Annotated in this window: 37 protein-coding genes (2 of these 37 running past the window's edge); 22 read left to right on the forward strand and 15 right to left on the reverse strand. The window is 57.1% G+C overall.

Translation table 11 applies throughout. From position 1 onward, the window contains the following. Together ACA054_RS17180 and ACA054_RS17185 are read left to right on the forward strand one after the other, a co-directional pair. Positions 1-2,999, forward strand: the 3' portion of a protein-coding gene (locus tag ACA054_RS17180; protein WP_497685314.1) for a multidrug efflux RND transporter permease subunit. Its footprint begins 100 nt before the window's first position; 2,999 of the gene's 3,099 nt are visible here — the last part of the coding sequence; the start codon falls outside the window, past its left edge; its stop codon occupies positions 2,997-2,999. A gap of 190 nt (positions 3,000-3,189) precedes the next feature. Continuing rightward, positions 3,190-3,831, forward strand: coding sequence for a DUF1345 domain-containing protein (locus tag ACA054_RS17185; protein ID WP_497685315.1), 642 nt, complete (start codon positions 3,190-3,192; stop codon positions 3,829-3,831). A gap of 20 nt (positions 3,832-3,851) precedes the next feature. Here ACA054_RS17185 and ACA054_RS17190 read toward each other — a convergent pair whose 3' ends face one another. After that, positions 3,852-5,501, reverse strand: a complete 1,650-nt coding sequence (locus ACA054_RS17190) for a fibronectin type III domain-containing protein (RefSeq protein WP_497685316.1) — start codon at positions 5,499-5,501, stop codon at positions 3,852-3,854. Positions 5,502-5,803: 302 nt separating this feature from the next. Between ACA054_RS17190 and ACA054_RS17195 the strand changes: the two genes are divergently transcribed. From ACA054_RS17195 to ACA054_RS17225, 7 genes are all read left to right on the forward strand, one after another. Next, on the forward strand, positions 5,804-6,829 hold the full coding sequence (locus ACA054_RS17195) for a LacI family DNA-binding transcriptional regulator (protein ID WP_497685317.1): 1,026 nt from the start codon (positions 5,804-5,806) through the stop codon (positions 6,827-6,829). Between the two features lie 149 nt (positions 6,830-6,978). Continuing rightward, entirely contained in the window at positions 6,979-7,761 is a 783-nt protein-coding gene (locus ACA054_RS17200; protein WP_497685318.1) for a sugar phosphate isomerase/epimerase family protein, read from the forward strand. After that, on the forward strand, positions 7,754-8,779 hold the full coding sequence (locus ACA054_RS17205; RefSeq protein ID WP_497685319.1) for a sugar kinase: 1,026 nt from the start codon (positions 7,754-7,756) through the stop codon (positions 8,777-8,779). The genes ACA054_RS17200 and ACA054_RS17205 overlap by 8 nt, the downstream gene beginning before the upstream one ends. Positions 8,780-8,846: 67 nt before the next feature. Then, a complete protein-coding gene (locus ACA054_RS17210) occupies positions 8,847-10,145 on the forward strand; it encodes an MFS transporter (protein WP_497685320.1) in 1,299 nt (432 codons plus the stop codon). Positions 10,146-10,165: 20 nt separating this feature from the next. Next, positions 10,166-11,152 carry a 2-hydroxyacid dehydrogenase gene (locus ACA054_RS17215; protein WP_497685321.1) on the forward strand — a complete coding sequence of 329 codons (987 nt, stop codon included), beginning with the start codon at positions 10,166-10,168 and terminating at the stop codon, positions 11,150-11,152. 293 nt (positions 11,153-11,445) lie between these two features. After that, complete coding sequence (locus tag ACA054_RS17220) at positions 11,446-11,730, forward strand: helix-turn-helix transcriptional regulator (protein ID WP_497685322.1); 285 nt, start codon at positions 11,446-11,448, stop codon at positions 11,728-11,730. 116 nt (positions 11,731-11,846) lie between these two features. Next, positions 11,847-12,542, forward strand: coding sequence for a response regulator (locus tag ACA054_RS17225; protein ID WP_497685323.1), 696 nt, complete (start codon positions 11,847-11,849; stop codon positions 12,540-12,542). Between the two features lie 13 nt (positions 12,543-12,555). On the opposite strand, the gene ACA054_RS17230 is transcribed toward ACA054_RS17225, so the two are convergent. The 4 genes from ACA054_RS17230 to ACA054_RS17245 form a co-directional block, all read right to left on the reverse strand. Beyond that, entirely contained in the window at positions 12,556-17,283 is a 4,728-nt protein-coding gene (locus ACA054_RS17230; RefSeq protein WP_497685324.1) for an RHS repeat domain-containing protein, read from the reverse strand. 83 nt (positions 17,284-17,366) lie between these two features. Continuing rightward, positions 17,367-20,318 carry a hypothetical protein gene (locus tag ACA054_RS17235; protein ID WP_497685325.1) on the reverse strand — a complete coding sequence of 984 codons (2,952 nt, stop codon included), beginning with the start codon at positions 20,316-20,318 and terminating at the stop codon, positions 17,367-17,369. A 30-nt stretch (positions 20,319-20,348) separates the two neighbouring features. Beyond that, positions 20,349-22,748, reverse strand: a complete 2,400-nt coding sequence (locus ACA054_RS17240; RefSeq protein WP_497685326.1) for a hypothetical protein — start codon at positions 22,746-22,748, stop codon at positions 20,349-20,351. Between the two features lie 30 nt (positions 22,749-22,778). Next, the gene (locus tag ACA054_RS17245) at positions 22,779-24,593 is read right to left on the reverse strand and encodes a hypothetical protein (protein WP_497685327.1); all 1,815 of its coding nucleotides are present in this window, start codon (positions 24,591-24,593) and stop codon (positions 22,779-22,781) included. A gap of 404 nt (positions 24,594-24,997) precedes the next feature. On the opposite strand from ACA054_RS17245, the gene ACA054_RS17250 reads away from it, so the two are divergent. The 6 genes from ACA054_RS17250 to ACA054_RS17275 all read left to right on the forward strand — a co-directional run bounded on the left by ACA054_RS17250 (position 24,998) and on the right by ACA054_RS17275 (position 35,976). Further along, positions 24,998-25,531 (forward strand): hypothetical protein, encoded by a 534-nt coding sequence (locus ACA054_RS17250; protein ID WP_497685328.1) that lies wholly within the window; start codon positions 24,998-25,000, stop codon positions 25,529-25,531. A gap of 38 nt (positions 25,532-25,569) precedes the next feature. Beyond that, complete coding sequence (locus tag ACA054_RS17255; protein ID WP_497685329.1) at positions 25,570-30,591, forward strand: RHS repeat-associated core domain-containing protein; 5,022 nt, start codon at positions 25,570-25,572, stop codon at positions 30,589-30,591. A 277-nt stretch (positions 30,592-30,868) separates the two neighbouring features. Then, a complete protein-coding gene (locus tag ACA054_RS17260; protein ID WP_497685330.1) occupies positions 30,869-31,423 on the forward strand; it encodes a fimbrial protein in 555 nt (184 codons plus the stop codon). A gap of 94 nt (positions 31,424-31,517) precedes the next feature. Continuing rightward, positions 31,518-32,267 carry a fimbrial biogenesis chaperone gene (locus ACA054_RS17265; protein WP_497685331.1) on the forward strand — a complete coding sequence of 250 codons (750 nt, stop codon included), beginning with the start codon at positions 31,518-31,520 and terminating at the stop codon, positions 32,265-32,267. 37 nt (positions 32,268-32,304) lie between these two features. Further along, entirely contained in the window at positions 32,305-34,806 is a 2,502-nt protein-coding gene (locus tag ACA054_RS17270; protein ID WP_497685332.1) for a fimbria/pilus outer membrane usher protein, read from the forward strand. A 75-nt stretch (positions 34,807-34,881) separates the two neighbouring features. Further along, complete coding sequence (locus tag ACA054_RS17275) at positions 34,882-35,976, forward strand: fimbrial protein (protein WP_497685333.1); 1,095 nt, start codon at positions 34,882-34,884, stop codon at positions 35,974-35,976. 50 nt (positions 35,977-36,026) lie between these two features. Here the strand turns inward: ACA054_RS17275 and ACA054_RS17280 are convergent, their stop codons facing one another. The 6 genes from ACA054_RS17280 to ACA054_RS17305 form a co-directional block, all read right to left on the reverse strand. After that, entirely contained in the window at positions 36,027-37,523 is a 1,497-nt protein-coding gene (locus ACA054_RS17280) for a hypothetical protein (RefSeq protein ID WP_497685334.1), read from the reverse strand. Positions 37,524-37,652: 129 nt separating this feature from the next. Continuing rightward, the gene (locus tag ACA054_RS17285; protein WP_497685335.1) at positions 37,653-39,860 is read right to left on the reverse strand and encodes an autotransporter outer membrane beta-barrel domain-containing protein; all 2,208 of its coding nucleotides are present in this window, start codon (positions 39,858-39,860) and stop codon (positions 37,653-37,655) included. A 240-nt stretch (positions 39,861-40,100) separates the two neighbouring features. Further along, positions 40,101-42,170, reverse strand: coding sequence for a hypothetical protein (locus ACA054_RS17290; protein WP_497685336.1), 2,070 nt, complete (start codon positions 42,168-42,170; stop codon positions 40,101-40,103). Positions 42,171-42,463: 293 nt separating this feature from the next. Continuing rightward, on the reverse strand, positions 42,464-43,651 hold the full coding sequence (locus ACA054_RS17295; RefSeq protein ID WP_497685337.1) for a pyridoxal phosphate-dependent aminotransferase: 1,188 nt from the start codon (positions 43,649-43,651) through the stop codon (positions 42,464-42,466). A gap of 235 nt (positions 43,652-43,886) precedes the next feature. Further along, complete coding sequence (locus tag ACA054_RS17300; RefSeq protein WP_497685338.1) at positions 43,887-45,029, reverse strand: glycerate kinase; 1,143 nt, start codon at positions 45,027-45,029, stop codon at positions 43,887-43,889. Between the two features lie 195 nt (positions 45,030-45,224). After that, on the reverse strand, positions 45,225-46,367 hold the full coding sequence (locus tag ACA054_RS17305) for a sugar diacid recognition domain-containing protein (RefSeq protein ID WP_497685339.1): 1,143 nt from the start codon (positions 46,365-46,367) through the stop codon (positions 45,225-45,227). A gap of 169 nt (positions 46,368-46,536) precedes the next feature. On the opposite strand from ACA054_RS17305, the gene ACA054_RS17310 reads away from it, so the two are divergent. From ACA054_RS17310 to rarD, 3 genes are all read left to right on the forward strand, one after another. Then, a complete protein-coding gene (locus ACA054_RS17310; protein WP_497685340.1) occupies positions 46,537-47,847 on the forward strand; it encodes an MFS transporter in 1,311 nt (436 codons plus the stop codon). A gap of 112 nt (positions 47,848-47,959) precedes the next feature. After that, on the forward strand, positions 47,960-48,973 hold the full coding sequence (locus ACA054_RS17315) for an aldo/keto reductase (protein WP_497685341.1): 1,014 nt from the start codon (positions 47,960-47,962) through the stop codon (positions 48,971-48,973). A gap of 211 nt (positions 48,974-49,184) precedes the next feature. After that, positions 49,185-50,066 carry an EamA family transporter RarD gene (gene rarD, locus ACA054_RS17320; RefSeq protein WP_497685342.1) on the forward strand — a complete coding sequence of 294 codons (882 nt, stop codon included), beginning with the start codon at positions 49,185-49,187 and terminating at the stop codon, positions 50,064-50,066. 126 nt (positions 50,067-50,192) lie between these two features. On the opposite strand, the gene hppD is transcribed toward rarD, so the two are convergent. After that, positions 50,193-51,269, reverse strand: a complete 1,077-nt coding sequence (hppD, locus tag ACA054_RS17325) for a 4-hydroxyphenylpyruvate dioxygenase (protein ID WP_497685343.1) — start codon at positions 51,267-51,269, stop codon at positions 50,193-50,195. 262 nt (positions 51,270-51,531) lie between these two features. Then, a complete protein-coding gene (locus ACA054_RS17330; RefSeq protein WP_497685344.1) occupies positions 51,532-52,476 on the reverse strand; it encodes a DMT family transporter in 945 nt (314 codons plus the stop codon). Positions 52,477-52,549: 73 nt separating this feature from the next. Here ACA054_RS17330 and ACA054_RS17335 point away from each other — a divergent pair, with 73 nt between their 5' ends. The 3 genes from ACA054_RS17335 to ACA054_RS17345 all read left to right on the forward strand — a co-directional run bounded on the left by ACA054_RS17335 (position 52,550) and on the right by ACA054_RS17345 (position 55,668). After that, positions 52,550-53,422 carry a LysR family transcriptional regulator gene (locus ACA054_RS17335; protein WP_497685345.1) on the forward strand — a complete coding sequence of 291 codons (873 nt, stop codon included), beginning with the start codon at positions 52,550-52,552 and terminating at the stop codon, positions 53,420-53,422. A 112-nt stretch (positions 53,423-53,534) separates the two neighbouring features. Then, positions 53,535-55,067, forward strand: a complete 1,533-nt coding sequence (locus ACA054_RS17340; protein ID WP_497685346.1) for an EAL domain-containing protein — start codon at positions 53,535-53,537, stop codon at positions 55,065-55,067. Between the two features lie 238 nt (positions 55,068-55,305). Beyond that, positions 55,306-55,668, forward strand: a complete 363-nt coding sequence (locus tag ACA054_RS17345) for a histone-like nucleoid-structuring protein, MvaT/MvaU family (RefSeq protein WP_497685347.1) — start codon at positions 55,306-55,308, stop codon at positions 55,666-55,668. 166 nt (positions 55,669-55,834) lie between these two features. Here ACA054_RS17345 and ACA054_RS17350 read toward each other — a convergent pair whose 3' ends face one another. Next, positions 55,835-56,359: a DUF4946 domain-containing protein gene (locus tag ACA054_RS17350; RefSeq protein WP_497685348.1), complete on the reverse strand. Its 525-nt coding sequence runs from the start codon at positions 56,357-56,359 to the stop codon at positions 55,835-55,837. Between the two features lie 144 nt (positions 56,360-56,503). Between ACA054_RS17350 and gloA the strand changes: the two genes are divergently transcribed. Next, positions 56,504-57,025, forward strand: coding sequence for a lactoylglutathione lyase (gloA, locus tag ACA054_RS17355; RefSeq protein ID WP_497685349.1), 522 nt, complete (start codon positions 56,504-56,506; stop codon positions 57,023-57,025). 191 nt (positions 57,026-57,216) lie between these two features. Here gloA and ahpF read toward each other — a convergent pair whose 3' ends face one another. Further along, positions 57,217-57,671, reverse strand: partial view of an alkyl hydroperoxide reductase subunit F gene (ahpF, locus tag ACA054_RS17360; protein WP_497685350.1) — the 3' portion only. The gene runs 1,108 nt beyond the window's last position; only the last 455 of its 1,563 coding nucleotides appear in the window; its start codon lies off the right edge, out of view; its stop codon occupies positions 57,217-57,219.

Genomic DNA, 57,671 nt, shown 5'->3' on the forward strand with positions numbered 1-57,671 from the left:
AATACCCCAACGTCGCGCCGCCACAGGTGGAAATTTATGCTGTGTACCCCGGTGCCTCGGCGCAGACCATCGACGAAAGCGTGGTCAGCCTGATCGAGGAGGAGCTCAACGGCGCTGACAACCTGTTGTATTTCGAGTCCCAGAGCAGCCTGGGCAGCGCGACGATCAAGGCCACTTTCCAGCCGGGCACCCACCCGGAACTGGCCCAGGTCGATGTGCAGAACCGCCTGAAAGTGGTGGAGTCGCGCCTGCCCCAGGCAGTGAACCAGCAAGGCTTGCAGGTGGAAAAAGTCTCCTCAGGCTTCCTCCTGCTGATCACCCTGACGTCCAGCGACGGCAAGCTCGACGAGACCGCGCTCAGCGATTACCTGGCGCGCAACGTGATGAACGAGATCAAGCGCCTGGACGGCGTCGGCAAAGCCCAACTGTACGGCGCCGAACGGGCTATGCGCATCTGGATCGACCCGCAGAAACTCATCGGTTTCAACCTGACGCCGGCCGACGTCAACGCCGCCATCGTCGCGCAGAACGCCCAGGTCTCGGCCGGCAGCATCGGCGACCTGCCGACCCGCAGCACCCAGGAAATCACCGCAACCATCCTGGTCAAAGGCCAACTGTCGACCCCGGAAGAATTCGCCGACATCGTGCTCAAGGCCAATCCCGACGGCTCCACCGTGCGCATCGCCGATGTGGCGCGGGTGGAAATCGGCAGCCAGGAATACCAGTTCGGCACTCGCCTGAACGGTAAACCGTCGACCGCCGTCAGCGTGCAACTGGCGCCGAGCGCCAACGCCCTGAACACCGCGACCCTGGTGCGGGCGAAGATGGATGAGCTGGCGCGTTACTTCCCGGCCGGCGTCGAATACAAGATTCCGTACGACACCTCGCCCTTCGTCAAGGTTTCGATCACCAAGGTGGTGTACACCCTGGTCGAAGCCATGGCGCTGGTGTTCGCCGTAATGTTCCTGTTCCTGCAGAACATCCGCTACACGCTGATTCCGACCCTGGTGGTGCCGGTCGCGCTGATGGGCACCTTTGCCACCATGTTGGCGCTGGGTTTCTCGATCAACGTATTGACGATGTTCGGCATGGTCCTGGCAATCGGCATCCTGGTGGATGACGCGATCGTTGTGGTGGAAAACGTCGAGCGGATCATGGTCACCGAAGGCTTGTCGCCCAAAGAGGCGACGCGCAAGGCGATGCAGCAGATCACCGGGGCAATCATCGGTATTACCCTGGTGCTGGTGGCAGTGTTTATTCCCATGGCGTTCATGCAGGGCTCGGTCGGGGTGATCTACCGGCAGTTTTCCCTGTCGATGGCCACCTCGATCCTGTTCTCGGCTTTCCTCGCCCTGACCTTGACCCCGGCCCTGTGTGCGACCTTGCTCAAGCCGATCACCAAGGGTGAACATCATGAAAAACGCGGCTTCTTCGGCTGGTTCAATCGCAGCTTTGAACGACTATCCGAGCGTTATCAATCCTGGGTCGCCTATGCGCTCAAGCGCACAGGTCGCTACCTGTTGATCTATGGCGTGTTGCTGATCGGCCTGGGGATTTGTTTCGCTCGCCTGCCCTCCTCGTTCCTGCCGGTTGAGGACCAGGGCTACACCATCACCGACGTGCAACTGCCGCCGGGTGCAAGCAAGAACCGCACGGTGGCGGTGGTCGAGCAGATCGAGGCGCATAACGCCAAGGAGCCTGGGGTTGGCGACAGCACGGTGATTCTCGGATTCAGTTTCTCCGGCAGCGGACAGAACGCGGCGTTGGCGTTTACCACGTTGAAAGACTGGTCCGAGCGTGGCAGCGACGACTCGGCGAGCTCAATTGCCGACCGTGCCAACATCGCCCTGAGCCAGATCAAGGATGCCGTGGCGTTCTCGGTGCTGCCTCCTCCGGTGGACGGCCTGGGCACCTCCAGCGGCTTCGAGTTTCGCCTGCAGGATCGCGGCGGCCTCGGCCATGCCACGCTCATGCAGGCGCGCACCGAATTGCTTGAGGCGGCAGAGAAAAGCCCGATCCTGATGAATGTTCGCGAAAGCGCCCTGGCCGAAGCACCGCAGGTGCAATTGATCGTCGACCGCAAGCAGGCCAACGCCCTGGGCGTGTCGTTCGCCGAGATCAGCAACGTGCTGTCTACCGCCGTCGGCTCGACCTACGTCAACGACTTCCCCAATCAGGGGCGGATGCAACGGGTGGTGGTCCAGGCTGAAGGCGATCAACGCAGCCAGGTGACCGACTTGCTGAAAATGCACGTACGCAACAACAACGGGAAAATGGTGCCGCTGTCAGCGTTCGTCCAGGCAAAATGGACACAGGGCCCGGCCCAGTTGACCCGTTACAACGGCTATCCGGCGATCAGCATTTCCGGTGAGCCTAAGCCCGGCCACAGCACCGGCGAGGCCATGGCGGAAATCGAGCGGTTGGTGGCATTGGGTCCGGTGGGATTGGGTCAGGAATGGACAGGATTGTCGTTGCAGGAACGCTTGTCCGGCAGCCAGGCGCCGATCCTGCTCGGCTTGTCGCTGTTGATCGTGTTCCTGTGCCTGGCGGCCTTGTACGAGAGCTGGTCGATCCCAACCTCGGTATTGCTGGTGGTGCCACTGGGTGTCCTCGGCGCGGTGCTCGCAGTGACCCTGCGCGGCATGCCCAACGATGTGTTCTTCAAGGTCGGGCTGATCACCATCATTGGCCTGTCGGCGAAGAATGCGATCCTGATCATCGAATTCGCCAAGAGCCTATATGACGAAGGCCACGACCTGATCGACGCCACGCTGCAAGCCGCGCGTTTGCGCCTGCGGCCAATCGTGATGACGTCCCTGGCGTTCATTCTCGGCGTGGTGCCGCTGGCGATTGCCACCGGCGCCAGCTCGGCGAGCCAGCAAGCCATCGGCACCGGGGTGATCGGCGGGATGATCAGCGCAACCCTGGCGGTGATATTCGTACCGGTGTTTTTTGTGGTGGTGATGAAACTGGTGCGCAAGCGCCACAAGGTTAACTGAGCAAACACAAACCCACTGTGGGAGCGAGCTTGCTCGCGATTGCGGTCCGACATTCAACATCAACGTTGAATGTGCAGGCCTCATCGCGAGCAGGCTCGCTCCCACAGGGTTCGCATGGGTTCCGGGATTATCGTCACAGCAGACCACGCTGGGCTAAGGTGTTCACATACCTTGGTCTCATCGAGTTCACATGCCCTACCTCACCCACACCCACCCTCGCCTGTCCGCCGCCGCCACCTTCGGCGTCGCGGCAGGCATCCTGGTTCCAGCCGATTCGATCATCAACAAAATCCTCATTGGCTGGAACGTCGGGGTCTGGACCTATCTGCTCCTGATGTTCTGGCTCACCGTGCGCTCCAAGGCAACCGATGTGAAACGCATCGCCGAGATCGAAGACGAAAACGCCGGGCTGGTGCTGTTCGTGGTGTGCATCGCGGCGATCGCCAGCCTGGCGACCATCGCCTTCGAACTGGCCGGCAGCAAAGACCTGGAAACCACTCGCAAGCTGCTGCACTACGGCTTCACGGCGTTCACTGTCATCGGTTCCTGGTTGCTGATCGGAGTGATTTTCAGCGTTCACTACGCCCGGCTGTTTTACACCTGGGATGGCAAGGACCCGGCACTGCGTTTTGCCGAAGGCCTGACGACGCCCAACTACTGGGACTTCCTGTACTTCTCTTTCACCATCGGCGTGGCGGTGCAGACTTCGGATGTCGGGGTTGCTACCCGCGATATGCGCAAGATCGTACTTGCGCAATCGTTGATCGGCTTTTTGTTCAACACCGCAATTCTCGGATTTTCGATCAACATCGCAGCCGGCTTGTTTGGCTGAAGAAAAGAACAACCTCATGCCTATAACGGCGTTAGTTGGCCATGGATGACAACGGTGATGGTCGCCGGCGCAGAAACATTGCCGGACAGGTCCATGGCACAGACTTCAAACGAGTGGATATCGGGTGGCAAATCCACCGCCGTGTAGCTCGTCAGCGGGGTGCGGTCAAAGTACACATGGTTGTTATAAATCACATACTCATGAATACCGATGTCGTCTATGGATGGTTCCCAAGACAGGGTGACTGAATGGATGTCGGCAGCTGCCTGACGCAAATTTCCAGGCATGCTGGGCGGGGTAATGTCCTTGGGCTCATAGAGCAGGATGACTGGCTCGGACAACTGGCCGTAAATGTCAATAGAGGAGACGCTGATGGTACATTCCACATCAGGGGTCAGGTTGTACACAACTGCAGACCCTATGAGAAACACGTCCTTGTAATGCTCATCATTGACCAGGATTCTTGCGCCTGTGGCTTCAGGTGGATAATCAATGGACAAAAGAACGGAAGTGGAGTCTCGGACAGTGATGCCAACCTCCGATGGCAAGGGCGGAGGGGATGGCGCCTGCCCCGTGGTTTTGAACCAGGTAACCGCACTGCGTGGAGATAGATTTCCAGCCCCGTCACGCGCGCGTACCCATACACAGTGATAGGCGCCGCTGGTTAAATTAGTAAACAAGCCATTTGTATGGCGGGTTTCGTAAATCACGAAGCCCTGGCGGACTACTCTATAGCCGGTCACGCCAGTGTCGTCACTTGGAGGGTTCCAGCTCACTCTCGCAGAAGTATCGGTGATGTTGCTGACAATGGGAGCCTCAGGTCGATCTGGCGGGACATCGTCAAGCACTGTTGCCTCAAGGTACATCACGTCGGAAACATCCCCATCCAGCTGGGCCATGACCGAAAATCTAAGGTGGTGCGGAACCGGACCGGGTGACACATCAGACAATTTGAAGTTGAACCCCCAGCGGCCCGGTGCTGTAGGGAAAACCTGACCATTGACAGTGACTTCGTGAACCGGGAACTTGAGGAACACCGGGTCCCAAGCCAGCCGGCACTCTCCGTTACTCTGACTGAAGCGCAGGTTTCCTGGCGCCCGCAGCCTGGTCTTGAAGTTCTCAGAGCTCGGCTCTGACACCCCGACAGCATTGACCGCCCGCACCTCGATGCGGTACTCGGTATGAGTTTTCAAGAACATGAGAGTGACCTGAGGTTGCTTGACCAGTTTGACCAAATATCCGTTCAGAAACACCCTGTAATGCAACTCCCCCCAGGTGGCATGCGAAGGCGCCCAGGTCACACTCAGCGATGTAGGGGTCGATTCAAGCAGCTGCAGTGTCCCCGGTTTACTTGGCGCGGTCACCCTGCGCAACTTGTAGGGGCTGGGCGTGGAAAAATTGGTGGCCGTTGCTATGGCAATCACATGAATCAGGTACTCGCGATCGAGACTCAACCCCCTAATCTCACAAGGCGGTTTCACCACGTATTTGGTGTAGATTCCCTCACCGTAAATTTTGTAGCCGCTGGCGTTCGGGCACAACTTGCATGTTGCATAGGGCTCATCCCAGCTCAATTGAGCGGTGCTCGCCGATGTGCGCCAGACGACCAGATTGCCTGGTGAGCAAATTCTCGATGCGACCAATAATCCGGAGTCGGTAGGCGTTTGCATTGACGATTCAGTAGCGTCCGAGGTGCTCATATAAAGTCCCGACCCTGTAGATGAATACTCAGTAAAATTCCTTCGCTCCAGTTGCACTACTATCAGTTCTGCTAGTGGCGCGGCGGATTTATTGTGCTATGGGCCAGGTCGTTCAGCACGATGATTAGCCTCTCCAGGATGCTCGTCCTGAACACCACTTGTCGGCAATAATTACCGCCAGGGCTTGACGCACGACCCGGTTATGGTGTCTCCTGAAACCGGTTTCAGAACCACATAAAAGCCTTATAAATCCAATAAAAAGGTTTCAGACCGTGAACGACTTCTCCGCCGCCCAACGCAGCCGTGTGACCATGCTCGATGTGGCCGAACACGCCAAGGTCTCCAAGGCCAGCGTTTCGCGGTTCATTGGCGACGACCGCGCCCTGCTCTCCGATGCCATCGCCCAGCGCATCGAACAGGCGATTGCCGAACTGGGTTATCGCCCGAACCAGATGGCCCGCGGCCTGAAACGCGGCCGAACCCGCCTGATCGGCATGCTGGTGGCCGACATCCGCAACCCTTATTCGATTGCCGTGATGCACGGGGTGGAAACCGCCTGCCGTCAGCACGGCTACAGCCTGGTGGTGTGCAACACCGACCGCGATGACGAGCAGGAACGCCAGCACCTGGCGCTACTGCGCTCGTACAACATCGAAGGCCTGATCGTGAACACCCTCGGCCATCACCGCGACGAATTGCATGAACTGCATCGAGAAATGCCCCTGGTGCTGGTGGATCGAAAGGTCGAGAACCTTGAAAGCGACATGGTCGGGCTGGACAATCCGGCAGCCGTCGACATGGCGCTCGCCCATCTTGAGGAACGTGGTTACCGCGACGTGATGCTGGTGACCGAGCCTTTTGACGGCACCAGTTCGCGGATCGAACGCGTCAGCAGCTTCAAGGCGAAGATTGAGCAGCGGCCCGCGCTTTGCGGGGAAATCACAGAAACCGGCAGCGAGCTGACGGCGAATCTGAAAACCTTCCTCGACACACCTGGCCCCGGCCCCAAAGCGCTGTTTTGCGCGAACGGGATTGCCGCGTTGGCCAGCACCCATTCTTTGCGTGAGCTCGGGTGCAACCTGTTTGAGGACGTGGGCCTGATTGCCCTGGATGACTTGGATTGGTACCCGCTGGTGGGCAGCGGTATCACCGCCCTCGCCCAACCGACCAGCGAGATGGGCGCCAGCGCGTTTGAGTGTTTGCTCAGGCGTTTGCGGGGGGATGACGGGGCGGTGCGGACGCTGGATTTTGAGGCGCGGTTGATTGTGCGGGGATCGACCCTTGGGAATTTGTGTTGAATGTTAGGCCCCTTCGCGAGCAGGCTCGCTCCCACATTGAATTTGCGAATACAGGCACATTGTGGGAGCGAGCCTGCTCGCGAAGAGACCTCAAGCAGCACTGAATTTTTTTGAACAAAAATGAAACCGGTTTCAGAGGTAGAAAAACAATGAATAAACCCGCCGTTTCCATCAGCCTGTCCAGCTATGGCGCCGACCTTGTCCGCCAACGTGGTCAAGGCAGCTTCATCGAAATACTGGCCCTCGCCGGGGCCACGCGCATTGAATGGCGCGAAGAATTGCTGACCTGTGAAAATCCTGCGCAACTGGCCGAAGCGACGCACGCAGAAGGCCTGGAAAGTGTGTATTCCTCACCCATGGAGCTATGGCTGGCCGGTCAATCGAAACCCAATCCCGAACTGATCTGCGCCCTGCAGCGCGCCCAGGCTTTCGGTGCTAATTGGCTGAAAGTTTCGCTGGGCTATTTCACCGACAACAGCGATCTACAAACCCTCGCCCGGGTGCTGAGCGAAAGTGCCTTGCAGTTGCTGGTGGAAAACGACCAGACCTTGCACGGCGGTCGCATCGAACCCTTCCAGCGCTTTTTTGCAACCGTCGAGCAGCACAAGCTGCCGATCAAGATGACCTTCGACATCGGCAACTGGCACTGGCAGGACCAGTCGCCCGCCAGCGCTGCGCGATTGCTCGGTCGACATGTGGGTTATGTGCACTGCAAAGCGGTGACCCGTCGCGCCGACGGCAAACTGGTCGCCATCCCGCCGACCGCCAGCGACTTGCAACAGTGGGAACACCTGCTGCGGCACATGGCCCAAGGCGTTATGCGCGCAGCGGAATACCCGTTGCAAGGCGATGACCTGGTGCAGTTGACCCGCGAACACGTCGCCGCCCTCGCCCACCTCGGCCAATCGCAGCGGGAGAACGCTCATGTCTGAGATCGATATTCTGTCGTTCGGCGAAACCATGGCGATGTTCGTTGCCGAGCAAGCCGGCGATCTTTCCAGTGTCAGCGCTTTCCACAAGCGCATTGCCGGGGCCGACAGCAATGTCGCCATTGGCTTGTCGCGGCTCGGGTTCAAGGTGGCATGGTTGAGTCGGGTGGGTGCCGATTCGCTGGGCCGGTTTGTCATCGACACGCTGGAAAAGGAAGGTCTGGATTGCCGCCACGTCGATATTGACGCCGCCCATCCCACCGGTTTCCAGCTCAAGTCTCGCACCGACGATGGCAGCGACCCCGCCGTCGAGTACTTCCGCCGCGGTTCGGCGGCCAGCCACCTGTCGCCGCAGTCGATCGTGCCGCAATTGCTCAAGGCCCGACACCTGCACGCCACCGGCATCCCGCCGGCGCTGTCGCAAACCGCACGGCAGATGTCGTTCGAATTGATGACCCGCATGCGCGAGGCCGGGCGCAGCGTGTCCTTCGACCCGAACCTGCGCCCGAGCCTGTGGGCCAGCGAGCAACAGATGATCAGCGAGATCAATCACCTCGCCGCCCTCGCCCATTGGGTGTTGCCGGGGCTGAGTGAGGGGCGCTTGCTCACCGGTTTCGAAGATCCGGCCGATATCGCCGCGTTCTACCTCGACCAAGGTGCAGAGGCGGTCGCGATAAAACTCGGCCCGCATGGCGCTTTCTACCGTACTCATCAGGATCAGGGTTTTGTGGCCGGCGTGCCGGTGCAGACAGTCGTCGACACAGTGGGTGCCGGTGATGGATTTGCCGTGGGCATGATCAGTGCCCTGCTGGAGAACCACAGCTTTGCCGATGCCGTAAAGCGCGCCAACTGGATTGGCAGCCGGGCGGTGCAGAGTCGGGGGGATATGGAGGGGTTACCGACCCGAGCCGAAATGATCGCTGAGTTTGAGGCCGCCATCGCGAGCAAGCTCGCTCCCACACTGGATCGGGTTCCAACACAAATCCCCTGTGGGAGCGAGCTTGCTCGCGATGGGGCCTGACCATTCACTGAAGATTTTTGATCCGTTACCTGCTGCGACAAAAACAACAAGCTCAGGAGCACCACCCATGAAAACCGCAACCCTCGCCACCCGCCGCTGGTGGTACATCATGCCCATCGTGTTCATCACCTACAGCCTGGCGTATCTGGATCGCGCCAACTACGGGTTCGCCGCTGCCTCCGGCATGGCGGCGGATTTGATGATCACTCCGGGCCTGTCGTCGATGCTCGGCGCGCTGTTCTTCCTCGGCTACTTTTTCTTCCAGGTACCCGGGGCGATCTACGCGCAGAAACACAGCGTGAAGAAGCTGATTTTCGTCAGCCTTATCCTCTGGGGCAGCCTGGCGACCCTGACCGGAATCGTCTCCAATGCCTATTGGCTGATCGTCATCCGCTTCATGCTCGGCGTGGTCGAGGCGGCGGTGATGCCGGCGATGCTGATCTACCTGTGCCACTGGTTCACCCGCGCCGAACGCTCGCGGGCCAACACCTTCCTGATCCTCGGCAACCCGGTGACCATGCTGTGGATGTCGGTGGTTTCGGGGTATCTGGTGCAGCATTACAGCTGGCGCTGGATGTTCATCGTCGAAGGTCTGCCTGCGGTGCTCTGGGCGTTTATCTGGTGGCGTCTTGCCGATGATCGTCCGTCCCAGGCCAAGTGGCTCAGCGACCAGGAGAAACAGGATCTGCAAAGCGCCCTGGCCGCCGAACAGGTGGGTATCAAGGCGGTGAAAAACTACGCAGAAGCCTTTCGCTCGCCAAAAGTCATCATTCTGGCCCTGCAGTTTTTCTGCTGGAGCATCGGCGTCTACGGCTTCGTGTTGTGGCTGCCATCGATCCTCAAGGCCGGTGCGCAGATGGACATGGTGCAGGCCGGCTGGCTGTCGGCGCTGCCTTATCTGGCGGCGGTGATCGGCATGCTGCTGGTGTCCTGGGGCTCGGACAAACTGCAAAAACGCAAACGTTTTGTGTGGCCACCGCTGCTGATCGCTTCGATTGCCTTTTATGGCTCGTACGCCCTGGGCGCCGAGCACTTCTGGTGGTCGTACACCTTGCTGGTCATCGCGGGTGCCTGCATGTACGCACCTTACGGACCGTTCTTCGCCATCATCCCGGAAATCCTCCCGGCCAACGTCGCCGGCGGTGCCATGGCGCTCATCAACAGCATGGGGGCGCTGGGGTCGTTTGGCGGTTCTTATCTGGTGGGTTACCTCAACAGCTCCACCGGCTCACCGGGTGCGTCCTATCTGTTGATGAGTGGCGCGTTGCTGCTGTCGGTGGTGCTGACAATTATCCTGAAGCCAGGAGCCAGTGATCGAGGACTGCCCAAGGTCGCGCCTGGACGTCCCGTGGCAGCCCATTCCTGAACTGAAAAAAGGTGAACACGATGAAAAAACACGTCGTCCTCTACAAAAAACTCTCGCCTGGGTTAATGGCTCGATTACAGGCGCAAGCCGAGGTGACGCTGATCGACAAACTCGACAGCGACGGCCTGATGCGCCTGCGCGATGCCTTGCCCAGCGCCCAGGGTCTGTTGGGTGCAAGCCTGCGGCTGGATGCCGAGCTCCTCGAGCTGGCACCCAACCTTGAAGCCGTCGCCAGCGTTTCGGTGGGCATCGACAACTATGATGTCGACTACCTGAGCCAGCGCAACATCCTGCTAAGCAACACCCCTGACGTATTGACCGAAACCACTGCGGACACCGGTTTTGCGTTGATTCTGGCCACGGCCCGGCGGGTGGTGGAACTGGCCAACCTGGTGCGCAGCGGGCAATGGAAGCAGAACATCGGGCCGATGCATTTCGGCAGCGACGTACATGGCAAAACCCTCGGCATCATCGGCATGGGACGGATCGGCGAAGCGCTGGCACAACGTGGGCATTTCGGCTTCGGCATGCCAGTCATCTATCACAGTCACTCGGTGAAACCTGCAGTGGACAAGCGCTTCAGTGCGCAACACCGCAGCCTGCCGCAGCTGCTGGAGCAAGCCGATTTCATCTGCCTGACCTTGCCGTTGACCGCCGAGACCGAAAGCCTGATCGGCGCCCGGGAGTTTGCGCTGATGCGCCCGCAAAGCATCTTCATCAACATTTCCCGGGGCAAGGTGGTCGATGAAGCGGCGCTGATCGAGGCCCTGCAAAAAGGACAAATTCGCGCGGCGGGGCTGGATGTGTTCGAGCGCGAACCGCTGGAGCGTGATTCGCCGCTGCTGCAGTTGAACAATGTGGTGGCAACGCCGCATATAGGTTCCGCCACTCATGAGACCCGGGAGGCCATGGCTCGGTGCGCGGTGGAAAATCTGCTGGCGGCACTGGCCGGTGAGCGGCCGGCGAATCTGGTGAATGGGGAGGTGTGGGACCGGCGCGCTCTTTAAAAAGTTAGATCAAAAGATCGCAGCCTGCGGCAGCTCCTACGGGGATAGCTTCGCGTAGAAAATTCCTACATCTGGAGTTGCGGTGGCTGACAGCCTTATCGACCATTCCTCGCTAAAGTTACCTACCTGTAATTTGTGACAGGTTCCAAGGCCGTTGATTCGCGATATAACTGGACCGAGCCTACAGCCCTGACTCAGGTGTCTGAAGGCAGGCCGCATGAACCTCGCCTTTATGAAGTAGGAAGATTCTGCCGTGCCCACGCCATCATTGATGATAAATGGGAGCGCCCGTTATGTACCGTACAAACTCAACCTCAGTCCGGTCAGTGCCGGCCCAGGTCAGTTTCCAGCCACAGGAACCCGAACAACCCCGCGCGATCACGCTTACCGCCAGGGAAACAGAAGTCCTGCAGTGGAGCGCGCGCGGCAAGTCGTCCTGGGAGATCGGCCAGATCGTGCGCTGTACCGAAGCCGGTGTGAACTACCACTTCTGCAACATCCGCCGAAAATTTGGCGTGAGTTCGCGCTGGACCGCAGTGGTCAAGGCGCTGGATCAAGGCTTGATTCATTTGCCTTGAATCGGGGCTGGCCGTGGCGTACGGCGCCCCATCAGCCTGAATAGAGACACTGCATGAACCCGGGACATACGCCCCCCGCAACCGCTCCTTCGACACCCACGCCAATGCCTGCTGCGATGCACTCGCATCGCACCGGTGTTGTCGACACAGGCGCGGCTCGATGCCAACGCATCATCCTTGCCGATGACCATCCGGTGGTGCTGATGGGGGCCAGAATGGCCCTGACCACGCCGACTCCTTCGCCCTTCCGCGTGGTCGCCGAAGCCCTGAACGCGGATGAGCTGATCCAGCGATTGCAGCACAGTCCCTGTGACATTCTGGTCTGCGACTACTCGATGCCCTATGGGCGTTTTCCCGATGGCCTGGCCTTGATGAGCTACCTGAGACGACACTTCAGCCCTGTGCGCTTGATTGTCATGACCATGATGCGTAATCCCACCTTGCTCCAGGCCTTGCTCAACAATGGCGTCTGTGGTCTGTTTGACAAGCAGGGTGCACTGAGTGAACTGAAACAGGCGGTGCACACGGTGACTCGTGGCCAGCCATACCTGAGCCCTTCCTTCGCCCGAATACTCGATGAACAAAACCTGCCGCGCCAGACTGAAGATACGCCCAGGGCAGTGCTGTCTGAGCGTGAACTGGAAGTGGTACGACTGTTTGTCCAGGGGTTGTCTGGCAGGCAAATCGCCGCGCATTTGAACCGCAGCGAAAAGACCATCAGCCGTCAAAAACGCACTGCCATGGACAAGTTGGGACTTGGCCATGACAGTGGGTTGGTGGAGTTTGCGCGGGTGAGTGGGTTGAGTGGGTGATCGACTCTGTTGGTTAAAGTCTTTTACCCTCCGTGCGCCTAGCGAGCTCTATCTTGTCCTTTCTTGCTTGTTCTATGTTTCGTATCTCTAGTTGTGACAACGACGGAGCCCTCTCCCGGCGAGTTCTTTTTTCACGTGGTAGTGGTTCGCGTGCTCGGGGCTTCCTATCGAGAGTCTGCATCTTGCCACCACCTGGAGCTCTAAACTCTTCGTAAAGTTGGTCCACGACAGAGCTACGAGCACTTGAACTTGAACTTGAACTTGAGCTTGAACTTTCAGAAAACATTGAGCTGGCTGCTGTTGTACCGCGGGAACTGGATGCGCTACTGGTTGTCGACTTATATATCGGGTTGTCGCGAGATATGCCAATTTGAGTTTCATCTAAAACTCTGTGAAATTGAATATCCCTATTGGGAGGGGCCGGATATGCCGCCAGTCGATTGGATTGCTGTTGTGAAGGCGAAACAGGTTCCACGGACGAGCCGGATGCCCGATTTGAATAATTCATAGGCGCGGCAGCTGATGGGGAGCGCCTGAAGAGCGCAGAAAATCTGTTGAACAGGTTGCGAATGAATACAGGCACCATCGCGTGCCCATCCAAATCCACCTTGTTAATTGAATCCCCCTCGCAAAATACATACGAATTCAATCCCCCCCTACCAAACGGACTCCAACTGTCCGGACTATGAAACCTCATCAGGCACGGGTTATAAGCCCGATACCCATTACCCAACAGATAGAACCCGGTCTGCGCTTCGCGCAACACGCCGTTGTAACCCAGGTGAGTACTCACCGGCGTTTCAGCACTGCGGTGACCATAAACCGAGTAAGCGATGTCATTATTCACCTCGCTACTGATCTCTTTGAGCACCGTGTTCTTCTGGTCGCTGGCCAGCAGTTGCAACTTTGGGCCAGCACCTTCCTGCTGCTCGGCGAGCAGGTTCCCGACAGCACGAACGAAGATTTGGTGTTGCTTGCCGTCAATCCGGGTGGCCAGTTCGCCGTTTTGGTAGAACCGTTGCTCTGTGCCGCCGTTAAGGCCAGACAGCTTGTCCAGCGCGTCGTAATCAAAGTCGCTTGAGCCCCCGCCCGAGTGCTCGGAAACACTGAGCAATCGATTCAACGCATCGTATTCGAGGATACGCTTCTCTTCATCGCGGATCAGGTTACCGTTCCTGTCATAGTCCAGCAGGATTTCGCTGGGGTAAGGTTCACCTGCAGAGTTGGTGACTTTATGTAACTGAGTGGGATCTACTGTATCGAAGGTATACCTGGCATCGTTGATCGTGCCGTCGGTGGCTTCGGTGATCACCTGGATGATATTGTCCACCGCATCGAATCTGAACAGCTGTTTGGCAATGGCTTTACCATACGGGTCAACCGGCGGCTGACTGCCCTTGCACTTATAGATCTCCAGGCGTCCTCGAGGGTCATACTCATAGCTTTCCATGCGCAGAATATCCTTGCCCTCGCGCAAGTTTCGCTGAACCAGCAAATCGTTTTCGTTATAGACCTGGGTCATTTGCTGAATGATCCCATTGAGGTCGAAAGTGCGCACCGTTTCCCGACCGAACACATCGTACTCCAGGGTAGTCGTCAGGTTCTGACCACTGACGCAGTCCTGAGTCTCAATGCTTTGCGTCTGCCCCAGACCATCGTAGGTGAAGTTTGAGACGAGTGTGGTCACCTCAGTCCCTGCCTCGTTACTGACCATTTCGGTAAATTGCAGTCGTCCCGCCTCGTCGTAGTGGTAACGCTGGGTGTTGTTGAGCACATCGATGTAACTCAGCAGCAGACCTTGTCGACTGTGGTTGTAGTGCATCACGTTGGGGACTTCATCGCCTAGCTGGCGTGACTCGCTTTTCAACTCGCCAGTGGAGAAATACTGACGCTTCAGTTCCTGCCCCTGCTCCTTGCAACTCTTCAGACGGGCGTTCTGTTCATCGTAAATGTATTGGGCATCAACATCGTTGGGCAAGCGCCGTACGACAGGCTCCTCCCCCAGCAACGGCTGATATTCATAGTTGATAATCTGCAGGTCCGCAGTGGTAACGCTCTGGGGCTGCATCTCTCCGGCCTTGTAGGTGAAAGTTTGCTCGCGCCCTCCGGTAATCGACTTGGTCATGCGGCCCAGTGCATCGAACGCCTGTTTGCCGAGCACGATAGCATTGACGCTGATTTCGATGGGTCGATCCTCGGTGCTGTAAGGATCATAACTGCGCCGGACTATTGCGCCCCCCGGCAGCGTCGTGGCAATCATCCGATCGAACACATCGTAGCCGTACTGCGTCCTGGCCTTGAGGGGGTCGGTCTCTTCTTTCGTGCGACCAAGGCCGTCATAGACGAAATCACGCACACTGGTGACCTTTGCGTCTGGCTCCAGGCTCTCCAGGCGTAGCGTGCGAGTTGGCTTTTCGTACAGATTCAGCCAGGTGACCTCCACTCCACTGCGCAGAGGATTGGTTCCGGTACCTTCTCGCCAGCTGCGCTGGATCGGCCCTTGCGACTCAGGTGTGCCGATCGGATCAGTTTCTTCATACACCTTGACGCGATCCGGACCGGTCGTGCAGCGTAGATTCCCCCAGGCGTCGTACTCGAAATCGCTGGACTGCGGCACTTGTTCTTCATCGCGCCAATCATAGACAGTTTCCACAACCCGATTACCCAACGCGTCATGAAGGGCCGCATAAGTCTGGCGGAACGCTTCGGGACTAACAGCGCTATCGGCATTCTGCCGTTCTTCGTAGATCGCCCGGTTCAGGCCATCGAATCGAGTGCGGGTTTTTACTCCCTTGACATCAACGAGCACCTGCTCGGCCTGACCGCCAGTAACTGATGTCAGGAAATACTCGTAATTTCTCGTTGCTTCGTATTCCGGGTGGCCTGGTGCCACTGTTTCGCTGGTCACCCTGACCAGGGCGTCGTAGGTGTAGCGAATTGTTACGTTGTTATCGTCATAGGTCAGCAGTGGCTGGGCATGAAACAGTGAGTCCTCCCGCGTAATCTCCTTGCGGCTATTGTCCCACCCTGTAATGGTTTCGACGGTCTGCAGCACCATCTCACCCGCCAGCAGGCTGTCGAGGAGCTGGTATTTGTAGTCGGTGGTGATGGCCTTGCCGTTCAGGACGGTATCTTGCCGATTGGGGCGTCCGTGCAGGAAAAAATCCTGAGGATCATTATTGTAATAGTGCAGTGTCTGTTGCTGCTCGAGTTCAGTTTCACCGGCATCGTCGGAGATGAGCAGCAGTGTTTCACTGCCAACCGCCAACCAGTTCTTCAGGCCGCTGCCTGCCACGGCAGGCAATTCGGTGTAGGTCAGGCGCGTGCGCAGAATCGGCGCGTCACCCTGGCTGAGCGGCGATGGATAGACCGTAGTGTCTTTGAGCTCGCGCACGAAACCACCGACGTGTTGCATCGGATAGTAGGAGTAGACGGATCTGATTCCGTTGGCCTGGATTTCCTCGACCACATTGCCATGGACGTCGTATTGGCTGCTGACCTCCTCGGCACGATAGTCGTTGCTGTTGTCCTTCTTCCAACTGGTCTGCGTGTGCTTGACCAACTGAAAGCGAGGGTCCTGAAACTCGAACGACCGGTCATCGGCGTAATAGGTGGTCAGCACCTCCTGGATGCAATGGTCCTGGGTCGTAGTTTCCTTGAGCAGCAGATGGAAGCGGTTGAAGGTGCGATCGACCTGGCGCACCGCGGCACCACCGTCCATCAGCCTGGCACGGGTGCCATAGACGTACTCGGCGGGAGCCTCGTAGAGTGTATCGAGCCCTTCTTCGACCGGGGTCGCCGTGCCGTATCCGAGAAAGTTCGAACTATTATTCAGATGATCGTAGCTGTAGATCATCTCCATCTCCGGCTGCCCGAAACCCGGATCGGTAAGATGACGAGTGACCCGGGGCAGGTTGGGCCGCTGCATATGGACTGGAAAAGGATGGCCTTCGTCCCGGTATTCAATGGTTTCATGACCACCGACCGGAGTTTTGATGTCCTGCAGGCAGAGGAAGCCATTGATCAGTCCGTCGCCATAGCCCAGGCGCCAGGAGGCGTTCTCATCGGTGGGCAGCACAATCTCGGTAACCCAGCCGCTGCTATTGAGCTTGAGTTGATAACGCGCCAGGGGGCCGCCTTGCGGTCCGGCGTAGGGGTGAAGGAGTAATTCGACGAGGAAATCGTTGGGGCGGTTAATCTGCAGCAAAACCTCGCCCTGGCCGTCGCGGATGCTTTCCAGGCGTTGGCCACGCTTGAAATCCGTATATTCAAGGGTGACGCTATGGCCGCTGGGCGACTGAATCATGCACGGCAGGGCCACACGCTCTTCCTCGCTGCCCCCCACCTTCAGGGTTTCGATCAGCCCGGACTTGTGCAGCACGCGGTAAGTGCCGTCCTGATTGTTCTCGAATTTAAAGCTGTCGAGTTTTTTTTCCTTGATATCGGGTGTTTGGCCACTGCCGGTGACTTTAAACGTTTCCCCGGTGCTAAGCGCCAGGATGTCAATACCAGGCGTGAACTGGGAAAGTCTGAAATTCCAGCCCAGGCCGTAACCGGAGTCTCGTGTGTTCAACGAATTGAAGGCAAGGTCCACAGGCAGGTCAGGACCGCTGAGTTGGTTGCACTGAAGTTCGGGCAGGTTGATGGAAAAGTTGTATAGCCCGGTTCGCGGATCGACTCCGCCCGTCAAGTAACTTAAAAAACTGAATGCTTGGGAATGGACAGCACTGGAGATCGTCATGATCGTCTCACTCAAAAAATATTAAGTTAAACCGAAAGGGTTAGTCCACGCTATCAGACCAGATAGCGTGCCCCATCGAATAATTACAAAGGCGTAAATATTAAGGTATTTCGACTGCGCTCCTTAAATTTATCCTCGAACGAAATTTCCAGTCTGTGCCTGTTTCCTTCTTCATCCATCAGGGTAACGCGAAGCGGATCATCCATCATTTTCCGATAGCGTTTGTAAGTATTGCCATCCGCCATATCGTCGTACCAATAGTTCATGTCATCCGTACGATGCAAGCTGATGACTAACTGACCTGGAGATACGGGCCGGAGGAGCGAGGAGGGAGCCCAAGACTTCGTCTCCTGCCTGAAGAGCATGAAAACGCCATCGAATTCGAGTCGTGTCGGCGCAGGAATATCAGCATGCTCGTACTTCGCAGGATTGAAGACATGACCGGTAAAACTGCCAAACTCTTCTTTGAGCAATTCACTCTCCCATTGAAAGGTCGTCGCGTTTTTCTCGAAACTCAGGGTTGCGAAACCAATGGGGTATTGACCTGCGCGTTTATAGCTCAAATGCCAATAATCTATGGTCTGCCGATAGTAGCTGAACTCATCCGGTTGTGGATAATAGGGATCGCCCGGTGCAGTCTCCTGAGGATAACCGTCTTCGTCTCCCCACACCCGATCCCGTTCGAACTCATAAAAGGCTTTGGTAAGCGCAGGAATTCTCACACCCTGGACCATGACGTCACCGTCGGGTTGATTACTTTCAGTGGAATTATGCCACCCCAAACGACTTTTAAAGCGAGCAAAGAAAGTCCTCGTACCCTCCTCAGCGAGTTGAATATATAATCTAACTGTACGCTCACCCTCTTCAGCCAAAGCCGGATTGGAATTCGAAGCCTCAGACGGAGTATCTGTTGCAAGAGGCATGGCCAAGAACTCTTTGAAACGATTTTTTCTTTTATTCACTGCCCACTTAATATCAGAGCCATATTCAATTCCCTCCTGACCGGGCTTGATAAACTCCAACGGAATATTTCCCTCCTTGTTGACCAGTTGCAATGTCGACAGTTCCAGATCGCTGACCGGGATATAAATTTGCTCGCCGTTGAACGTGACAGGCTTGGTCCTGATCGTGACGAGTACCGGGATTTGCTGGAAGCCATTATGGTAGCAGCGGTCCGTTTTCGGGTCACCCAGCGTAGTAATGGTGAATTTTCCAATTTCTTCCCAGCGTGGTTCTTCAGCAGGCTCTGGCCCTGCTGGCGAACTTGCCTCCTGACGCTTTTGGAGATGAATAACGCTAAAACCCGAACGTATGACTTCTCCATTAATAACGATCTCGCATTTCACCACGCTGACCAGTGATGTCGCGTCCTCCGGTGGCTTAAAAACGCCATCTTTCGTCACGCAGCCTTCACCCATGACGCTCCAGTGACATTGCGGGGCTGAAAATCCCTCGGCGGTTAGCGCGACGGGCACTGATTGGCCAATAGACACGAATGGCGGGGTGACTGCCAAGGTCTGTACACGAGCCAGTGTAACTACTGTCGCCTCTGTCGCTTGCCCATCACCCTGGATCTTGATCCTGCGCACCGCCAGCGATTCTTCCTGTGTAGCGGGAGGCGTGTAACGCGCAAGGTTGTTATTGATGACCTCTAGAAAACCCTCGGCAGGATTCAGCGAGGGCCATTGCAACACCTCCTTGCCCACTGTCGCCACGGCAAGAGAAATCGGCTCAACCTTACCCACCCCGGTGACGTATACATGCGGCGAACAGTCCATGCCGTCGTAGACCGACAACACCGACGCGCTGTTGACGTATTCTCGTTCTCCCTTGGTATACCGCGCAGTGACCACAAGAGGCACTTGAGCCTTGTACATCTTGGATTTTTCGAGCGGTGTATACCGCCCTGAAGCCACGATTTTTCCCACCACTAGAGGGTGTACTGGATTGCTCACGCTCCAACTGACGTCGATAGTATTGCCATCACCATCGCGAGCGAAAAAATCTAGCGGCTTGCTGCCGTCGAGACTGACGAATCCCGGCTCAATCCTCAGATAATCGCCGGTCGGGACCACGTTACCTAACACCAGCAAATCATTGGGCCGGTACGTGTCGCCGCTTTGTTTAAACTTATTATCGGCAGCGAATCGCAGGTTGTCGGGCATATCCAGCCGATCGTCCAGACCGACCAGATCCGCCCACTGCCCGTTCATTACCAGCGACGCCGTATACAGGAATTTTCCTTGCTCCCGATCATCCGGGATCAAATATGGGAAACCACTGCCCTCACCCGGGAACAAATCACTTTCATCGCGAATCTTCAGCTGGAGGAACAGCAAAAGGCAACCGTCTCCATAGTTAGATGCCGAAGGATCGCCTGCTCCCGGTGCTCTCTGTGTGCGAAAGAACACACGCGCCGGGGTGAAACCGTGGGTGCCACTCAAGTTCACCAGGCTTAGTTCAAACAGCCGCCTATCTTTACTTTGCCCGGCCAGATGGGTCTTGATAAGCGGCGCGATTGCTCCCTGGACGCCGGGCATGTCGCCCAGGTTGGTCGTCAGGTTTTCACCCGAAAGCAGATCAAGGGTGACTCGACTGAGTCGATCGACATCTCCCAGAAGCTGATCCATTTTTATCTGCATTTCAACTTTGTAGCCATGTTCCTCGCGGATGCTGAAATGGGACAATAACGTCGGCGCGGCGGTAATGGGCAAGCTCAGGCTGGTGTAAGTGCCGCCGATGATCTTCATGCTCACTGTGATCAGGGACGAGTTGAGCGATGCCTTTTCAAATGACAGCTCAGGCCTGCCCAGAACAAGGGAATCGAGTTGCACCGACAAATGGCCGCTTTCGCCGACCAGTACTTCGCCACTGAGCGGTTCAAGCGTACGGTACTCACCCAGTCTGGCGAGATACTGCTCTTCCAGTACACGATTGAGCTGGCTGCGACCGATAGCGGCGATCGCTCCCCAGCCACGGCATATCGACCCAGCCTTCATCTGCTCAAGTAAACTTTCAAGCGAGTTGGTAGACATAGTAACTCTCCATAAATATAAGACTGTGACTCAATCGTTGCCTGGGCTGAGCAACTGGATCGCTTGCGGAGGACTGAATGCAGGAATTGGCAAAATAATGAAGCCATTTAATGAGGGGTAACCTTCCATGGGAGGCGGGAGGTAAGCAGTGGCCACAGCAAACTTGTGCTGCCCCGCCGAATTTACGGTACAAATACCTGTTTCCTTATCAACTGTCGCTGCCCCTAGCAGCACATCCCACTCGAGTAACGGGCTAGGCACCGGATTACCGGTGCTCTTAAAATATGCCACCAACTGCAGCTGGTTCTCCGGCAATGATGCGGTTTCATCAATTCTGACTGCTAAATCGGGAATCCCGTGAAGGAGCATTACGTGAGCCGACTGTTTATTCCCTGTAGTGGTGTTTTCAACAACAACTTCATCAAAGGTGAACGCCTTATCGGTCACTTTGGGGCCTGATGTAAAAACGTACTTGCCTTTTTCGGTTGGATGTTCGTCGATAGATGCACCCGACGTTTTGTCAGGGATATCCCAGACCAACTGCCCGCTCAGGGTACCTGCCGACAGGTCTCGCTTTGCGCCATTGGGGCCGCAGGTAACAATCAACGGGTTGATGCTGATATCCGCTACCATCACGTGGACCAGCGCCGAGCTTTGATACTCGCCTTTGCTGGCGGTAACCCTGACGCGAGTGAAGCCCGCGGGGAGCTGGGCAGCGGTCGGAGGGCGATACAGTCCGCTGGTGGCATCGATTTCTCCGATTTCACCGGTATCTTCCAGGACGTGGTGCACGCTCCAGGTCAGTCCTTCCTTTGCTTCCGGCGGTTGGACCGTAAATAGATGTGGCGCCGAGTGGCCAATGACTGGCTCCAGTGGATCAATGATGAACTGGCTGAACTTCTCACCGAGTTTGCCGAGCAACAGTAGGTCACCAGGAAAGTGGACGTCGTTGAGCTTTACCGCATCAGGACTGCGAAACAGCAGGCTGTTGAGCGCGTAGGCGTTGATGCTAATGCTCGAGTTCTGAAGGACTGAGAAGATCGCTTGTAGTTTTGGTCGTACGAAGTCAACTACAAGCCCCGTTACCATTGGTTTATATTCAGGATGTATCTCTAACAGCTCTTGCTCCCATGTATCGAACACTACTTCGGGACTTGTAGTATCCGTAGGCAATAGAACGACAGTTCCTGAAGAGGAATCCAGATGAAATTTAAATCTCCAGAGTCCGTCAAAAAGGACACGAACACGAGCCGTTGAACTGCCCGGACCTCCATGTTTATACACGCTACGGTGCGGAGCGATACCTTGCCACTTGGTTATCAACTCTTCGTTCCTGAGACGAAGCTCAAGAGATTTACGTCCGCCGCCATCACTACTATCAAAAGGAATATATACATCCATTAGCTGAAAAATCGCAGCCCCCCAATCCCCCGTACCAAGAGTCCACAACGGCCCATGCCCCCCGTACACTACCCCCCCCTCGACACTCAACATTTTAAACGCGCCGTCGGATTGAAGATTTGCCTTAAAGTCATAAGGAGGTGTGTTCAGCGTTTCGAAAATTTCGGTTAACACCTTTTCCATTATCAACTGGTGGCTGATCAATTGCGTTGCAGAGTATTCATTGCCGTCAGGAATCAAATACATCAGGTTATCTTCTTCAGTCGGGAAGCTGCCGTTGTCTCTGCCCTTCATGGCGATCAATAGCACGACCGCGCCGTCCCCTTCGTTTTCAGCCCCTAGAATGTCTGCACCGGGTGCCTGCTGAGTTCGAATATAGAAGCGGTCGGGCTCCAGAATATCGCCATCTTTGACAATTATATCGTTGAGCGCATAATATCTTTGATGGGGTGGCGACATTTCTAACCTTTGTCTAATTCGCTCACCAGCGAGTTTTCGAAAGTGCTCACTCTCCGAAAACGTCAAGGTTGAGTCTGTGCCCGCCCCAAGATCCAGCCGCACCTGGCCAATGGACGACTTTCCGGGCTCAACAATCTCGCCCTTGACCACCTCAAGCCTGATGTCTTGCTTGAAAATCGGTCCGTCCAACGCATCTTCCAGGGCCAATCTCACAAGCGACCAGTCCTTGTGGTCCGCTCCTACTGGTCTTTCGTAGGTCAGGTGCGCACCTCCTATCACCTTCATCGAAAGCTTCGCCTTTGAGTCCATTAATGGCGAATGCAGGAACGACAATCGGGGACTGTCAAAAACATAGTCATAAATCCATTCCAGATGGGTGTCGGTTTCTTGACTCGCAATCTTTTCGTTGAGCGGGTCCAGATAATTACCAATCTCGAAACGATTGATATAATCCTGTAGCAATACCGAATTGGTTTTTTTTCTGTCGTAGGCACAAATAGCGTCCCATCCCAGAGTCCGAGGTTTAGCGCGCAGCCATTCCAGCAGCGTACTGATCGATTTATTTTCCACGAGATAAACTCCTGATTTACATTAAAAGTGCTAGTCAGTTAATCTGATATTGCCAGACTGGAATTCTCTATAACTGTCACCCCCATCAAAACTGACCTTCGCGGAGATCGTAAAATCGTGATCACGCTTCAAGCTCTTCAAATAGTCGAGACGCAGCCGGGCGGTTATTTTTTTAGCGTTAACCTCCACCGTTGTAACGGGCGCAGCAGTGCGCACGGGCTCCTTCAATGGTCCGCCTCCCATGGCAACACCATTGGCCTCGATCGTCAGCAATTGCCCTACATCCATAAACGGCCACGCTTCAAATAAACCCTCGCCTATAACCAGAGTTGCTCCCGCGCTCTCCAGCTTAGACAGCGAAACTACCCCAGTACCTTTAGCTTCTTCGCATTCAACAATGGGGTATCGGGTCGAAGCGATAGGATCAATTCGCAGTCTGAAGGGAGCATCCGAGGGCTGCCCGCCGTCGTCCCCTTCCGGAATCAATTTATAAAACACGTCAAATCGTTTTTCTGGTTGCAGTTCCGTTGCCATATTTGCCGCAATTGCAGTCCTGGGAATGTGGAAGCGCTTTTGCGAACCGTTGACGGGTGTAGTTACGATGACTTGACCACCGTTAGGATGCCCCATCCAGTGCACCTCAGCCCTGACGCCAGGACCGATCAAGACTTCTTCGGGAATCCTGACATAGGCGCCATCGACGCTTGCTGGAATGGTGCCCTCATCTGGGCGTTCGTTGCTGGCCCCTTCCACTACGGGTGCCGGCAATCTTTGCGAGGCCCGCACCTGGAGAGTCAAAGGGGTTGCGGACTCTCCGACTCCGATTCCGGCATACTGGTAACTCGCCTCTACGTCGCGTCCGACATTGCTGAGCAACCACTCGCGCTCCAGGTGGAATTCCAGCACACCACTATCGAGGTTCGAACGGTCGACTTGCATTGAACGGATGACGTTCGTAACCCCCATGCAATACATCACCACCACTTCACCCAGCTGGATACCAGCGGGCACGGGCTGGACCTGCAGCGTCATCCCGTTGGGGAATCGTCCTGGGTCAATCGGGCCGTCGGTGTAGTCCTTGATTTTGATCTCAGGTAACAAAGCTGAAGTCGGCGTTTCAATTCTAACGATCTGCGATTCGGAATCGCTTGGGCCCTGCCCATTGGCATACTCGATTGTGTAGCTGATCTGTGCATGCCCCCCGCGAATGAAATTCATGTAGGCTTTCGGCACGGTGAAATGCAGTGGTTTCCCAAGATGTTCGGCTTTGATCTCCAACCCTTCAGAGTACGGATCATCCTCAAATCCATCCTTGTCGTACCCCAGCCACTTGAAGACCACGTTGTCGCCGACATTCATGGCGCTATAGGGCGGCGCAATGGCCGTCGCGCCCTGAGAGCCTACAGATTCCGGATCCAGTGCGAGGTCATGAGATTCCTTGATCTGTGGCACAGGAAGTGGTGTCGGGGGGCGTTTACCCAAATAGACGAATATCCGTAGGGATTCGTCGCCTCGTATCACCGGGTTAGAGGGATCACCCAAGGCGTAGGAGTAAAACGCATAGCCTTTATCCATGCCGGTAAACACGTCGTTGCGTATCAATACTGGCATTCCGAGTTCCGGGTCATATCCGTTTTCTTCTGAAACATCCGTCCTGGAGTCGGCCAGATCGAGGACCTTTCCTTCTGCGCTGCACCCCCGCCAGTTGGGCCACAGCACATCGTTGATTGCGATGCCGTCGTATTTTATGTACGTCAGCAGGTCGTCGCTTCCCAGTGCTTCCAGGTCAATCCAGCCACCACGCCGTAAACCGGGGATACTTGGGGGATGCAGTGGATCTGCCATAAATTGACTCCTTAACATTTATTCATCCGATGCAATGCGAGCCAGCGGTCCTTGTGCGTGTGAACAGACTTCGTTGTACGACAATGGATACTTTTTACACTGCAAGTTCTAATCCGACCACTAGCAGAACTACTAGGTTGCGGTACGCCGATTCGCTGTTACCCTTAATAGCTTTGCGTGAAACCAGCAACCTTCTTAGTTTGCTCTGGACGCGAGAGTCGCATCCATGCAGAGATAAAATCCCCGCCTGGCAGCCGACAAAACTGATAACCCTATACCGGTTGTTATCTCCCTTCCACTAGCAGAACTGCTAGGTTCCAAACGTCAGGCACGCTGGTAATCTCTGAACTGGATAACAATCTGGAACCTTCCAGCCAGCACATATGTTCATGAGGGACAGACGAATGAACCACTGCGGAAAAATGATAGGCGGACTGCTATTTACTGCACAGATTGTTTATGCGGCAGGGGCATTGGCCGAAGGGTCGGTAGATGCAGGTAATGGCTCGATTACCTTTAAAGACAAAGCCCAGGCCGTGTGTACTCTCAACATGCCTGACGTTGGAAAAGAAGATGTTTATTACCTTTTAGGGGATGATAATTCACGGTGCAAAGATCGGATCACTACGACGCGCACCTGGGCTCTTATTGACCTCCCTTCAGCCACTACTATTATTTTGTCCAGCGATAAATATTGCAACACTACCAGTGCGGCGAATGTTGTGATTGAACTTAAAACCACCGCAAAAAAAGTATTCACCGCCGACAGAGAATTGAAGTTCATTGAAACTTATAAAATCAACAGCATGGTCAATCCTGGCCTTCAACTGAAGAAATTACATGTCAAGCAGGGTCAACAAATTACTGACAGTATACAGTGCATGATCGTTAGAATGTCTGACAAACCGCCAACTCCTACGTCCTCCGCCAGGCCTTGAGCCGTTACTGTCGTCTTACTGTTTACGAGGCTCGTAATATGACCACTTCCAATACTACCAACTCTCAAGCCAGCAGTTTCATGAGTTCCCTAAAAGGGGGAGTCGATCCCCGTACCGGACAATATAACTTCTCCATCAACCTGCCCAAACTCCAGTGCAATGAACTCAACGGTCCCAACGTGGCTGTGGACCTTACCTTCAGTTCGTTGAACACCCGGGATTCCGGTTACGGCCTGGGCTGGAATTTCAATCTTTCCCAGTTCACGCCTGGTATTGACATCCTGGCGCTTAGCACCGGGGAAACGTTTAAAGTCACCGGCAGTGGCCAAACACCCGACATCAAGGAAAAAAAACTCGACAGCTTTAAATTCGAGAACAATCAGGACGGCACTTACCGCGTGCTGCACAAGTCCGGGCTGATCGAAACCCTGAAGGTGGGGGGCAGCGAGGAAGAGCGTGTGGCCCTGCCGTGCATGATTCAGTCTCCCAGCGGCCATAGCGTCACCCTTGAATATGCGGATTTCAAGCGTGGCCAACGCCTGGAAAGCATCCGCGACGGCCAGGGCAAACTATTGCTGCAGATCAAGCAACCCCACGATTATCTGGTCGAATTGTTGTTATACCCTGAGGACGGACCGCAAGGCGGGCCCGTGGCGCGTTACCAATTCAAGCTTAATGACAGCGGCTGGGTTATCGAGATTGTGCTGCCCACCGATGAGAACGCCTCCTGGCGCCTGGGCTATGGCGACGGACTGATCAATGGCTTCCTCTGCCTGCAGGACATCAAAACTCCGGTCGGTGGTCATGAAACCATCGAATACCGGGACGAAGGCCATCCTTTTCCGGCCCATATGCAGCGGCCCAACCTGCCACGGGTCACTCGCCATCGCACCTATCCAGGTTTCGGGCAGCCGAAGATGGAGATGATCTACAGCTACGATCATCTGAACAATAGTTCGAACTTTCTCGGATACGGCACGGCGACCCCGGTCGAAGAAGGGCTCGATACACTCTACGAGGCTCCCGCCGAGTACGTCTATGGCACCCGTGCCATGCTGATGGACGGTGGTGCCGCGGTGCGCCAGGTCGATCGCACCTTCAACCGCTTCCATCTGCTGACCAAGGAAATCACCACCCAAGACCATTGTATCCAAGAGGTGCTGACCACCTATTACGCCGATGACCGGTCGTTCGAGTTTCAGGACCCCCGCTTTCAGCTGGTCAAGAATGTACAGACCGCTTGGAAGAGGGATGATACCAACGACTACCATGCAGAGAATGCCAGCAGCGAATACGATGTGTATGGCAACCCGGTGGAAGAAGTTCAGGATAATGGGATCAAGACCGTCTACACCTACTATCCGAGGCAGCACCCCGATGGTTTTGTGCGCGAGCTTAAAGACACTACGGTCTATCCTTCGCCGCGCGGCCAGGGTGACGCGCCGATTCTGCGCACGCGGCTGACCTACACCGAATTACCTGCCTTATCAGGCAGTGATCTGGGAGGCTGGTTGGTTGTTGAAAGCGAAACGTCTCTGCAGGTTCAGCTTGTCACCGCTAATGGGCAGACAACCGAAGTTGAAACAGAGTTGCAACACCTGCAGCGCGAGTACTTCAACACCCCCGACGACGCATCGCTGCATGGGCGTCCCGACAAAATCAGCACTACGCTCAACGCCAACACTTCCACCCTCAATTATGAATACAGCACGCGTTATAGTGAGCTGGCCGGTGAAGCCGTACTGCAAGTAGACGAAACTTTTTGCGGCTTTGACGGCGCAATAAAATCAACAACCCAACAGGCTTCACTTCTCACCGGTGAGCCGGTAGTGACCTCCGATGCAAATAACGTAAAAACAGTGATCCATCACGACGCCATGGGCAGGGTAGCCAGCCAGACCATCGCTCCGCACTCCGATGCCCAAGCCTCTGCCGTTCATGCCTATTTCCTCTCCGCCTCGGACGGCGGGCAAGCGTCCGAGCACTTTACCGACTTCAAGAACGTGCGGACCGTGACCCGTTACGACGGTATGGCACGAATGATCTATCAGGGCATTCATGATCCCGATCAAGCGCCCCGAGCCGAACCTCGCCAGACCTACGAAGCGAAGTATAACGCCCTGGGTGAGCTCTTTGAGGTGACCACCTTCGATTGGTTTGGGACCACAAAGCTCTCCCTGACCAGCCAGTACGAACGCGACTCCTGGGGCAAGATACGCAGTGTGAGAGGGCCTGAAGGCGTATCCATCATCAATGAAACGACGCCTTTCGGAACCGACGGTCCGCGAGAGTGCAGTTGGGTGCAAAGTGCCGCGCAGCCCCCTGAAATCAGCAACCTGACAGTGAGCCAGTACAACCGGTTCGGCAAACTTGACTACGTTCGACGACTGGATGCCACTGCATTGAATGCCCGACTGAAACTTCAGTCGGTACGTTCAGTGAGTGAACTCGTTGAACTGTTGCTGCTCAACGAAGAATTGCCAACAGTCAACAGGGTTGAATACAGCTACGATGGTCTGGGCAGTTGCATTCAACAAGTCGAACTGCTGGATGATAACGTCAAGCGCACGACTCAATACGCGTATGACGTATGGGGGCGGATGCATACCACCAAGCTCCCTGACAAGACTTCAGTCAGCCGCACTTTCGCCCAACACAGTGCGCAAGAACACCCGACTGCTCTGCGCGTCACTCCCGGTAACACCGCAAAACCCGAGGTAATTGCCGGCGAGCAAATTTACGATGGGCTATTGCGGCTGACCGCCCGCACCGTTGGCGCACGGCTCGAAGAGTTCCGCTATGCCGAGGGCCAGATGCAAGTCAGCCAGCGGATCACTCCAGGCAAACGAACCTTCGAATACAAATACGACCTGAGCCGTACCGCGCAGCCATGCACCATTCAGGAGATGAATTCCGGAGAAATCACGACCTATGATTACGATCCGCTCAGTGCGTCAATTGTCGGCGCGCTCAATGCCAACGGCAATAGAAAGTACGAATATAATGCCGTCGGCCATCTGTCTAAAGAGAGCTGGACCGACACCGGCGGCACGCCTAGGGAAACGAGCTACGTCACATCCTTGCAAGGGCGACACATCAGCCGCAGCCATACTGACGGGCTCGAAACCCTCTACGCGTACGATGACAAAGGCCGCGTCGAGAGTGTTACCCAAGGTGAGCTGCAAGCAGACTTCGAGTACAACCTGTTGGCTCAGCCCTGGCGTACCACCACGCGCAACCTGCGCACCAACAGCACTTTGATTACCGAGGTCGAGTTCGACAGCCTGGCTCGGGAAATCAAACGAACCCTCATCCCGAGTGGGCAATCCACTCGTACCATTACCCAGATCTGGCTGAGCGATGATCAGCTGGAAAGCCGGCACTTGGAAATGGACGGGCGCACTGTGCTCAAGGAAGAGTTCGTCTATGACCTGCGCAACCGGCTGCAAGAGCACCACTGTTCCGGTGAAATCCTGCCCAAGGACACCTACGGCAATGAGATCACCGCCCAAATCTTCCGATTCGATGATCTGGACAATATTGAACGCTGCATGACGACCTTCAAAAACGGGAAGAGCGACGACGCGCGCTTCACCTATTCGCTCGATGACAAGTGCCAGCTGAAGAAGGTCACCCATTCCTGGCTCGACGGGGGTTATCCACAAGAGTGCACATTTGACTACGATGACGATGGCCATATGCTCAATGATGAACAGCGCCAGCGCCTGAACTACGACAGCTACGGACGCCTGATCAAGGTCCAGGACCCGAGCGAAGAACAGACCCTGAGCACCTACCGCTACGACGGACATGACCACCTGGTCGGGGTTTGTGAGGGCGACCAGGCCGAGACTTTACGCTTCTACCTGGGTAATCAGCTAAGTCACACCATTCAGGACGATAAACACACCCAGTATCTTTACCACGGAGATAGACCGCTAGGCCAACAACAACTCAATGACCATGAGCAGACCATGCTGCTGTTGACCGACGCCAGCCCCAGCGTCATCGGCGAGAGCCTGCAGGCCGGATTACGTACAGCGGTCTATAACGCTTATGGCGGACGCAGCAGCGAAGAAGAATTGCAGACTTTACTGGGTTTCAACAGTGAAGTTCGAGAACAGAACGGCTGGTCCCTGCTGGGGCGAGGTTATCGGGCCTACAACCCATGCCTGATGCGCTTTCACAGCCCGGATTCGGATAGTCCTTTTGATGGCGGCGGGGTCAATCCGTATGTGTACTGCCTGGGGAACCCAATCGCATTCCGAGACCCCACTGGCCATCGAGCGACTAATGGCCGCCCTCCAGATGACAGTGGAACGATCGATATACCAGACGACCTGCTAGAAAAAATCGGCTTTGCCGTCGGTCTCGCGGCCGGGGCCGCTGTGGCGATAATTTTTGCGGCTCCTACAGGTGGTGCCACGATCAGCTGGGTGGCGGTTGCCGCGGCCGTGGCCGCGACCATCTTCGCTGGGATTGGGATGGTGGGTGTTTTTACCGATAACCGAATACTGACCTTTGTGGGCATTACAGGGTCGACCTTAACCTCTGTCGCTGCGGTTTTTGCAAGCCGTTATACCAATAGACAGGACAAAAAATTGGGCCGAGGAAAGTATGCTAACCAGCCGTCATCGCGACGAGGTTCAGCTACCGCTGAGGGTCCTTCGACTTCTGATAGATTGGATTTAGGAGAGACATGGGGGATACCTCGCGTCAATACCGACAACCAGGCCCCATTCTCCCGGAGAACTCCTCAAGTCGCGTCAACTGTGGCGCCTACGGCATCTGCGGCGGTGTCGTCAATTCCGGTACCTCCGGCAGCTCCGCCACCTCCGCCGGTAGCCAATTTGAATAGCGAATTTCGCCGTTCTAGCTATTCAGACCGCACTGGAACTGTGACTGAAACTGTCAATCGACCACGAGCAGGCTCCGTTGATAGCCCCCCAACTCGTAATGTAAATATGGATAGTTTCGCAAAATTTGAAGGAAAAAAAGATTGGAATGGGACAGTGAAGTCTAAAAACGGGCAAGATTATAGAAATACGACCTTTGGATAACATAATTTAATATATCCGCTCAGCAATCCATCAAGTGCAACCCTTCGGGGTTGCATTTTTTTTGTACCAACATTACCCCTACCCTGAATCACAAATCCTGTAACAACATTCGTTCTAAAAACCCCGCGCGCAATAACAACTGAGAAATCTCTCATATTCCCGCCCCCTCTCCCCACTTAAAATCCCCACGCAACTTTCGCAACTACTATTTCCAACCTTGCCGTGCTGATGCTGCATCACCTCGATCTATAGCGTCGAGCACTGTTACTAAATAAGGATGTATAACTTGAAAGCTTCTCTACTCGCACTTTCCCTCGGCCTGGCTGCCACCCTCGCCGGCACTTCGGCGCTCGCCAATACCGGCACCCTCAACTTCGAAGGCATGATCACCAGCAGCACCTGCCCTATTCAAGTGGTCAACCCTGAAGATGGCACTGTCGGCAATCAGGTGAAAATGGGCAGCATAGAAGCCAATCGCTTTACCGCGATCGGCCAGGAATACAGCGGCAAAAGCTTTGCCTTGCGCATACCCGACCGGGCAGGTTGCTCGCTGACCGGAACTGAAGCCACGGTCACATTCAACGGCACCGCCGATCCCACCTCCAAGTATTTCGCAGTCACCCCCACTGCTGATGGTGCCAAAGGCGTGGTGATCGTACTCAAGGACCACAGCGGCAACTCAATTGATCCAGGCGCGGCCTCCGCCAGTTACCCCCTGAATATTACTGGCAAGACCGACATGGTGTTCGACGCCTATTACCGCTCGACTCTCTCGCCTGTAGTGGCAGGCACCGCCTCGGCAGATGTCCACTTTATCGTCGACATCAACTGACACCCTCTCCCCGCCCTTGATTGCACCAAGCAGTCAAGGCGCTCCGAATGTCGTCCAGGCGAGTGGCTTTCGCCTGGCACAAAGGTACTGACTTATGTTCGGCTTGATTAGACAGGCTGCCACTCGCTGGCCAGCCCTTGGCGCCTGCATGTCTGTGTTCATGCTGGTGTCTACCGCCAGTGAGGCGGCCCTGACGCTAAATGGTACGCGCGTGGTGTTTGAAAGTGACAAGCGCAGCACCGCGCTGATCGTCAGCAACCCCAGCGACCGGACGTACGCGGTACAGACCTGGGTCAATACTGCCGCTGATGACACCACCACCGCTGTCCCGCTCATCCCGTCACCCCCCTTGTTTCGACTCAACCCGGGCAAGGAACAGCAAGTCCAGATCAACGGTCTGCCCAACAACCTGCCCACGGACCGGGAGTCGTTGTTCTACTTCAACGTTCAGGAAATCCCGCAGATCGACGCCAATGAACGCAACGTCCTGAATGTCGCGCTGCGCACCCGGATCAAACTGTTCTATCGCCCGAGCCAGCTCAAGGACAACCCGATCACTCGCCTGAAAGATTTGCAGTGGTCGATCGAACAGCAAGGCAACACTCCCCGGCTGGTGGTGACCAACCCGACGCCTTTTCATGTGTCGTTTATCCGCGTTGAGGTCAAGGACAAGGACAAACATCTGCCCGTACTGAATGCCGCGATGGTCGAACCGCTGTCTCGCCAGACTTACGCCCTGGATGGTCTCAAGAACATCTCGGGCCTGCAGGTGGAGTTCTCCGCCATCAACGACTTCGGCGGTTACACCGTACCCCTGAGCCTGCCGATCCAGGTGACCCCTTGAGCCCGCGCCCATCGCGTTCACTGTCCGGACTATGACCATGAAACCAACACCTGAGCGCAGTCGGCTGCGCCTTGTACATTTGCTTGTCATCGGCAGCAGTGGTGCCGCGTTGCTCGATGCGAAGCCGGCACTGGCTGCACCCTCCGTCGAGTTTCAATCCAGCTTCCTGCGCCAGAGCCCGGAACATGCCAGTGATGCCGGCGCACTGGCACTCAACGCGCTGAGCAATATCCACGACCTGGGTCCTGGACGTTACTGGGTCGACATTCAGGTCAACCGGGTGTACTTCGGCCAGCGCGAAATCGAATTCGTCCTCAGCCCCGGAAGCGATCGTTTGCTGCCTTGCCTGTCAGCCCAACTGCTGGGCGAGCTGGGTGTACGACTCGATAGCCTGGCCGATCCCGACTTGTTGCAATCTTCCTGCGTCGACCTGCTGACGCTGATCCCCGGCGCTGAGATCGAGTTCGACAGCAGCCAGCTGCTGCTGGCCCTTTCCATCCCGCAAATCGCCATGCGCCGCGATGTCCAGGGCCAGATCGATCCCGAACGCTGGGATTACGGGATCAACACGGCGTTTGTCAGTTATCAGGTATCAGCGCAGCAAGGTACGAACCGCTATCGCGGTCACCAGAGCAGTGACGACCTGTACCTCAACAGCGGAGTCAACCTGGGCCCCTGGCGCTTGCGCAGCAACCAATCGCTGCGCCAGAACGAGCAAGGCAAGCGCGAATGGAGCCGGGCCTACACCTATGCCCAGAGAGATTTACCCGGCACCCATGCCAACCTGACCCTGGGTGAAACCTTTACCAGCGGTGATGTCTTCAGAAGCCTGCCGATCAAGGGCGCGCTTATCAGCTCGGACCTGGGAATGCTGCCAGATGTTCTGCAAGGGTATGCGCCCATCATTCGTGGTGTTGCGCAAACCCGCGCCAAGCTCGAGATCCTGCAGAGCGGCTATCCGATCTACTCCACCTATGTCAGCCCAGGCCCTTACGAAATCGATGACCTGAGTACCATCGGCAGCAGTGGCGAGCTGGAAGTCGTTCTCACCGAAGCCGACGGTCAGGTCCGGCGATTTACCCAGTCCTATTCGACCCTGAGCAATCTGCTGCGCGAAGGAGTCTGGCGCTACAGCAGTGCACTGGGTCGCTACAACGGCGCCGACGATCTCGATGATCCACTGCTCTGGCAGGGCACGCTGGCCATGGGCACGGTGTGGAACTCAACCCTGTATGGCGGGCTGATGGCCAGTGATTTCTACCGGGCAGGCACGCTGGGCGTGTCCCGGGACCTGGGTTCATTCGGTGCCCTGGCCTTTGACCTCACTCACTCCAGCGCCGACATCGACACCCTGGATTCGCAAAATGTCCAGGGCATGAGTTATGCCCTGAAATACGGCAAATCCTTCGCATCCAACACCAACCTGCGTTTCGCCGGCTATCGGTATTCCACCGAGGGTTATCGGGACTTCGACGAGGCCGTGCGCCAACGCAGCCACAGTTCTACCTGGTACGGCAGCCGACGCAGCCGACTGGAGGCATCGATTTTTCAGAACATCGGCAAGAGCAGCTCCCTGAGCCTGACCTGGTCCCAGCAGGACTACTGGCAACGGGATGATGTGCAACGCCAGTTCCAGTTCAACGTCAACACCTACCACCAGGGGGTGAACTACAACCTGTATGCCTCACAATCATTGAGCAAGACCCGCGACCATGACCGGCAGATCGGCCTGAGCGTGAGCCTGCCCCTGGACTTCGGACACTCCACCAACGCGACCTTCGATTTCCAGAAAGTCGGAGAGCGCTACAACCAGCGGGCAAGCCTGGGCGGCAGTGCCGATGAAAACCGCCTCAACTACCGCGCCTCCCTCAGCAACGATGATGGTCGTCAACAATCCGCGGCACTCTCGCTGGGCTATCAGGCCCCCTTTGGCAGCGTCGGCGCGGGGCTCACCCAAGGCAACGACTATCGCACCCTCTCTCTCAATGCCAGCGGCGCGGTGCTGTTGCACGCGGACGGTATCGAAGTGGGACCCTACCTGGGTGAAACGGCGGCACTGGTGGAAGTTCCGGGCATTGCCGGCGTCGGCGTGTTGAATGCTACAGGCGTGAAAACCAATGAACAGGGCTATGCCCTGGTGCCCTATCTGCGGCCATACCGGCTTAATCAGGTAGTGCTGCAAACCGATCAGCTGGGACCCGAAGTGGAAATCGAAAACGGTACTGCCCTGCTTGTTCCGCGGCGTGGCGCAGTGGTCAAGGCCACCTTCCCGGCTCGCACCGTTACTCGCCTGGTCATTACCGCTCGTACCCTCAACGGCCAGCCACTGCCGTTCGGCGCTCAGGTCAGCGACGGCGCCGGTGCTGTTCTCGGTGTCGTCGGCCAGGCCGGCCAGGTCCTGCTGTCGGCCAGCGCCGAGCCACAGACCCTGGACGTGCGCTGGGGGGAGCGGACCGAGCCGCAGTGCCAACTGGCGATTGACCCGAAGAACATGGAGCAGTCGCAAGGCTACCGACTGCAAACATTGACCTGTGGCTAACCCCCACGCCAAGCACCAATGACTCGAAGGGACCCGGGCATTCACCCGAGGTCCTGCCCATTCAGGAAAACCAATATGAAATCATCGACTCGACGGCTGACTACAGCGCTGGCGCTGGCTGCCGGTTGCCAACTCCTGCCAGTCATGGCAACAGCCAACACCTGCAATTGGGTAACGGGATCGGGCCCCATGTCCTTCACCCAGAACGTAAACAGCGTCTTTGTCCCCCGGGATGCGCCTGTAGGTAAAGTGATAGGCAGAATAAGACAGTTTGTGAGCACCTCCAATAACGAAGGGTTGTCCCTGCGCTGCACGAATGATGGCAGCGCTCGGCTGATTTTCAATGCGCAGACAAGTGTGCCCTTTTCCCCGGGGTTGCTGCACATCGAAAGTCCGCTGAACGCCCCTCAGTCGATCCTGCGAACCAATATTCCCGGCGTTGGCGTGACGATAGTACTTGGTTTCCCTTTCGACAACTCGGCGAGCAATGCATTCGTCCCGGACGGCGGCGATTCCACGGTGCCCTATTCTGCTCACCACAACAGGCCCATGGGGGCGACGGATATGAATTTTTCACAGCTGGAAAGCTGGGTCACGCTAATAAAAACCGGCGACATTCCAGCCGGCCCGCAGAATTTGAATGTGCCAGAGTTATTCAATGCCACGCTTACAGGCATCCCAGGCAAGGCGTTCGGTGTTGGATTGGTTGGTACAGTGATTCAGGCCCATTGCGGCAGTAACCGGGTAAGCGCCGATCCCGTGCAATTGGGCGAGTGGGACGTGGTGGACTTCACCGGCCCGGGCTTCACCACGACCCCGACGCCTTTCAATATCACGCTGAGTTCCTGTGTCGCCGATGACGGAAACGTCAACATCGCTACTGCCCACATTCGCTTCGAAGGTGCCGGCGGTTCCGTGCCCGTCACCCCGCCAATTCCCGGTGTGTTCAGCCTGACGCCAGGGTCCACTGCCGAGGGCATGGGTATTCAGATATTGCGGGCTGACGGGATTACCCCTGTTGAGCTCAACGTTGAGGTCCCAATAGTGGCGATCGGAACCGGAGACACCGTTCTGGATTTCACCGCACGCCTCTACCAGACCGAGGTCAGCCGCGATGTTCGCGCGGGTGATGCCAGAGGCACGCTGAACTTCACCCTGACGTACAAATAGCATAAGCCAGCCTTGCCTTGAAAATGCAATGGCTGGCTTGCGTCGCTCGATCAATCGATCAGTGTCATTTCCAGCCGCAGGAAATTAGGAGCAGCGAGGGGCGGCCATGTCTGTCCGCCATCAAAACTCAGATAAACCTTTGCGGTTACCGGTGCATGGCGCCTGAGCGTAAGCAAAAAGTCTTTAGGCACTTTTACATCTCCACTCACACCAATACCTTGCGTGACTTCCTGCGGTCTCAGCGCGCGCTTTTCAACCACTTCGAACACGGACTCCAGCCCTGTAGCATTGTTTGTACCGGTCATGGTGATCATGATCCATTGGTCTGTTGTCATCAATACCCAGGTATCCAGTTGCAGCTTCGCACCGCTTGGAAGGACGTTCTCGAGTTTCAAGTTCCCACCACTGAGTCCTTCGCACTCAAGCAGCGGATAACTGGAGGCGGGGACAGTCTGCACTTTTAGTTGACGGGTGTCAGACGGAAACTTCCCACCTGCGCTGTCAGTGACGAAATAAGAGACAGGAAGCGTTTTACCAATATAGGCGGCGATCGAGGGCATTGGAATCGCATGACGACGGGAACCCGCAGGCAGGGGTTGGGTAGGAGGGTATTCGCCGACGCTGCCCGCCTCTCCCCAATGCACCCATAGTTCTTCACCCGGGTGAACAACCGCTGTATCCGGAACCACGACGACTGCTCCCGAGACAACATTCAGAGGGTTTATCGTCTGCACCTCGGCATTACCGGTCGCCTTTTCAACGGAAGGCCAGGGCAAATTACGCGGGATCGGGGTGGCGTCGACTTCCACCTCGACGAATTCCGCAGGCCGGCTGAGATTACCTGCCCGGTCATGCACCTCATACCGGAAATATCGCCAGTTATCGCCCTTGTCGCGTATGAAGGATCCAGGGATCATCAGTACCACCGGATCGTTATAGTTCGCGTCATTGAGTTCGATTACCCCGCCTATGGCCAGATTGCCTGGTGTCACCTGCCAATACCAAGTGATGCGGTCCCATGGACGGGGATTCACATAAGTGGGTATACCCACTTTAAGCTCATCATCGTTTTGCTGCAGGTAATAGTCTGTGAGCTTGTTGGGCGGAAGTATTGCAGAAGGGAATATTGCTTTGTTGTTGATCGCTAGAACCGGCGCGAGGTGATCCAGCGTGATCACCAGATCAAACGAAAGGTCCTGCGAGCTGTTGTAAATCGTGGTCTTGTAATAAAGCCGGTGCTGCCCGTCATTGTTGCGCATCCAGGTGGTGGGCAACTCCAGGTAACGCTCGGAATCAGCGATGGGCGTATCCCAATACCGGGTCGCAATCGCTGCAGGGTCATCGTCCACGAACAGCTCGTACTTCTCCTGGCCTGCGACCGGATCTGAGTACTGTGGAATGGTGAACCAGACCTTCAGGTCATCGCCGGTCAATGTCACCGGCAGTAAGCCAGGTTCGCCACCAGGCTTGTCATCAATGATTCCGATGATTTCAGGTTTGGGAAAGGTTGGATCTATGGCGTGTAGAGAACGATTGGACGTGACCATGAACAAACCTCCTTGGATCAGGTACGAAGAATAATCAGCCAATGGCCGTTGTCAGTTCTTCATACCGTTGAGAGAACGTTGCACGGGTGGTTTGCCCGCCTCCCTGGCAGGCGGCATCAAGCCCTGTGATTACCAGCTGTAGCGCATGCCCACATTCGCACCCCACGGCTGCTCAATCTTGTTGCCGTGGCTGTAGTCAAAGTCGGCATGCAATGAAACCTTGTCGGTCAGGGTCATGGCCACACCTGTCCCCAGCTCGCCACGGGAACCTGAAAGGTCGTTGTTGAACGGATTGCCGTTGACCTCAACGTCATTGTTGTTGGCGAACTCATGCACATAAGCGGCCCGCACATAAGGTTGCAGCACTTTGCCCTCACCCAGGCTGATGTCGCGCCCGACTGTCACGCCCAACTTGCCCAGCAGTGAATGGGAGCGATCGCCATCGGCAGACAGGCCATTGTCCAGGTCGTAGGTCTTGCCCTGGAAAACCACACCGGCCAGTTGGGCGTAGGGTTCGACAAAGTTTTCGCCCATCTTGATGTGGCGACCGAGCTCAACGGACGCACCGACTCCATTGGTGTCGTAACTGCCTTTGGTTTTGGTGCCGTCACTCAGCGCAACCCTGGATTCGTTCTGCATGTGGTTGTACTTGAGCACGCCGTCGAAGTAGTAACCGCTCTGGTCATCCAGCCAGGTGGTGTAGGCGCCGAGGTAGTAACTGTCGACCTCACCGGTGGTGCCGCGGCTCATGTCCAGGTCCGATTTGCTGTAACCGGCCAACACACCAAACAGCCACTGGCCGTCCCCCATCGGTAGTGGCGCATCGGCACCAAACGACAAGCCCTGCTGGGTTTGCTTGTAGGCCACACCGGCGCTGGCGTCGATGTCGAATTTATTGCCGTAGGCGCGAATCCAGCCGCCGGCCTTGCCTTGATCCCTGCGCACTTCGCCCATGCGACTGCGCAAGGTGCTGAGTTCGCCATACCAGACGGTGGGTGCGGCGTTGAACAGCGCGATGACCGACTGGGTGCCGGGGCTGATGACGCGCGAGGCGGTATTGAGGTACCAGTCGTTGTTACCCTGCTTGATCAGGTCGTAGGAAAAAGCCCCAAGGTCTACGGCGCCGCCCTGCAGGGCGAAGCTCGCATCGCCGCCACCAATATGGACGACAGGCGCAGAACCCGCGCCCACCGGTTCGGTGCCGCTGGCATCGAGAGCGATCAAGTGATTGCCGCTGGCCGTACCCGTCACGGTGAGGGTATCAACTTGACCCGTGTTGAAATCCTTGTGCATGTAGAACGTGCCACCGTCGCCGGCCAGCGTCTCCACCGACAGCTTGAAGAACTCGCCCGGTTGGCCGAACTGCACGCCACCGCCATTCAACGTCAGGTTTTGTACCTGACCGTCACCGACCATGACCCAGCGGGCATCGTTGTTGACCGCGAGGTTCTGCACGTTTTCCAGGCGGCCGGTGAGAGTCGCCGAATGGTCGAGCACCACGTCGGCACTGCTACCGGCTTGCACTACGATATCGCCGACCAGCTGGCTATTGTCGACTTTGAAATTGGCACCGGCGCCGTTCGTGACCTCGAGCAAAGTGCCGTTGCCGCCCACCACCGTGGAGCCGTTGTTGACCTGGATATTGACCCGTTCATCATTGGTCTGGGTCTGGCCATTGACGAGGATTGCCGAGCCACTGATACCTTCAACCCGGCTCTTGTCCAGAATTAGCGAATTATCCGCAGACAGGTTCTGGTCGGCGAGCAGGACGATACCGTTGCGGCCACCGACAATCGTGCTGTCCGTAGCGGAAATCTTGCCGCCGAAGCTACGAATCCCGTCGCTGTCGACGTTCGTTCCGGTCACCTTCGAATTGGCTTCGAGGATCAACTCGCTTTGGGCGCTGAGGCTGGCCCCGACATTTCCACCGAAGATTTCGCTGTTGTTGACCGTCGCCTTCGACGCGACACCGTTCTGCCGCGCCAGGCGCAATCCCGTCGTGCTGCTTGTTACCTTGCTTTGATTGGCGATAGTCGCCGAGCTGGCAGTCAAGTCGACACCAATACTGGTTCCCTCAGCGGTCACCTGGGTACGGTCGAGTTGCACACTTGAGCCAGTTTCAGCGCGGATCTGCAGAGTGTTGGCGCTGTTGGCGGTCAGGCTGCCGGCGTTTCGCACCAGATAATTTTTAAGCGGCTCGTCGGAGCCGATGGTTTTTGCAGTGCCGTCAATTGTTTCCGCCAGACTGGCGGGACTGATCAGCAACAACGGGGTCAAGGTTGCGAGTTTGAGCATACGTGCAAGGGGTGACACGGTGAAAGATGGGCTGACAGACATGGAGAGCTCCTGGATAAACCGAGTATTTTTTCCATCTGTTCCTCCCGGCGTCAGGCGACAATCGGGCTGAACGTTAAAAGGCCGCGATCCTAAGCACTCCCCTCTCTAGAAGATGTAGGACTTATCCCGCTGTCTGTAGGAATTTGCTTTGCCTGATGAACGCTTCACCATCAACGGCCTCAGCGTTGTCGACACGGGAACAACCCGGACGTCAACGCCCGGGCTCTTCTCGCTACACCCTTACCGCGGTGGTGTGATCGGGCACTCGCTCGCACCAGAGTGAAATGCCGTAACACGCAGGTACGCCGCCGACTCGATTTCCTCGGTGCCGTCGTTGAAAAAATACTGGATCTTCATGCGCCCACGCCTGTTGGTAGCACTGGTCTCGTCATACAGCGGTTTGATGTGAGTCGTGTACGGTGTGATCGGGAATTCAAACCCGGTCAGTGGGGAATCCGCCGCCCCCAAGGTAAACTCCTTGGTGAATTTTGCCCCCGCGATGGGTGTTTCCGGATCGCTCTCTCTCTCCCCGGTCATCGGAGTGAACTCGACACGGATCTTGTCGTTAGCCTTCAACAAAGTGCTGAGGTCGGGAATCGCAACCGGCAGGTCGCCATTGGCGGCCAGCGATTGGCAATTCGGAAAGGAACCGGTAACGGTAGGAAAGTTCGCCCGAGGCAGCTCCACGGCGACGGCATTGACGTCGACCAGGGTAATTTCCGAAGGCAATTCGTTGACGATCCCGGGAGGAGCAGTAAGCCAATACCGCACAGGAATGGTGGGGCCGTTTCCGCCATCCTTGATGTAAGTCCAGGGGATCTCAACGGTGACGTCTGCGCCCGGGACATGTCCTGGCCCGCCTGGTGGCGCTGTATCGTCAAAGGTGAGTTTCGCCTCGGTGACGCGCGTGCCATTCCAGTCGAACTCGATGACGTGGCCGTTTACAGCCAGGTCGTGCCATTTGAAGGTGAAAGTAGCCTTTTGATTCTTGTCAGCCCGGATCAAGGTGTTAGTGCGAGTGCCATCGTGATTCTTCACTTCGCCTTTCAACAAGCTCGGATGCGATGGCGTAGGCCATTCATCCACGGGAGGCCAGGGCAGCCATGGAATAGCGACTTCGAAATTGACTTTGATGGGCGTGGACTGGGGACCAAATGGCCGTCCTTTGCGAAAGACTCTGTAGCTGACAGTCGTATCCTTTTCCCCTGTGGTGGCTTGTCCATACTCTTGCAGCATCACCCGTGCAGGCGTGACTGGAATTTCTATATCAGCGAGCCCGTTGTCGGGGATGGGAAAATTTTCCCTGGCAACGGTGGTGCCCCACTTCAACTCGACGGAGTCTCCCGGCTTGTAGCCGGCGTAGCGCTTGAACCAGACGCTTACGCCGTCCCGCACATGCTCCAGCACCAACGGCCCTGGTACGGCTTGCGGCACAGTGGGAGGTTGCAGGGCGGTGGGCAACTCACCAAAGGTGAGGCTGACTTTTGTCCATAGTGAGACCACGCTGTCGTTGAGCGCCGTGTCCCTCAACACATAAATCAAGGCACCGGCGGTATCACCCAAGGCACGGATTTTGTTAGCGGGGATGTTTATCTTGGCGCCAGCAGTCCCGGGATTCGCAATCGGTTGGACGTGGAGAAGGTCCGTGTCGCTCGGATCTTCAGGGATGTTTTCGCCATCCACCAGATAAATGGCAATGATATCCCCGTCTTTCCAATTGTACTGAGGCCCCCCCACGACGCCAGGGGGAACGGTGACTTCAAGGTTGCCGCCAGGAGGCAGGCTCACATCGTCCAGCAAAGGGGTAGCCAGCGTCACCGCAGCCGGTGCGTCGCCGTTGTAGGGTTTGATCTGATCGCAAAAGAATGAGACGGGCGGGCTCTCATCGACTTCGTCGTTGTAGTAATCAATGCGGTACTTCAACTGAACGGTATCGTCCCGGGGCAGAAGCCCGACGGGGATCTCCATCAGGAACGGAAATGTTTCCCGAACGTCGGTTTCCCCATCGTGTCTGATGAACTCATGGTTCGGCCCGTCTACAAAGCCCCGACCATCTGCGATATCCAGCATCAGCACAACCTTGTTCGAGTATCCCTCAGCCGGAATTTCGGTCCACTTCGGGATTTTCAACGACAGTTTCTGATTTGCGAACAACCGGGGACCATGCAGGATGGTTTTCTCTGAATCGGCAAAATCCGCAGTATCGAACTCGATAGCTCCCTCGACACGCGTCGCACGATAGTCGCTGCGCATTTTCAAATAGGCGGCATTGGCCTGTTCTCGTTCGAGTTTTGTCTTCGTACTCGCCATGTTGTAGCTCTCCTGTCACGCCATTGGTGCCATGGGGTGCCATGGCCAATAAGTCGCACGGAAGTCTGGACTGGCGGGTACTGATCAACCCTCACGCAGCAACCAAACTATCGCTGGGCGGATTAAACGCTTGGCAAGAAAAAAGCGAAACTGTCAGAGTTGACAGGTGGAAATCCATACAGCTCGCCTGAAAGGAGCTGAAACGCGGAGCCGCATGGCTTCAGAAGGGTGAGCGGTGTCTGGCTGATCCGCGAATCTGACCGCCAGCCAGACAGGTACACGACACGCCATTATCAAGCCCGCCGCGCCTCCAGCAGGTGCGCCGCACATAGGGCAATCCTGCGGCAAGCGTCCGCCAGTTTCTGCTGACTCACCACTAGCCCCAGGCGAATATGCCCCGCTGCGCTCGGCCCGAATGCTTCCCCCGCCAGCACCGAGACGCCATACCCTTCAAGCAAACGCTCGGCGAAGTGCTGGGCGGACAAGCCGGCCTGGCGCACATCGACCATGACGAACATGCCGCCATCCGGTCGGATTGGTCTCAGGCCCGCGCATCGGCTTAAACTGGCGCACACCAGATCCCGGCGCTGACGATACTCTTCACGCATCTGCTCGACTTCCGGAAGATTTTCGTCCAGTGCCAATTGCGCCGCGTTCTGGATGAAATCCGGAATGCCGAACAGCATGCACAACGACAAGTGCACCAAATGCTCGGTCAGGGGTTGCGGGCCAATTACCCAGCCCACCCGCCAGCCACTCATCGCGTGGGATTTGGACAGGCTATTGATGGTCGCCGTGCGCTCGGCCATGCCCGGTAAACTGGCCGGGCTGATGTGTACGCCTTCGTACAACAGATCGCTGTAGACCTCGTCGCTGATCAACCACAGGTCGTGGCGAACACAGAGCGCTGCCAGTTGCTGCCAGATAGACAGCGACAAATTGGCCCCGGAGGGGTTGTTCGGACTGTTGAGCAGCAGCACGCGAGTTTTCGGTGTGATCAGTGCTGCGATATCAGCCGGATCGACCCTGAAACCATTTTCGGGACGCACCGCCACCGGCACCACTTTGGCACCGCAGGCGCCGATTACACCTTCGTACGTCACGTACATCGGCTCGGCGACTATCACCTCGTCTCCCGGGTCGAGCAGGCATTGGGCAACCGAGTACACCGCGCATTGCGCGCCGGGCATCACGATCACATGGTCGGCGTCCACCAGTTGGCCGCTGCGTTGCCGGTGCCGACGGGCGATGCTGGTGCGCAAGCCCCGGCTGCCACGCACCTCTGAATAGTGGGTATCACCGGCCAGCAGGCTGGCGATCGCCGCCTGGACGATGGGCTGCGGCGTGTCGAAATCCGGGTCGCCGATCGACAGCAGCAATACATCGACTCCCTGTTCGCGCAACTCCAGCGCTCGATCATGAATTTGCCAGGCCGCCGCTCCGTCACCGGCGATTCGTTGGGTCAAGGCTGAATAGCGCATGTTGGTTCTCCTGTCGCGCGGTCTCCAATGCCTCAACCCTATCTGAAATCCCGAAACGCGCCAGCATCCCGTACAAATCGCGCTTTAAACATCGCCGCAGAGTGATGAGAGGATTTATTGTGGAGAGGGGATTTATCCCCGTTGGGTCGCGAAGCGGCCCCAAAAAAATGGGCCTGCTGCGCAGTCCAACGGGGATAAATCCCCTCGCCACAACGGATCCCATCACCACGGGGGCTCAGTGTTTGGGCGAGGCCATTCGCCACAGGCGAGCAATGTCGGTCGCCCGCTCTCGTAACAATCGCGGCGCATCGGCACACGCCTGCGCCAGTGTCATCGGCCCGCTTGCCAAGGCAAACGCAGCATCGATGCCATGGGCATACAATTGCTGATACCCCTCGCCCAGCGTGCCAGCGATGACGATGACTGGTACACCCAGTTCCTGGGCAATACGCGCGACACCGAACGGGGTTTTGCCGCGCAGGGTTTGTGCGTCGAAACGACCTTCGCCGGTGATCACCAGATCGGCAGTTTTGATCGCATCGGCCAGGCCAACCAGCTCGGCAACCACTTCAACCCCGGCTTTGAATTGCGCCCCCAGAAACGCCTTGGCGGCAAACCCCAGGCCGCCCGCCGCGCCGCTGCCCGGTTCGTCGCGCACGTCCTTGTTCAAGGCGTTTGCGCAGTGAGCGGCAAAGTGCCCGAGGGCGTGATCCAGTTGCTGGACCTGTTCTGGCGAGGCGCCTTTTTGCGGGCCGAAAATCGCCGAGGCACCGTGGGGGCCGCACAGCGGATTGTTGACGTCGGCGGCAATGTCGAAGCGCACCTCGGCCAGGCGTGGATCGATGTCGCTCAGGTCGATAAGGAACAGTTGTGCGAGGGCGAGGCCGCCCGCTGGCAAAGGCTGGCCTTGCGCATCGAACAGTTTCACGCCCAAGGCTTGCATTGCCCCCGCGCCACCATCGTTGGTCGCGCTGCCGCCGATGGCCAGAATGATGCGCTGCGCCCCGGCGTCGAGCGCGGCACGAATCAGTTCACCGGTGCCAAAGGTGCTGCTGGTGCACGCATCGCGCTGGTCCACCGGGACAAGTTGCAAACCACTGGCTTCTGCCATTTCGATGATGGCGGTGAGACTGTGGGGTAACCAGCCCCAAGCAGCGTCGACGGCTACGCCGAGCGGTCCGCGAACAGTCGTCCGACGCAGCTCGCCATCACAAGCGGCAAGCACCGACTCGACCGTCCCTTCCCCGCCGTCGGCCATCGGGCATTTGATCAACTGCGCATCGGGCCAGACCTCCGCCAGACCGAGGGCAATGGCATCGGCCACGCCTTGAGCGCTGAGGCTGTCCTTGAACGAATCGGGGGCGATGACGATTTTCATGGGGAGTTCTCCAGTTCCAATGCGCTCATGCTGCCAGCCGGCAGAAACAATAACGCCGGGCCGCTGCACAAGCGGGCTCATGGATTATTGTTCATTTCCACAAAGCTTGCGGTTGCCCTGTAGGAGCTGCCGCAGGCTGCGATCTTTTGACTTTGCTTTTCAGATTCAAGATCAAAAGATCGCAGCCTGCGGCAGCTACAGGTGGTCGGGTTTTGGTGAGGGAGGTGTGTCGGTTTCGGGGAGCAGTTGCACGCCGAGGTAAAGGGCGAGCATGCCGTCCAGCCGTAACGGATCAACCCCGCTGATCTCGGCAATCCGCTCCATCCGGTAACGCAAACTGTTGCGATGAATGCCCAACGCATCGGCACAGGCCTGGCTTTGCCCATCGTGTTCACACCAACTGCGCAGGGTCGCCAGCAATTGGCCGTTGCTGTCCCTGGCGATGATTTTACGCAACGGGTTGAGCAGCTCATCCAGCGCATCGTCGTTGCGATGCCGCCACAGCATCACTGGCAGCCGATAGCGGGTAAGTTTCAGCAAACGGGATCGGGGCAACACGTCGCGCCCATAGGCCAGCAAGTCACCGACCCGACGATAGCAACGGCGCAATCCGGAAAGCCCATCCGCCTGCCCGCCCACGGCAATACGCAGGATGTTCCAGCCCAGGCCGTCGAGCTTTTCCAGCAGTCGTTCGTTCTCGACCGTCTGGTTCGCCGGTCGGCACCACAGCAACGAAGACTTGGCCGAACTCACGCACCAACTGTCCGGGTAACGACTCGTAAGCCAGGCACTGAGCGCTTCGACGGTTTGCCCCGGACCCTGCTCCGTGCCCAGTTCGAACAGGTAAGGCACTCGCGTCATGTGCGGTTTGAGCCCAAGCTGTTGCGCTTCGTCGATCAATCGCGGCGAGCTGCCGCCGTCACTGAGCAGCAACGCCAGCAGGTCATCGCAACGCTGGCGCCGCCATTGCTGCTCGGCCTGCTGGTTGCGCTGGCCCACCAGCATCTCGGCGGTCATCCGCACCAGCTCCGCGTAGGTGCGCAGTTGCTCGGGTTCGCCGGTGATGCCGAGCACGCCGATCAAGCGCTGGTCGAGCATCAGCGGCAGGTTGATGCCCGGCTGCACGCCCTTGAGGTGGATCGCGGTCTGCGCGTCGATCTCCACCACGCGACCGTTGGCCAACACCAGTTGCGCGCCTTCATGCCGGGTGTTGACCCGCTCCGGTTCGCCGCTGCCAAGAATCAATCCCTGGCTGTCCATGACATTGACGTTGTACGGCAGGATGGCCATCGCCCGGTCGACGATGTCCTGGGCCAGGTCGTGATCGAGTTCGAACATAGCGGTGATCCTTGAAAGCGTGGTGGGATGGGTTGTTCACCCGCACAGGCCTTGTTGGCAAACCCTGTGCTCAGGCACAAAGACAGCAACCCCGAGGGTGGTCGAGACTCTCCAGGCGATCAACGTTACCCGTTGCATCGCAAAAAATCATAATAAAGAGAGAGCCGCCATGTCACAGAGTGCCGCCGCCGCCCAGGCCATCGTTGACGATAAAAACGCCGTTTACAAACGCATTACCCTGCGTTTGATCCCCTTCATCTTCATCTGCTACCTGTTCAACTACCTCGACCGGGTCAACGTTGGATTCGCCAAGCTGCAGATGCTCGACGCACTGAAATTCAGCGAAACCGTGTACGGCCTCGGCGCCGGGATTTTCTTCATCGGCTACGTGCTATGCGGCGTGCCGAGTAACCTGGCATTGACCCGATTCGGTCCACGGCGCTGGATCGCGCTGATGATGATCACCTGGGGCGCGCTCTCGACTTGCCTGCTGTTCGTCACCACGCCGACCGAGTTCTATACCTTGCGTTTGTTCACCGGCGCCGCTGAAGCCGGGTTTTTCCCGGGGGTGGTGCTCTATCTTTCGCAGTGGTTCCCGACCTTCCGCCGTGGCCGCATCATGGCGTTGTTCATGTCGGCGATTCCAGTATCCGGCTTGCTGGGCAGCCCGTTCTCCGGCTGGATTCTCAATCACTTCGCCGCGGGCCAGGGTGGGCTGGCGGGTTGGCAGTGGATGTTCCTGCTGCAAGGTATTCCGACGGTAATCCTCGGCGCCCTCGCCTACTTCCTGCTCAGTGACAGTTACGCCAACGCCAAGTGGCTCACCCCGTTCGAGCGCTCGGTGCTGGAAGCCGACCACGCCAAGGACCTGGCCAACAAACCGAAAACCACCACCGATTCGCTGTTGGCGGTGTTCAAGAACCCGGCGATTTGGGCGTTCGGCCTGATCTATTTCTGTATCCAGAGTGGCGTCTACGCGATCAACTTCTGGCTGCCGTCGATCATCAAGAACCTGGGCTTCAGCGATAACCTGGTGATCGGTTGGTTGAGTGCGATTCCCTACCTGCTGGCGGCGCTGTTCATGTTGATGGTCGGCCGCTCGGCGGACCTGCGCAAAGAGCGTCGCTGGCATCTGGTGGTGCCGATGCTGATGGGCGCTGTCGGTCTGCTGATCGCCGTAAACTTCGCCGCCCACCCGGCCATCGCCATCCTCGGTTTGAGCATCGCCACCATGGGCGCCCTCACCGGCCTGCCGATGTTCTGGCCAGTACCAACGGCGCTGCTCAGCGCTGGCGCGGCCGCCGGCGGCCTGGCGTTGATCAACTCCATGGGGCAGATGGCCGGTTTCCTCAGCCCGTATCTGGTGGGTTGGGTCAAGGACAGCACCGGGTCGACCGATGCGGCGCTGTATCTGTTGGCGGGGGTGATTGTTGGCGGGAGTCTGTTGGCGTTGCGGATGACGCGTACGTTGCGGGTTTAAAGATCAAAAGATCGCAGCCTTCGGCAGCTTCTGGACTGCGATCTTTTCATTTGCCACGCGCGATTTTTCTGGTATTTGATTGAGCCTTTACCTCCGGCAAAAGGACTTCCTCATGAGCTACCGCACGCTGGGTCATTCGGGCCTGCAGGTTTCCACCCTGACCCTGGGCACCATGATGTTTGGCGAACAGACCAGCACCGAAGATTCACTGCGGATCATCGACAAGGCCTGGGACCAGGGCATCAATTTCATCGACACCGCCGACGTCTACACCAATGGCCGCTCCGAAGAGATCGTCGGCGAGGCCATTGCCAGTCGCCGTCAGGAATGGGTGCTGGCCACCAAGGTTGGTTTCGGTCCGGTGGACGGTGTGCCGAACCGCAGCGGCCTCAACCGCAAGCACATCTTCAACGGCATCGAGGCCAGCCTGACGCGACTGAGTACCGACTATCTGGATATTTATTACCTGCACCGCGAAGACCACAACACGCCGCTGGAAGTCACGGTATCGGCCATCGGCGACCTGATTCGCCAAGGCAAGATCCGCTATTGGGGCCTGTCGAATTACCGTGGCTGGCGCATCGCCGAGGTGATTCGCGTGGCCGACAAGCTCGGTGTCGAACGGCCGGTGATCAGTCAACCGCTGTACAACATCGTCAACCGCCAGGCCGAAACCGAGCAGATCAGTGCCGCGCACAATTACGGCCTCGGCGTGGTGCCGTACAGCCCGTTGGCGCGCGGTGTACTCAGCGGCAAGTACGCGCCGGACGTCAAGCCGGACGCCAACAGCCGAGCAGGACGTGCAGACAAACGCATCCTGGAAACCGAATGGCGTGTCGAGTCCTTGCGCATCGCCCAGCGGATTGCGCAATACACCCAGGAACGCGGCGTCGGCATCGTCGAATTCGCCATCGCCTGGGTGCTGAACAACAGCGCAGTGAGCTCGGCCATTGTCGGCCCGCGCACCGAGGAACAGTGGGATGCCTACACTAAGGCCCAGGCGGTGAAGATTAGCGCTGAGGATGAAGCCTTCATCGATTCGCTGGTGACACCGGGGCATGCATCGACACCTGGGTTCAATGATGTGAGCCATTTCGTGTCCGGCCGTAAACCGCGCAATACCTGAACAAACACATAACCCCTGTAGGAGCGAGCATGCTCGCGATGGTGGTCAACGATAACGCGGGGAGCCTGCATGCCCGCGGTGTCTAGTCGTTCATCGCGAGCATGCTCGCTCCTACAAGGGATGTTGTAAATATTGATCATCCGGACAATATTCAGCACAAAAACCACGTATCCTCCGCACCCCGTTTTACGTTCAACCTCGCGAGGACAGCTTGTCAAAAGGTATCGCTTTATCGGTTTCAGCCTCGGTGCTGTTTGCCGTCATGTATTACTACACTTCGTTGCTCAAGCCGTTGAGCGGCGTGGAGATTTTCGGCTGGCGCATGCTGTTGACCGTGCCGTGCATGACCCTGTTCATGCTGGTGTCCGGGGAATGGCGGCGGGTCATCGACCTGCTGCGAAGGATTGGCGCGCAACCGAAGCTGATCGGCGGCCTGATACTGTCATCGGCGTTGCTGGGCGTGCAACTCTGGCTGTTCATGTGGGCCCCGCTCAATGGCTACAGCCTGGATGTGTCCCTCGGCTACTTCCTGTTGCCGCTGGCCATGGTCCTGACCGGGCGTATTGCCTACGGTGATCGGCTGTCATACCTGCAAAAAGTCGCGGTGTTCTTCGCCAGCCTGGGTGTGGTCAACGAGCTGTATCAAGTCGGCGGATTTTCCTGGGCGACACTGGTGGTGGTCGTGGGTTATCCGCTGTATTTCGTGGTGCGCAAATGGTTGAAGACAGACAACCTCGGCGGACTGTGGGTGGACATGACCCTGATGCTGCCGATCGCGTACTGGTTCGTGCGCAGTGGTGAGCAAGGCTTCGGTGTCTTCGATCAACACCCGGCATTGGCGTGGCTGATCCCCCTGCTGGGCTTGATCAGCGCTTCGGCGCTGGTGGTCTACATCATCGCCAGTCGCTTGCTGCCGTTCAGCCTGTTCGGGTTATTGAGCTACGTCGAGCCGGTGCTGTTGCTGGGCGTGGCGTTGTTGCTGGGGGAAAGCATCAAGCCCGGTGAGTGGCTGACGTATATTCCGATCTGGATGGCGGTACTGGTGCTGGTGTTTGAAGGGTTCAAGCATTTAATGCGGCATCGCAGACCTTAAAACCACCACAAAACAAATGTGGGAGCGAGCCTGCTCGCGAAGGCGGTGTGTCAGTCAACATTCATGTTGAAAGTACAACCGCTATCGCGAGCAGGCTCGCTCCCACAGTTTTTACGGTGTAACGATTTAGTCAGTGCTCAACACACCACGACGCACCTGATCCCGCTCGATCGACTCGAACAGCGCCTTGAAGTTGCCTTCACCGAAACCGTCATCCCCCTTGCGCTGGATGAATTCGAAGAACACCGGCCCCATCAGGGTTTCCGAGAAGATCTGCAGCAGCAGGCGCTTGTCGCCCGACTCTGACGAACCGTCCAGCAGAATGCCGCGCGCCTGCAGCTCGCCCACCGGCTCACCGTGGTTGGGCAAACGGCCTTCGAGCATCTCGTAGTAGGTTTCCGGTGGCGCGGTCATGAAGCGCATGCCAATGCTTTTCAGGTGATCCCAGGTCTTGATCAGGTCATCGCTGAGGAAGGCCACGTGCTGGATGCCCTCGCCGTTGAACTGCATCAGGAATTCTTCGATCTGTCCGGCGCCCTTGGACGATTCTTCGTTCAACGGGATGCGGATCATGCCGTCCGGTGCGGTCATGGCCTTGGAGGTCAGGCCGGTGTATTCGCCCTTGATGTCGAAGTAGCGGATTTCGCGGAAGTTGAACAGTTTCTCGTAGAAGTTAGCCCAGTAGGCCATGCGACCGCGATACACGTTGTGGGTCAGGTGATCGATGATCTTCAGGCCTGCCCCGACCGGGTGACGGTCGACGCCGTCGAGGAACACGAAGTCGATGTCGTAGATCGAGCTGCCTTCACCGAAACGGTCGATCAGGTACAGCGGCGCACCGCCGATGCCCTTGATCGCCGGCAGGTTCAGCTCCATCGGGCCGGTCTCGATGTGGATCGGCTGGGCGCCGAGTTCCAGGGCACGGTTGTAGGCCTTTTGCGAATCCTTGACCCGGAACGCCATGCCGCACACCGACGGACCGTGCTCGGCGGCGAAGTACGAGGCGACGCTGTTGGGTTCGTTGTTGAGGATCAGGTTGATCGCGCCTTGGCGATACAGGTGCACGTCTTTGGAACGGTGGGTCGCGACCTTGGTGAAGCCCATGATCTCGAAGATCGGCTCCAGGGTGTTTGGGGTTGGCGATGCAAGTTCGATGAACTCGAAGCCCATCAGGCCCATTGGGTTTTCGTATAAATCTGCCATGGTTGGCGCCTCATCATGCTTTTAGAATTAACCGCTGAAATTAACGAGCGTTAGTTGCTAGCAATGCTGAGACCGGTGGGTGGCGCACAGGAGATGCCCCGCACGCTGCGGGCGAGGAAATCACCGTAGATCAATTGAAACCCGAATATCTTCATTGTCGACCCAAGGCTCTGAGGGCGAGGCTTCTGCTGCCAGAAGACGATTATTATTGTATGCGTAACCTGATTCTACACAGCGTAAATCGATTTGTCCGCCTTCTGTATCAAATCCCCTTTTTCCCCCGGCGCGCAAGGGGTTTGTTGCACAGGTAAATCCCCGCCAGGATCAACCCGCCTCCCAAGCCCATCGTCACTGTCAGCTGCTCGCCCAGCAGCAACGCGCCGAGAATGACCGCCGTCAGCGGATTCAAGGCGATGAACACCCCGGAACGGGTCGCGCCGATTCTGCGAATGCCGTCGTAGTAGCCTATGTAAGCCAGCGCCGAACCCAATACGCCGAGGTAGATCAGGCTCAACCACTGTTGCGGGCCGAGTCCGATCAGGGCATCCAGCGTTATTTCGCCGCCGATGGCGCTGCTGATCCAGAGCATCAGCGTGCCCAGGAGAATCGACCAGGTCACGGTCTGCACCGGCCCCAGTGCCTGATTCAACGCATTGGAGAACAGCGAGTATACGCCCCACCCGAGCACGCAGCCGAAAATCAGCAGATCGCCGATCCAGGCGTCGGCACTGCCGGCCAACGACTGCGGGTTGCGGCTGACGATCACCAGGCTCGCACCTGCGATACAAATGGCGATGCCAATGACTTTCCCCCGGCTCAGTCGCTCTTTGAACAGCACCCAGGAAGCCAGCCCGATCACGGCCGGATTCAACGCCACGATCAGCGACGCTCGCGAAGCGTTGATGTGATGCAGGCCGTGAAAAAAACACAGGTTGTAAAAAAAGATCCCGAAAAAGCCCAGCAGCGCCAGTTGCAGCATTTGCCTGGGGTTGGGGCGAGCCAGCGGTACCCGCGACACTCGCAGAAACAACAGCAGCGCCACACTGGCCAGTAAAAACCGCAGGCTGGCGGCCAACAGCGGGCTGAGGCTGTCGACCAGAAACCGGCCCGCCACGAAGGTGCCGCCCCAGATCATGGTGACTGCCGCCAGCTTCCAGTAAACCGGCACATCGGAGCGAGTGGCCAGGCTCTGCTCACACGTAGGCATGGTATTTCCTCAACGTGAATGAATGCCTTATGATTCAACTAATACCTGATCATCGTAAAATGAGTAAAACCTCATGACCCTGACGCAACTGGAGATTTTCTCCCTCGTCGCCGAGCTACAGGGTTTTACCGCGGCAGCCAATCGCCTGGGGATTTCCCAATCCGCGGTGTCCCACGCCTTGAAATCACTGGAACAGGAACTGGGGGTCGAGTTGCTGCGCCGGCATCAGTCGCAAATCGCCTTGAGCGACATTGGCCAGCAACTGCTGTTGCGCGCCCGCGCCATGCTCGGGTTGGCCAACACCCTGCGCCAGGAAGCGGCAGATGCCCGGGGCATGAAGCGCGGCACCCTGCGCATCGGCTCGTTCGGTACTACTTCGTCGATCAAATTGCTGCCGTCGATCCTGCAGCACTACCGCGCGGCGCACCCGGGCATTGAAGTGCATATCGATGAAGGCCCGGACCGTCAGGTCATCCAGTGGCTGGAGGAGCGCCGCATCGACATCGGTTTTGTGGTGCTGCCTGAAGAACGTTTCGACACGGTGACGCTGATCGAGGACCAGATGGTTGCGCTGCTGCCTGTCGACCATCCGCTGGCCGGTCGCGCCAGCCTGAGCCTGGACGCGTTGTGCCACGACCCCTTCATTCTGACCGAGGCCGGCTCGGCGGAACTGGTTTCGCGGCTGTTCAGCGCAGCCCGATTGACCCCCAATATCCGTTATCGCTGCTCGCAACTGTTGAGCACCCTGGATGCCGTCGGCCGTGGTGACGGGGTGACGCTGGTTGCCGAAAGCTCGTTGCCCGACTACAGCCACAACCGCTACGTGAAAAAACCACTGTCGCCAAGGGTCGCGCGCAAGGTTGGCCTGGCGGTGCTCGACCAGCGCCAGGCATCGCCGGCGACGCTGGCCTTTATCAAGCTGGCCGAGCGCCTGGTTTACCCTTGAGCGGCATAAGTGCCAAGAGCCAACTATCCTGCCCCTTGCTTGAACTCTTCATGGAAGGCATCACTTCCTGCCAGCAGTTGAGAGCCCGACTTCATCGATACAGGTTTCGCGAATGCCACTGAAAACCAACGTCCACCCGCGCGGCATCAGGCTCGCCGTGACCTTATTGAGTGGAGTGCTCCCGGTCCTGCTGGGTTTTGCCATTCTTTATATGCAGGCCGAACGCGTACTCAGGCTCAGTACCCAACAAACCGCCGAAGAAGCGACTCGCCAGTTCGAACTGATGCTCGACAACACCGCGCAGGCGGCGCGTGAGTTGCTGCCATTGGCTGGCCAGAGTTGCATTGACGTCAACCTGGCGTTGCGCGAGCAGGTGACACGGCGTCCATTCGTGCGCTCGACCAACCTGTTGTGGGACGACACTATTTATTGCAGTTCCCTGTTCGGTGACTATCACGAAAAAATTGCATCCGGAGACTATGCCAACGGCCAGTTGTTGTTGATGAAGGGCAACCCGGTGACGCCCGATACCGCGTTGCTGGTTTATCGACTCAGCGACGGCAAACGGGGCGCCATGAGCACGCTGGACGGTTACCACCTGAGTAATCTCTTGCGCCTGATCGGGCGCCAGAAATTGCTGTTGCTGCAAGTTGGGCCTAACTGGTTGTCCGCCGACGGCAGTTTTCACGAGGGCGATCCACCGGAGTTCCCCGTTGCAGAAAACAGGCTGACATCTTCTCGTTATCCCTTCAGCGTGACGGCCGGTTTCCCCGAAGGCGAAGTGTGGCGTTACATGAGCAGTGAATATCCGCCACTGTTCAGCTTGTTACTGTTTTTCGGGGTGATTGCCGGTTTGATCGGGCATGTCATACAGAAACGTTCATCATCGCCAACCCTTGAGATGCAGCGCGCACTGGACGCGGCGGAGTTCGTCCCGTATTTCCAACCCGTGGTGCAGGCGCAAAGCAAGAAATGCACGGGGGTCGAGGTGCTGATGCGCTGGAACCATCCCAAGGAAGGCCTGGTACGCGCCGATCTGTTCATTCCGTTTGCCGAACACTGCGGACTGATCGTGCCGATGACCCGCTCGATCATGCAACAAACAGCCAGGCTGTTGGCACCGAGGTTGGCGACCTTTAATGAGCCGTTTCATATCGGTATCAATATCACCGCCGATCATTGCCTGGATCTTGCACTGGTCGAGGATTGCCGCCAGTTTCTCGGCGCTTTTGCCCCCGGCTCCATCCACCTGGTACTGGAGTTGACCGAGCGCAAACTGATCGAGCCCACGGCCATCACCCATCAACTGTTCGAGCAACTGCATGACCTTGGCGTGATGATCGCCATCGACGACTTCGGTACCGGCCACTCGAGTCTCGGTTACCTGCGCCAGTTCAACGTGGACTTCCTGAAAATCGACCAGAGCTTTGTCGCCATGATCGGCGTCGATACCCTCTCCAGCCACATTCTGGACAGCATCATCGAGCTGGCGGTCAAGCTCGACCTGGCAATGATTGCAGAAGGTGTGGAAACCCTGGAACAAAGTGATTACCTGACGGCCCACCATGTGAACTACCTGCAAGGTTATCTGTTTGGCCGACCGATGCCTGCGGCAGACTTCATTAATGCATTAAGTGATCATTAACTAGTGGCCTTTAGCAGCGATTCAACGACGCGCCGCCCTCCCCCATTAGAATCAAGGTACAAGTCTTGTTACATGAACAAAAAGTCATGATTTACTCTTGATCAATTAACTACTACAATTTTTGATGCCTGCGCTAGATTGGCAGGTGCGCCATTTATCACCGAGTCGCTTCAAGGCTCTTGGCTTATAGCTTTGTTTGCGGTTGGTATCAGCCAAACACACTATTGGAGTAAAGATATTGTCCAGACTCGCTGAATTTCGTGCAGCTGAAAAGGCCCTTCAAGAGCAGCTCAAGCAGCTTGAATCCCTGAAGAACGATGCCGGGCTCAAGAAAGAAATCGAATTCGAAGAAAAGCTCCAGGGGCTGATGAAAACCTACGGCAAGAGCCTGCGCGACATTATCGCCATCCTCGACCTGAACCCGGGAAAATCCGGCCTGCAACAGGCCGCACCGAAAACCCGCCGCGCCCGCGTGGTCAAGGTTTATCAGAACCCGCATACCGGCGAGCTGATTGAAACCAAGGGTGGCAACCATCGCGGGCTCAAGGCCTGGAAGGAACAATACGGTGCCGCCACCGTCGATTCCTGGCTGCGTGGCTAACCCCTCGCACTGAAAAAACCAAGCCCTGCAGATGCAGGGCTTTTTTTCATTGATCGCATCTAAATGCAAGCCTGCCCGGTACTTCCAAGCAACTTTGTGCTTAATCCCTTTGGCTATCTAACGCTATCAAAAGAGGCATGAAATCGGCGCTCATTGAAGCCTTCAACTAAAGTTTCAAGCCGTTACGTGCGGCCTCTATTTCATTCTGGCTGGCCTTATAAGCCTCGGCCTGCCCGGCGTAGGAAAGTACGTAGGCCTTATCGGCATCCACGGCGGCGACCAATGTTTGCGACAGCACATGCCGGCCGTTTTGCGTGATGGTGCAGGTGGTTTCCAGGGCCGGCAAGCGACTCAAGGTTGTCGAGTGAATCCGGTTGCAGACACTTTGATAGCCACCCTGGAAAAAGTCTTTCTGCACCGATTTGCGCATCTCCAGCAACACACCTTCCAGATTCACCTGATGACCGCTTTGTACCGGGGTCATGGTCAGCTCCATCACCATCAGCGGCGTGCCTTGCGCATCGTTTTTGACCGCACGCTGGCGACTGACACCGTTGCCAGCGTCGCCTTGGGCAACGACTTCGACCTGCCAGCCTGGCGGCCAGGTAATGACCGGCTCATCGGCGTAAGCCCGGGCAAAGATCGAAAGCACGCCACTCAAGATAACCAACGATTTACACAATCGAATCATTGCAATGAACACTCAGCCAGTTAGCCCTGAAGTTTGATCCTCGACCGGCGGTCAGGCAATAGCAGAGGGTTTGGGTTTGGTGATGTCGCAACCCATGCGTATCATTGTCGTCATTCGTCAGCCCATTTATTTTCCGGAGGGCCCATGAGCCTGCAAGAACTGAACACCTTCCCCGGCGTGACCGCACAGCCTGACACCGCCACCCAGAAATTCGTCTTCAACCACACCATGTTGCGCGTCAAGGACATCACCAAGTCCCTGGATTTCTACACGCGCATCCTGGGTTTCTCGCTGGTGGAGAAACGCGATTTTCCGGAAGCGGAGTTCAGCCTGTACTTCCTCGCCCTGGTCGACAAGAGCCAGATTCCCGCCGATGCGGCCGCGCGTACCGAGTGGATGAAGTCGATCCCCGGCATTCTCGAACTGACCCATAACCACGGCACCGAGAACGATGCGGACTTCGCCTATCACAACGGCAACACCGACCCGCGCGGGTTCGGCCACATCTGCATCTCGGTGCCGGACATCGTCGCCGCGTGCGAGCGCTTCGAAGCGCTGGGCTGCGACTTTCAGAAGCGCCTGAACGATGGCCGCATGAAGAGCCTGGCGTTCATCAAGGATCCGGATGCCTATTGGGTCGAAATCATCCAGCCGGCCCCACTCTAACGCACACCACAAATCCCCTGTGGGAGCGAGCTTGCTCGCGATAGCGACAGCACCTTCAATATTAATGTGACTGAAACTCCGCCATCGCGAGCAAGCTCGCTCCCACAAAAATCAGCTCCACTTCGGGAATGGGTGAGGCACAAAAAAACCCCATGATCACGCATGGGGTTTTGTCTTTTCAGCGTCCGGTATTACGCCGGGGCCGAGGTCCGGATCAAATGGTCGAATGCACTCAGGGAAGCCTTGGCGCCCTCGCCCACCGCGATCACGATCTGCTTGTACGGCACGGTGGTCACGTCACCGGCAGCGAACACGCCCGGCATCGAAGTTTCGCCACGGGCATCGACAATGATCTCGCCCCGCGGTGACAACTCGATGGTGCCTTTAAGCCAGTCGGTATTTGGCAACAGACCGATCTGCACGAAGATCCCTTCCAGTTCCACGCTGCGCAAATCGTCGGTCTGGCGATCCTTATAGCGCAGGCCATTCACTTTCTGCCCGTCGCCCGTCACTTCAGTGGTTTGCGCACTGGTGATCACGGTCACGTTCGGCAGACTGTGCAACTTGCGCTGCAACACCGCATCGGCACGCAGTTGTACATCGAACTCCAGCAGCGTGACATGGGACACGATACCCGCCAGGTCGA

This window comes from Pseudomonas sp. LBUM1653 (genome assembly GCF_059716115.1).

Coding starts and splice junctions, on each gene's coding strand:
- ACA054_RS17185 (WP_497685315.1), top strand. CDS start 3,190: ATGCCCTACCTCACCCACACCCACCCTCGCCTGTCCGCCGCCGCCACC.
- ACA054_RS17190 (WP_497685316.1), bottom strand. CDS start 5,501: ATGCAAACGCCTACCGACTCCGGATTATTGGTCGCATCGAGAATTTGC.
- ACA054_RS17200 (WP_497685318.1), top strand. CDS start 6,979: ATGAATAAACCCGCCGTTTCCATCAGCCTGTCCAGCTATGGCGCCGAC.
- ACA054_RS17205 (WP_497685319.1), top strand. CDS start 7,754: ATGTCTGAGATCGATATTCTGTCGTTCGGCGAAACCATGGCGATGTTC.
- ACA054_RS17210 (WP_497685320.1), top strand. CDS start 8,847: ATGAAAACCGCAACCCTCGCCACCCGCCGCTGGTGGTACATCATGCCC.
- ACA054_RS17215 (WP_497685321.1), top strand. CDS start 10,166: ATGAAAAAACACGTCGTCCTCTACAAAAAACTCTCGCCTGGGTTAATG.
- ACA054_RS17220 (WP_497685322.1), top strand. CDS start 11,446: ATGTACCGTACAAACTCAACCTCAGTCCGGTCAGTGCCGGCCCAGGTC.
- ACA054_RS17225 (WP_497685323.1), top strand. CDS start 11,847: ATGCACTCGCATCGCACCGGTGTTGTCGACACAGGCGCGGCTCGATGC.
- ACA054_RS17230 (WP_497685324.1), bottom strand. CDS start 17,283: ATGACGATCTCCAGTGCTGTCCATTCCCAAGCATTCAGTTTTTTAAGT.
- ACA054_RS17235 (WP_497685325.1), bottom strand. CDS start 20,318: ATGTCTACCAACTCGCTTGAAAGTTTACTTGAGCAGATGAAGGCTGGG.
- ACA054_RS17245 (WP_497685327.1), bottom strand. CDS start 24,593: ATGGCAGATCCACTGCATCCCCCAAGTATCCCCGGTTTACGGCGTGGT.
- ACA054_RS17250 (WP_497685328.1), top strand. CDS start 24,998: ATGAACCACTGCGGAAAAATGATAGGCGGACTGCTATTTACTGCACAG.
- ACA054_RS17255 (WP_497685329.1), top strand. CDS start 25,570: ATGACCACTTCCAATACTACCAACTCTCAAGCCAGCAGTTTCATGAGT.
- ACA054_RS17260 (WP_497685330.1), top strand. CDS start 30,869: ATGTATAACTTGAAAGCTTCTCTACTCGCACTTTCCCTCGGCCTGGCT.
- ACA054_RS17265 (WP_497685331.1), top strand. CDS start 31,518: ATGTTCGGCTTGATTAGACAGGCTGCCACTCGCTGGCCAGCCCTTGGC.
- ACA054_RS17270 (WP_497685332.1), top strand. CDS start 32,305: ATGAAACCAACACCTGAGCGCAGTCGGCTGCGCCTTGTACATTTGCTT.
- ACA054_RS17275 (WP_497685333.1), top strand. CDS start 34,882: ATGAAATCATCGACTCGACGGCTGACTACAGCGCTGGCGCTGGCTGCC.
- ACA054_RS17280 (WP_497685334.1), bottom strand. CDS start 37,523: ATGGTCACGTCCAATCGTTCTCTACACGCCATAGATCCAACCTTTCCC.
- ACA054_RS17285 (WP_497685335.1), bottom strand. CDS start 39,860: ATGTCTGTCAGCCCATCTTTCACCGTGTCACCCCTTGCACGTATGCTC.
- ACA054_RS17290 (WP_497685336.1), bottom strand. CDS start 42,170: ATGGCGAGTACGAAGACAAAACTCGAACGAGAACAGGCCAATGCCGCC.
- ACA054_RS17295 (WP_497685337.1), bottom strand. CDS start 43,651: ATGCGCTATTCAGCCTTGACCCAACGAATCGCCGGTGACGGAGCGGCG.
- ACA054_RS17300 (WP_497685338.1), bottom strand. CDS start 45,029: ATGAAAATCGTCATCGCCCCCGATTCGTTCAAGGACAGCCTCAGCGCT.
- ACA054_RS17305 (WP_497685339.1), bottom strand. CDS start 46,367: ATGTTCGAACTCGATCACGACCTGGCCCAGGACATCGTCGACCGGGCG.
- ACA054_RS17310 (WP_497685340.1), top strand. CDS start 46,537: ATGTCACAGAGTGCCGCCGCCGCCCAGGCCATCGTTGACGATAAAAAC.
- ACA054_RS17315 (WP_497685341.1), top strand. CDS start 47,960: ATGAGCTACCGCACGCTGGGTCATTCGGGCCTGCAGGTTTCCACCCTG.
- hppD (WP_497685343.1), bottom strand. CDS start 51,269: ATGGCAGATTTATACGAAAACCCAATGGGCCTGATGGGCTTCGAGTTC.
- ACA054_RS17330 (WP_497685344.1), bottom strand. CDS start 52,476: ATGCCTACGTGTGAGCAGAGCCTGGCCACTCGCTCCGATGTGCCGGTT.
- ACA054_RS17335 (WP_497685345.1), top strand. CDS start 52,550: ATGACCCTGACGCAACTGGAGATTTTCTCCCTCGTCGCCGAGCTACAG.
- ACA054_RS17340 (WP_497685346.1), top strand. CDS start 53,535: ATGCCACTGAAAACCAACGTCCACCCGCGCGGCATCAGGCTCGCCGTG.
- ACA054_RS17350 (WP_497685348.1), bottom strand. CDS start 56,359: ATGATTCGATTGTGTAAATCGTTGGTTATCTTGAGTGGCGTGCTTTCG.
- gloA (WP_497685349.1), top strand. CDS start 56,504: ATGAGCCTGCAAGAACTGAACACCTTCCCCGGCGTGACCGCACAGCCT.